This window comes from Gordonia sp. 852002-50395_SCH5434458 (genome assembly GCF_001665905.1).
GTDB lineage: Bacteria > Actinomycetota > Actinomycetes > Mycobacteriales > Mycobacteriaceae > Gordonia > Gordonia jacobaea.
Genome location: NZ_LZTC01000043.1, coordinates 1 through 57671 on the forward strand (window position 1 = coordinate 1; position 57671 = coordinate 57671).

Genomic DNA, 57671 nt, shown 5'->3' on the forward strand with positions numbered 1-57671 from the left:
TTCGCAAGTCGAATTATCCCAGGTCAGGGCACCAATCTTCGTTTACGACACGAAATCAGCATGAAAGCCCGAGGCTAGAAGCACAGACCTCGGGATCACCGCGAGTGACATTTACAAGTCGATCAACAAGCTCGAACTGATTATCCGGGCGATGCGCACGCTCGGGTGGTCGTGTCGATGCACGCAGCGCGGTTTGCCGGACCGGGTGCGAAACTGCCTGGAGCTGAACGACAGTGGCAATCAGGTGCGCGTTGATGTGGTGAAGCATCCTGATCACTGGGCGGACCTCGGTACCTGACATACAAACAACACCGCCGCCCCGTTCGATGGCCCCGAAGTAGGGCGGCGGTGTTAGTTTCGGGTGAGCGGGCGGTGAACCGATCAGACCGAGGCGCGCACGCCGCGCGCCGTGGGAACTTCCCACGACGAACAGGCTATGCCGTAGGGGTGTTCGGCAACGTGACCTTCGCGGGCCAGGTGCCGGACCGGATCGCGGCCAGGTGGTGCGCGTTGTCGGTCTCGGGGATCCCCAACGCTCGGCAGACATCGGCGTGCCGCGCTTCGCCGTGGCGGTGGATGAACTGTAGTCGCGACAGCGGACTGAAATGTGAGACGAGCCGTGGAGAATCACAGTCACCGGTGCCCACGAGCACCTAGCCTGGGTGACAACCCTTCACGCTCCGATGGTCCCCGCGGCAGGCTCGTATGGTGTGAAGAACTGGTTCGGGGGCACGCCCTCGAGCGTCATCACCAGAGCGGGTACGGCCATGCCGTCGATCTGCTCTCGGATGATGTCGGCGTGCCCCGCGTGACGCGCGTACTCCTCGATGAGGTGAATGAGGAAGTAGCGCAACCGAATGGGTTGCGGCTCGAACTGGCCGTACCAGGGAGCGGGCGGCGCAATAGCGTCGGCGTCTGGATCGCTGGCCAGAATCAGTCGACGCAGTTGTTCGCGTGTGCTGTCGAAGTCGCTGAGCAGATCGTCGACCGACTCGTCCTCGCCCACAACGAAACCGGCCAGGTAGTCGGCGACGCCGTCCGCGTCGACCGTCGGCGTGACGTCCTCACCGGAGAGGCGCTCGATTGCGCCACGCATGCCGTCGAGGGTGTGCTTGATCAGGCCGCCGATGGAAAGTTCGCTCCGACAGGGGGTTTCGCGCAGCTGCGCCTCCGTGAGGCCGAATGCCGCGGCGCGGATCGCGTCGAGGTGCTGATCCACGTAGTTGGCGATACCGGTTGCTTCATTGTCGCGCTGCGGTGAATACATCGAAAGGCTCCGATCAGAGGTGGTGTGAACTTCTGATCAGAGCCTCTCAGCGATTGCGGTCGGTTTCGGTCCGCAATGAAATAATGACTCTCAACTCCGAAGCGGTGCCAAAGCTCGTCATCCGCGAAGCGGTGCCAAAGCTTCAGACAGCTTCACGATCTCGTCGAGCTGAGCCTTGACCACGGCGCTCTGCTGCTCGTTCGGCTCGAAGATGCCGTCGTCGGTCAGTTGCTTCTGCGGGAAGTTGATCTCGACGTTGCCCTTGGTCATGACGAGTCCGAGTGCTGACACGACGACCCGCAGCGCGACCTGGGCGCGTGTTCCCGCCGAGTTGCCGCCCCAGTTGACGAAGCCGACGGGTTTGCGATCCCACTCGCTGTGCAGGTAGTCGAGCGCGTTCTTGATGGCGGGGGAGTAGCTGTAGTTGTACTCGGGAAAGACGAAGATGAACCCGTCCGCTGCCTCGACGCGAGCGCTCCACGCCTTGGTGTGGTCCTTCACGTAGTTCTTGAGACGGGGATGGTTCGGCTCGTCCATGAACGGAAGATTGAGCTCTGCGAGGTCGACGAAGTCGACGTCGTAACGGTCGTCGGCATCGGCTGCTGCCTTGACCCATTCGGCGATCGGGCCGCCGATACGGCCCTCGCGGACACTTCCGAGAATGATCATCAGCCTGGTCATAAGAGTCTCTTCTCTGTTCGGATTCTCGAGCTGGGTCTGCGCCAACGATGGTAGTCAGCGCACACACGTGGCAGTCAGCGGCGAGCCTGCCTCACGAAGCCGTACAGAGCGGCGCGGTAGCCGCGTTCGTAGCTCTGGGTGATCTCGGGAATGTCTCCGGAGGCGAGCGCCGACGACGCGTGGTGACGCGCCCAGGTAACCGGCATGGTGGCGAGATACGTTGTCGCGTCGTCGAATCCGCGTTGGAACGCATCTTCGTCGAGCGTGTCGTCGGTCAGCGACGACTGATGCGTCGTCGGGGGCGTCGACGACGGAAACGCGACAATTCGGCCGCTGGTCATCTGGTGGATCTCTTTTCTGCGAGGGTGCGGTACAGGGTGGCGCGACTGACGCCGAGTACGGCGGCAATCGTCGGGACGGAATCGCCGTTGTCGCGGAGGCGTCGCGCGAGCTCGACCTGGTCGTCGGTCAGCGCTCGTGGGCGTCCGAGGTGTCCGGTTCGATGACGGTCGCCGGGGCTGCGCGCTCGACGCCCGACGGCGCTCATCTCGTCGTTGGCGACTGCGAGCGACGCGAGGACACCGACGAGTGTGGAACCTCCGTCGTCGTGCGTGCTCAGGCCCTCGCGGAGGGCCTGTATCCCCACGTCGTGTTCGGTGAGCGTGCGGACGGTCGCGAGGACTTCGTCGGCGGAGCGCCCCAACCGGTCCATGCTCACGACGATGAGAAGGTCGCCCGGGCGGGCGTAGTCGAGGAGAGCATCGAAGCCGGGCCGTTGTGCCGCAACGACTCCCGCCAGGGTGTCGTCCGTGTAGATCCGACGCTGGGCGACGCCGTGGGAGACAAGGGTGTCGACTTGCTCGTCGAGTGCCGGCGCCACGGCACTCGCACGCGCGTATCCGAGCAGCATGTGCTGCGCGGACGAAGGGGGCTGTGCCATGTCCAACAACGTATCGCAGAACTAGAGACAAAATGAGATTTGGCGACGGCGTTTCGAGACACGGTTGCCGATCCACGAGTCATGCCCTAACCAAACCGAAGTTGAGGCGATCGGTCGGATCACCGAACTCCCAAACTGTCGGAGTTATGAGACGGTCTGGACGAGTTATGAGACGGAGATCTGAGATATCTTCGCGATCGCATCCGGCTGGGCGTCGTCACGGCGTACTGTCCGCGAGCATGACGCGAACACATCTCGAGTCCCCCGTCGTAGCGACCACTTCCGGGCGTGTCTCGGGTCGCAGAACTGGCGACATAGCGGTCTTTCTCGGGATCCCCTACGCGGCTCCTCCTGTCGGGCCCGCGGCGTTCGACTCGCCCCGGCCGGTCGACGCCTGGGACGGTGTGCGCACGGCCGTCGAGTACGGGCCGACGGCACCGCAGGTCCCGTACCCGGCGCCGATCGCCGCTCTGCTCGACAACGTGATCGAACTCGGCGACGACTACCTCACTGTCAACGTGTGGACCCCGGATCAGAGCGCGGGCGGATTACCGGTGATGGTGTGGATTCACGGCGGTGCGTTCACCCGCGGTTCCAACCGGTTGGCCATGTATGCGGGCGACACGTTCGCCCACGGTGTGGTCTGCGTCGGCATCAATTATCGGCTCGGCACAGCGGGTTTCGCGTCGGTGAGCGGTGGCGTCGAGAACAGGGGATTGCGCGATCAGATCGCGGCCCTCGAGTGGGTGCAGGCGAATATCGCGAGCTTCGGGGGCGACCCCGGCAACGTGACGATCTTCGGCGAATCGGCCGGTGCCATGAGCGTCGCGTCGCTATTGGCGTCGCCGCTTGCGCGCGGCCTGTTCCGGCGAGCGATCATGCAGAGCGGCAACGGGTCAGCTGCGGCGGAGATCGACGATGCCCGTCTGGTCACCGCGCGGCTGTCGGCGATCCTGGGTGTCGACGCCGACGCCCAGTCGTTTGCCGAGGTCGATCCCGTCGCATTGCTCGCGGCCCAGTCGCAACTGGCACTCGAATGCATGGTGAACCCCGATCCCGCCCTCTGGGGTGAGTCGACGGTGGCCAAGGGGCTGGGCATCATGAGCCAGTTCCCCGTCGTCGACGGCGACGTCCTCACCTCCGTGCCGCAGGAGGCGATCGCGTCGGGCACCGGCGCCGATATTCCGCTGCTGGCAGGCTGGAACGCCGACGAGTTCCGATTCTTCCTCGTGGCGTCGGGCGGCGCCGATGCGATCACGGAGCAGGCTGCCGCAGCGGTCCTCGGTCGGCAGCCGAATGGCATCGATCACCTCCACGCCGGACTCGACGCCGGTGCCAGCCCAGGCGACGTGCTCGCGCAGGCGCTCACCGCACGCGCATTCTCCGGCCCGACGACTGCGCTCGCCGCGTCGCGTCCATCGGGCTCGACGCACCTCTACGAGTTCGGGTACAGCAGCCCGATCGCCGACATCAGGGCAGGTCACGCCGTCGAAATCCCATTCGTCTTCGATCACCTCGACCAGGCACACTCCCTCGTCGGCCCCGAGCCGGACCAGCAGGTCGCCGACGAGATGCATCGAGCGGGGGTCGACTTCGCGACGACAGGTGATCCGGGCTGGTCGTCGACCGGTCCGGAATCAGACAATCGACGCCTTCGGCGATTCGGCTTCTGACCTGCGATAAGTCTTGGCTACGGTGTGTTCATGTCTGCGAGCACCACCGTCGATCAGCGACCGTCGCCGCTGGTACTCGGTTGGAAGCCGGTGCTCGCGGTCGGAGCGCTCGCCGTCCTCGCGCTGATCTGGCATATCTTCGTGATCCCGATCGGCGCGCAATTCAACGGGCTGTTCGACAACGCCACCGATCTGTACGTCTACCGAGCGGGCGGACGCGTCGTGCTCGACGGCCGACCACTCTACGAATTTCCGGTGTGGGGTCGTCTGAGCTTCACCTATCCGCCGTTCTCTGCTGTGGTGTTCACCCTCTTCGCGCTGATGAGTGCGCTGGTGGCGAAGATCGTGTGGTGGGTGGCGATCTTCCTCGCGCTCGTGGCGACGGTGTACCTCGGCATGCGCACGCTCGGCTACAAGGCTGACAGCAATCTCGCGATCTTCGGTGTGTGCGGAGCCATCTGCGTCACGGTGCTCGAACCCGTACGCACGACGATCTGGCTCGGCCAGATCAACGTCTTCTTGATGTTCATCATCCTGCTCGACCTCGTCTTTCTCGATCTGCTCCATCCGCGATCGAGGCTGCGTGGTCTCGGCGTCGGCATCGCGGCGGGGCTGAAGCTGACGCCCGCGTTCTTCGTCGTGTACCTGCTCGTGCTGCGTCGCTGGCGGGCCGCGGCGATGGCAGTCGTGGGGTTCGCCATCACCGTCGTGATCGGATATCTGGTCATCAGGGCCGACGCTCATCAGTACTGGACGACATACGTGACCGGCGAGTCACGTATCGGACGGGTGGATTCACCGGCGAACCAGTCGGTGAACGGGTTCATCGCGCAGATGTTGGCGTATTTCGATGTTCGACGGTTCTCCAAGCCCGCGCCGGTCGGGCCGTTGTTCTCGCCGCCCGACTGGATGTGGATGCCCGTGGCGCTCGTCGCGGCGATTCTCGGGCTCTGGGCAGCGGTCGTGTCCTACCGACGCGGACGCCGCCTGCTCTCGGTCACCACCGCGGGAATGACCGCGGCGACGGTGTCACCGTTCTCGTGGGGCCATCACTGGGTGTGGGTGGTGCCATTGTTGGTCGTCGCGTTCGACTTCGCGTACCGGGGCAGCATCGGAGGGCGTAGGTACTGGTGGCGGTGGTTGGCCCCGCTGACGGTCGGCGCGCTGTCGTTTTCGTACTGGTGGAACTACTGGGGCAGCGGAAGCCACTACGGAGCCGATCACATCATCGCGGTCGGGCTGTTCATGATGCCGCGATATCCCGACCCGGGAGTGTTCGACCGCATCACGGTCATCCTCTACTCCGGGTGTTATCCACTGATCCTGTTGCTGACGATCATCGTCACGCTGGCAGCCGAGTTCCGGCAGCGTCGCGCCGAGGCGCGCGGGGAGGTGACGCAGCCGGATACGTACCCTGGAGACATCGAGTCGTCCGGTGCCGTCAGCCCCACGGCGTCGGAGACAGCAAACGCGGAGAGTGGAGTACTGCGTGCCGACGTGGCAACGAATACGCATCTGGAGTCGTCAACGCAGATACGTCATCCGGCGTGACGCGCGTCTGAACCTCACCTATCGGATCGTTGTCGGCGTCGTCGGTGCGCTCGTGCTCGCAGGCGGCATCGTCGCCATCCCTTATCCCGGCCCCGGCTGGTTGATCGTGTTCCTCGGACTCGGCATCCTCGCGTCGGAATTCTCGTGGGCTCAACGACTACTGCGCTTCGCGCGAAGCAAATACGACGCCTGGCTCGACTGGATGAAGGAACGTCACTGGTCGGTGCAGGGTGCCTTCGGCATCGCCACCTGCGTCGTCGTACTCGCCTCCCTGTGGGTCCTGGGTGTCCTGGGAACTGCCGCGAACTGGGTGAACCTCGACGCGACGTGGCTCACGAGCCCGATCCTGTAGGACATCCCGGCCGCGGTGGTGGCCAGCGAGGCGCCCGCAGATACGATCGACGTGCACGAACACCGAAACCGATCGGCGGGTAGCTTGCCCGCCTCGCATCAAGGAGCAGCGAAGTGCCCGACAACGCAATGGTGACCAGCCCAGCCACGATCCGTGTGCCGGCCGGGACCACCGCGGGCACGGCGCTGCGCGAGCACGAACTGCCCAACAAGGGACCCGAGGCCGTCGTCGTCGTTCGTGATGCCGCAGGCCAACTGCGCGATCTCTCCTGGGCTCCCGATCTCGACACCGACGTCGAACCGGTTGCCGCCAACACCGAGGCGGGCCGGAGCGTGATCAGGCATTCGACGGCGCACGTGCTCGCACAGGCCGTGCAGGATCTCTTTCCCGAGGCAAAGCTCGGGATCGGGCCGCCGATCAAGGACGGCTTCTACTACGACTTCGACGTCGCCGAGCCCTTCACCCCCGAAGATCTCACCGCGCTCGAGAAGAAGATGAAGCAGATCATCAAGTCGGGTCAGAAGTTCTCGCGACGGGTCTACGCGTCGAAGGACGAGGCCCGGGTGCAGCTCGCCAAGGAGCCGTACAAGCTCGAGTTGATCGACGACAAGGGCGCGGCCGACGACAGCGAAGTCATGGAGGTCGGTGGGGCGGAACTCACCGCGTACGACAACCTGAATCCCCGCACCGGCGAGGTGATCTGGTGCGATCTGTGCCGCGGCCCGCACGTCCCGACAACCAAGTACATCTCCGCGTTCAAGCTCACCAGGAGCTCGGCTGCGTACTGGCGCGGCGATCAGGACAACGCCGACCTCCAGCGCATCTACGGCACCGCGTGGGAGTCGTCGGAAGCCCAGGACACCTACCTCGAGATGCTCGCGGAGGCCGAGAAGCGCGACCATCGACGACTGGGTGCAGAGCTCGACCTGTTCAGCTTCCCCGACGAGATCGGTTCGGGCCTACCGGTGTTCCATCCGAAGGGCGGCATCATCCGCACCGAGATGGAGGACTACTCGCGCAAGCGTCACATCGCTGCCGGGTATCAGTTCGTCAACACGCCGCACATCACCAAGAGCAACCTGTTCGAGGTGTCGGGACACCTCGATTGGTACGCCGACGGCATGTACCCGCCCATGCAGCTCGACGCCGAATTCAACGACGACGGCTCGGTGCGCAAGCCGGCTCAGGACTACTACCTGAAGCCGATGAACTGTCCGATGCACAACCTGATCTTCGATGCGCGTGGACGCTCGTATCGAGAACTTCCGTTGCGTCTCTTCGAGTTCGGCACCGTCTACCGCTACGAGAAGTCGGGCGTGATCCACGGGCTGACCCGCGCACGAGGGTTCACTCAGGACGACGCACACATCTACTGCACTCGCGAGCAGATGCGTGACGAACTGCGTTCGCTGCTGACCTTCGTCCTCGATCTGCTCCGCGATTACGGTCTCGATGATTTCTATCTGGAGTTGTCGACGCGGGATCCCAAGAAGTCCGTCGGCGACGACGAGACCTGGGAGATCGCGACCAACACGCTCGCCGAGGTAGCGGGAGAGTCCGGACTCGACCTCGTACCCGATCCCGGCGGCGCCGCGTTCTACGGACCCAAGATCTCCGTCCAGGTCAAGGACGCGCTGGGCCGCACCTGGCAGATGTCGACCATTCAGCTCGACTTCAACCTGCCGGAACGCTTCAACCTCGAGTACACCGGCTCCGACGGCGCCAAACATCGCCCCGTCATGATCCACCGCGCCCTGTTCGGTTCGATCGAGCGGTTCTTCGGCGTGCTCACCGAGCACTACGCGGGCGCCTTCCCGGCATGGCTGTCGCCGGTGCAGGTCGTCGGCATCCCTGTTGCCGAGGCGTTCGTCGACCACCTTCAGGGCGTCGTGGATCAGTTGAAGGCCAAGGCAATTCGCGCCGAGGTCGACTATTCCGACGACCGCATGCAGAAGAAGATCCGCACGCACACCACCGGCAAGGTGCCGTTCATGCTTCTCGCAGGCGAGCGAGACGTCGAGGCGGGTGCGGTGAGCTTCCGATTCCGAGACGGCACTCAGGTCAACGGCGTGCCCGTTGCCGACGCGGTCAGAATCATCGACGAGTGGATCTCCGCGCGTCGCAACGAGTCTCCGACCAAGGAGCTGATCGAGGGTGCAGGAGATGCCTGACGCCGACGACGCGTCGACCGGTGAGATCCGCGATTGCGGCACCGGCGATCCCGATCGGCTACAGCGGCTGTGGAGTCCGCACCGGATGACCTACATCACGGCCGACCCACCGGTCGTGAAGAAGGCAGCCGACGGTTCGGACCTCACCGGGCACCCCTTCCTCGACATCCCGACGATGACCGACGAGGACGGGTTGATCGTGGCGCGCGGGGAGCACGTCTACGCGGTGCTCAACCTGTACCCGTACAATCCCGGCCACACGATGATCGTGCCGTATCGGCAGGTCGCAGACCTCGAGGCGCTCACCGCAGGCGAGGCCGACGAGTTGATGGGGTTCACGCAGCGCATGATCCGCACGATCAAGGCGGTGTCGAATCCGAACGCGTTCAACGTGGGTCTGAATCTCGGTTACGCGGCAGGCGGCTCGTTGTCGGAGCACATCCACCAGCACATCGTGCCGCGGTGGGTGGGCGACGCGAACTTCATCACGGTTGTCGGCGAGACAAAAGTCATGCCACAGTTGCTGCGCGATACCCGTGCGCTGCTGTCGGACGCGTGGAAGCAGCTCGACACCCCATGAGCGCGCGACCGCACCGCATGAGCAGTGCAGGTACAGAACTGAACGGTCGGGAAGGAGCGGTGCGGTGCTGAGCATTCGAGGCCGGGCGTCGGTGTCGAAGGTGACGTTGCCGCTCGGACGCGCGTTGCTGCGCACCGGGCTGACTCCTGACGCCATGACCGTGATCGGCACCGTGGCGACAGTCGCGGCGGCGGTGACGCTGTTCCCGATGGGCCACCTCTTCTGGGGCACGATGGTCATCTGGCTGTTCGTGATGTTCGACATGCTCGACGGCGCGATGGCGCGAGCTCGCGGTGGCGGAACCCGATTCGGTGCGGTGCTCGACGCCACCTGCGACCGCATCGCCGACGGCGCGATCTTCGCGGGTCTCGCGTGGTGGTGCGCGTGGACGGTGCCGCACCAGTGGCTGTTCGTGGCCACGATGATCTGCCTGGTGACCTCGCAGGTCATCTCCTATGCCAAGGCACGCGCCGAGGCGTCGGGTCTGTATGGCGACGGCGGTCTCATCGAGCGCCCGGACCGGCTGATCATCGTTCTGGTGGGGGCGGGCTTCACCGGTCTCGGACTGTGGTGGGCGATTCACGTCGCCATGTGGCTTCTCGCGATCGGGAGCGTGATCACCGTCGGACAGCGCATGTGGTCGATTTCCCGGTCACCGGGTGCCCGAGACCTGATCCCGCTGGCGTCGAGCGCGACTGACGCTGACACCGACGCCGGGACCGATGCTGACACCACGACCGACCCCGACACCGAGACCCAGGCTGGGCCCGACGCAGGCACCGGAAGCCGGTGAGTCGCCTCGGCGGGTACGTCTCCGACCTGGGCTACCGGGCCGGATGGGCGGGTGTGCGCCTGCTTCCGGACAGTTGGGGCAGAACCGTTTTCGAGGGCGCGGGCGCGATGGTCGGTCGCCGCAACGGCGGCCCGCAGCAGTTGCGACGCAATCTTGCCCGCGTGATCGGAGCCACGCGGCCGCAGGACGTCCCGGACGAACTCGTCGCCGACGCGATGCGCTCGTATGCCAGGTACTGGTACGAAGCGTTTCGCCTGCCCGCCATGGGGCTGGCGAACGCCGCGGCGTCGGTGCACATCGCCGACGACGATGTCGCCCGCTTCGAGGCCGAGATCGCGAAGGGCAAGGGGCTCATCTTCGCGTTGCCGCACAGCGGCAACTGGGACATGGCCGGGGTGTGGCTGATCAATCGCGGACATCGATTCTCGACAGTCGCCGAACGACTCGAACCGGAGTCGCTGTTCGATCAATTCGTCGCGTATCGCGAAAGCCTCGGATTCGAGATCTTTCCGCTCACCGGTGGGGAACAGCCTCCGTTCGCGCGTCTCGCCGACAGACTTCGCGAAGGGTCGGTGGTGTGTCTGCTCGCAGAACGCGACCTGACCCGCCACGGCGTTCCGGTGCAGTTCTTCGGTGAGCCGACCCGCATGCCCGCCGGACCTGCGCGTCTCGCGATCGAGACAGGCGCAGCGCTCATGCCCGTTCACCACTTCTTCCTCCCGGACGGGAGGTCGCAAATCCTTGTCGGAGAGTCGGTCGACGTGTCGGGCGGCGTCAAGCAGGCCACCCAGGCGGTGGCCGACGCCTTCGCCACGAACATCGCGGCACATCCTGCAGATTGGCACATGTTGCAGCCGCTCTGGGAATCCGACTGGTCGGCGGAGCGTCGTGCCCGAATCGAGAGCACCGGATGAAGATCGGAATGGTCTGTCCGTACTCGTTCGACGTTCCGGGCGGCGTGCAGGCGCATGTGGTCGAGCTCGCCGAGGTGTTCATCGACCGTGGCCATACCGTGAGCGTCCTCGCGCCCGCCGCCGACGAGACGGTGCTGCCGGACTACGTGGTGTCGGCGGGTCCCGCGGTGGCGCTGCCCTACAACGGGTCGGTGTCTCGCGTCTGCTTCAGCCCACACGGCTACCTCACGCTTCGCCGCTGGATCGCCGAGAACGAGTTCGATGTGTTGCACGTCCACGAACCCAATTCGCCGAGTCTTTCGATGCTCGCGTTGATGGTCGCGCTGGGGCCGATAGTCACGACGTTTCACACCTCGACGTCGAAGTCGTTGTGGTTGAAGACATTTCAGGGAATCTTGCGCCCGTACCACGAGCGGATCGCGGGCAAGATCGCTGTGTCGGAGCTCGCGCGGCGCTGGCAGATGGAGTCGCTGGGTTCCGACGCTGTCGAGATCCCGAACGGCATCAACTGTGCGGGTTTCGCCGACTCACCGCCCCTGCCCGGCTACCCGCACCCCGGTCGATCAGTGCTGTTCCTCGGCCGATTCGACGAACCACGCAAGGGCATCGACATTCTGATGCGTGCACTGCCGACGATCGTCGAGAGTTTTCCCGACGTCCGAATCCTGGTGGTCGGCGGAGGCAACGAGCGTGCGTTGAGGCGTCGAGCAGGAGATCTCGCCGACCACCTCGTACTGGTCGGTCAGGCCGACGACGAGACCAAAGCGCGGGCGCTGGCGTCGGCCGACGTGTACGTGGCCCCCAATCTCGGTGGCGAGAGTTTCGGCATCGTTCTGGTGGAGGCCATGGCGGCGGGCGCAGCGGTGGTCGCGAGCAAACTCGACGCCTTCCGACGCGTTCTCGACGACGGCCGTGCGGGAAAGCTCGTTGCTGTCGGTTCTGCCGATGAGCTCGCCGACGCCGTGACAGCACTCCTCTCCGACGACGACGCCCGCGCCGACCTCGTCGAAGCGGGTCGGGCGCGAGCCGCGAAGTACGACTGGTCGCGTGTGGCCGACCAGATCCTGCGCGTGTACGAGACGGTCACCGTCGACGCCGGACCCGTCGTGGTGTCGGACTGAGTGGGCAAGACATGAATGGTGCAGGGCCACACGTGGCATCGAACCTTGCCGACGCCGTGCGGTTTTCCGGGATCACGGTCTCGGGCACCGTGGCGACGATCGTGTTCATCGTGGTGGTGCTGGTCGTCGTGGCGGCGGCGTGGGCCTACAAGACCGCCAACCGTCTCGACCGGCTGAACGTCCGCGTCGATCTGGCACGTCGGTCTCTGGAATCGGCGCTCGAGCGGCGAAGCGTCGTCGCGCGGGCCATAGCGGCGTGGATGGAGACATCGACCGACGACCGTGATGCAGCGGCCGCGGCGACACTCACCGCGGTCGCCGACCGCGCCGAGAGCGCGGCGCCCGATCAGCGCGAGGACGCGGAGAACGACGTCTCCGCAGCACTTGCCCGTACCGATAACGGCACTCGTCCGGCGTCGCTGTCGATCGAACTCGCCGATGCCGAGACTCGCGTGATGATGGCACGACGCTTCTACAACGACGCCGTTCGTGACACGCGGGCGCTGGCGACCAGGAGACCCGTCCGTTGGCTCAAGCTCGGAGGCACGGCGGCACCGCCCGCGTATTTCGAGATCTCCGAGCGGGTGACACCGGACGAATCGTCCTGACAGGCGGCGAATCGTCCTGACAGGCGGCGAACCTGCGGCCAGGACACAATTCGGGGTCGCCTATCCTGTAATGCCAGGAGCCCAGTGGATCGCCGATGGGCCGTGAACGCGAAATCAGGAGACTTACAGTGAGTCGATTCGAATCAGGGGAGCAGCCCGCGACCGACGCAACCTCGTCGATCAACGGACACGCCGCTGCTGACTCGCAGGCAGGACACGGCACTGCCCGCGTCAAGCGCGGAATGGCCGAGATGCTCAAGGGCGGCGTGATCATGGACGTCGTGACGCCCGAGCAGGCGAAGATCGCCGAGGACGCGGGCGCTGTCGCGGTGATGGCGCTCGAGCGGGTACCCGCCGACATCCGTGCGCAGGGTGGCGTGTCGCGCATGAGCGACCCCGACATGATCGACGGGATCATCAACACGGTCAGCATCCCGGTGATGGCCAAGGCGCGTATCGGACACTTCGTCGAGGCGCAGATCCTCCAGAGTCTCGGCGTCGACTACATCGACGAGTCGGAGGTGCTGACGCCCGCCGACTACGCCAACCACATCGACAAGTTCGCGTTCACCGTGCCGTTCGTGTGCGGTGCCACCAACCTCGGCGAGGCGCTTCGACGCATCACCGAAGGTGCTGCGATGATCCGCTCCAAGGGTGAGGCCGGCACCGGCGACGTCTCGAACGCGACGACCCACATGCGCAAGATCCGCGATGAGATCCGACGCCTCACCTCGCTGCCGAAGGACGAATTGTACGTCGCGGCAAAGGAATTGCAGGCTCCGTACGACCTCGTGGTCGAGGTCGCCAACGCGGGCAAACTCCCGGTGACCCTGTTCACCGCAGGCGGCATTGCCACTCCGGCCGACGCCGCGATGATGATGCAGCTCGGCGCCGAGGGCGTGTTCGTCGGTTCCGGCATCTTCAAGTCGGGTAACCCCGCGCAGCGGGCGGCGGCGATCGTGCAGGCGACGACGTTCTACGACGACCCGGACGTGCTCGCGAAGGTCTCGCGCGGACTCGGCGAGGCCATGGTCGGCATCAACGTCGACGACATCCCGGCACCGCACCGTCTTGCCGAGCGCGGCTGGTAGGCGACATCGACGACATGGACACGTTCGCGCCGACGGTGGGTACGTCACCCGCGGGTGGCGAACCCGCCGGTAGGATCTGCTGACCATGGACTCGGTGAGCATCGTCCGTGATTCGTCGCTGACCGGCAGCGACATCGTCGGAGATCTGCGACTCGACTGGTCGGTGTACAGCGACGTCGGAGGTGTCCGCGACGCCAACGAAGATGCTGCTCTCGTGCTGCCCGGACGGTATCTGCTTGCAGACGGTATGGGCGGGCACGAGAGTGGCGAATTGGCCAGTGAAGCAGCGCTCCTGACGCTGGCCGAGGTCGAGCCGGGTGCCGAACTCGCCGATACCCGAGACGTACTCGACCGACTGCTCGTCGACGCGCAGCAGCGCATCGGTGGTATCGATGGCTTCTCCGACCGACGAGCGGGGACCACTGTGACCGGCGCGGTGCTCGTCACCGACGACGACGTCCTCCACTGGCTGATCCTCAACATCGGCGATTCGCGGACGTACCGGTTCCAGAACGGCACGCTGCAGCTGCTCACACGCGACCATTCGCAGGTCCAGGAGTTCGTCGACGCCGGTGTGATCACCGCCGAGCAGGCACGAATCGATCCGCGCCGCAACGTCATCACCAGGGCGCTTGGTGCGGGCATGGCCGAGCCCGACGCCGACTACTTTTCCACCCCGGCACTACCCGGCGATGTCCTGCTCATCTGTTCGGACGGACTGACCGGCGAGCTGCCCGACGCCGAGATCGCCGAGATTCTCGCGGGTTCCGATTCCGCAGAGGATGCCGCGGCAAGCCTTGTCGACGCCGCGCTGTTCGTCGGCGCGCACGACAACGTGACCGTCGTCGTCGTGTCGGTGCGCAGCGACGAGGAGTCGGGCGAGGTCGACGGGGAGAGCATGGAGACGTCGGAGGAGACGCCCACATGACAGCGCCGAGGTGCGCTCGCCGATGACGTCCGGGCAGGTTCCGCAAACGCAGTCCGAGCGCGCGTTCGTCGACTACTGCGGCGAGCGGTTCGGAATTCTGGCGGGTCGTCGGTTCTGGATCGGGCGTGAGGCGGATCTGTCCGTCGACGACAACCCCTATCTGCACCGTCGATTCTTGTTGCTGCACAACGTGAATGGCTTGTGGTGGTTGAGTAATCAGGGTGCGCATCTATCGGCGAGCGTGTCTGCGGGCGACGTCGGATTCTCGGCGGTGCTCGGACCGGGCGCCCGGATGCCGCTGGTCTTCGGTCACACCACGATCGTGTTCACGGCAGGGCCGACCACCTACGAGGTCGACGTCCACACTGTGAGCCCGCAGGTCGACGCCGTGACCGCGCCCGAGGTGGTCGGCGGGATGATCACTCAGGGCGTCCCGATGCTGACCGAGAGTCAGAAGCTGCTGATCGTCGTCCTGGCGGAGGAGATTCTGCGTCGTGACGGCACGGGTGCCAGCGCGATCCCCTCGTCGGCGCAGGCCGCGGGGCGGCTGGGCTGGTCGCTGACGAAGTTCAACCGCAAGCTCGACAACGTCTGCGACAAGCTCGACCAACTCGGAGTCAGCGGAATGCGAGCGGGCGGCGGAAAGCTCGCGAGCAATCGCCGGGCGAAGCTCGTCGAGTACGCGGTGGCCTCGCGCATCGTCACGCGCGGCGACCTACCACTCATCGACGAAGAGGCCGCGCGCAACGCCGCCGGCTGAATCCGATTCACCCGCTCTGACCTGCGACGATGCGGCATGGGGAGTTCTCCCCATGCCCAGGGGAGTTCTCCCCATCGACCGGCGACCCGAGCACTCATAACGTCATCTGCACGCGGTGCGAAGTACCGCGAATGACCGAGCCGACACGGCGTAGACCGATACGGCACAAGCGATGACCGAGGAGATGCTGACATGACCGCACCTACCGCACCCCGCATTCCCGCTGTGCAACTCGACGCCTACGCCGCACGACGTCGTGCCGAGTCGGTGGCGCGTCGTCAGGAGGCGTTGGCCCGCCTCGCCGCGCGTCGGATGCCGTTGCCCGGGCCTTCAGCGGCCGTCGCTGTCGGCGAAGGCCCTTGGCAGGGCGCGACTGTGGCCGGTGGCCGGGGCGAACGACACATGCACCTGTTGCCGCAGCTCGATGCGAACGTGGGGGAGGCGTCGACGACCGACGAGCGCCCACGCAGCCGACAAGCACTGCCGAAGCCGCAGTTGACGCCGCGGGAGATCGAGGTGCTGCGGACGTGGCTGATGGTCGACACGAAGCCGGCAACCGCTGCGGCGCTGTACATTTCGCTCGGCACGGTGAACACACACCTCACGCGTATTCGGGCCAAGTACGCCGAGATCGGCCGTCCGGCCCCGACCAAGGCGGGACTCGTCGCGCGCGCGGTCCAGGACGGGATCGTCGAGCTCGACGAGCTCTGACCGGGCTGTGTGTCCGCCACGGTGTCACCATGCGGGATACTGTCCGGGTGGCAGACATCGAAGAGATCCTCCAGGTCGAGCGGATCGAGAAGGACATCTACCGCGGTGGCGCGTTCGAGAGCTTTCTGCAGCGCACGTTCGGCGGCCAGGTCGCGGGTCAGGCGCTCGTCTCGGCCACCCGCACGGTTGACGACAACTACACGGTGCATTCACTGCACGGATACTTCCTCCGGCCCGGCAATCCCGATATTCCGGCGGTCTTCCTCGTCGACCGCATCCGCGACGGACGGTCGTTCTGCACCCGCAGAGTGACCGGGATCCAGAACGGCGAGGCGATCTTCACGATGTCGGCGTCGTTCCATGTGCACGGCGACGAGGGAATCGAGCACCAGGACCGTATGCCGCCTGCGCCCGACCCCGAGTCGTTGCCCGACAGGGCCGAGACCCTGTCCGACGACGATTCGTCGGTGCTCAAGGAATGGCAGAACTTCGACCTTCGTGTGGTGCCGCGCGAGGACATGGTGACGAATCCCTATTTCGCTGCGCAGCAACGAGTCTGGTTCCGGTACCGACACCGACTGCCCGACGATCAGACCATCCACGTGTGCACGCTGGCCTACATGAGTGACATGACGTTGCTCGGGTCGTCGAAGGTGCCGCACCCCGGTATCGAACCGCAGGCGGCCTCGCTCGACCATGCCATGTGGTTCATGCGACCGTTCCGTGCCGACGAATGGCTGCTCTACGACCAGAGCTCGCCGTCGGCCGGGGGTGGCCGCGCACTGACCCAGGGCCGCATCTTCGATCGCGACGGTCGGCTCGTCGCCGCGGTCACGCAAGAGGGTCTGAGCCGCACCGGCCGCCAGATGCCCGCCGACCAGCACGCACGGCACGACAGGTGACCGCGGATACCGGATCGGCACGCGTCGGAGTCCTCGCGCTGCAGGGTGATGTGCGTGAACATCTCGCCGCCGTCGCCGCTGCGGGAGCGACACCGATCAGTGTGCGTCGTCGTGAAGAACTCGACGTCGTCGACGGATTGATCATCCCGGGCGGGGAGTCGACGACGATGAGCAGACTCCTGGGCGTCTTCGACCTCTACGAACCGCTGCGTGCGCGCCTCCACGACGGCATGCCTGCCTACGGTTCGTGCGCGGGAATGATCATGCTCGCCTCGGAGATCCTCGATACACGGCCTGATGCCCGGCATCTTGACGCGCTCGACATCACGGTGCGCCGCAACGCGTTCGGGCGGCAGGTGGAATCGTTCGAGACCGATCTGGAGGTCGACGGCATCACCGACGGACACCCGATGCGTGCGGTCTTCATCCGTGCGCCCTGGGTCGAGCGGGCGGGCGAACGCGTGGAGGTTCTGGCCCGGGTGACCGAGGGTCCCGCGGAGGGCCGGATCGTCGCGGTACGTCAGGGCGACGTCCTCGCGACGTCGTTTCATCCGGAGGTGACAGGCGATCGACGAGTGCACGAATACTTCGTCGGGATGGTCGCCGCTAAGATCTAATGACGAACGACACCGTGCGTGGCAACGACGCCGCGGGCACGCGAAAGGATCGGAACAGCGTATGAGCGGCCATTCCAAATGGGCGACCACCAAGCACAAGAAGGCGGTCATCGACGCCAAGCGCGGCAAGATGTTCGCCAAGTTGATCAAGAACATCGAGGTCGCGGCACGTACCGGGGGTAGCGACCCCGCCGGTAATCCGACGCTGTACGACGCGATCCAGAAGGCCAAGAAGAGCTCGGTACCCAACGACAACATCGAGCGCGCACGCAAGCGCGGCGGTGGCGAAGAAGCCGGTGGCGCCGACTGGCAGACCATCACCTACGAGGGTTACGGACCGAACGGCGTCGCGATCCTCATCGAGTGTCTGACCGACAACCGCAATCGCGCTGCCGGTGAGGTCCGCACCGCGATGACCCGCAACGGCGGCAACATGGCCGACCCGGGTTCGGTGGCCTACCTCTTCACCCGCCGAGGTGTGGTGACGCTGGAGAAGAACGGGCAGTCCGAGGACGACATCCTGATGGCGGTCCTCGATGCAGGCGCTGAGGAAGTCAACGATCTCGGCGAATCGTTCGAGGTGGTCAGCGAGCCGACGGACCTGGTCGCTGTGCGCACCGCGCTGGTCGACGCCGGTATCGACTACGACTCCGCCGAGGCCGATTTCCGTGCCTCCGTCGAGGTACCGGTCGACGCCGAGGGCGCCCGAAAGGTTTTCAAGCTGATCGACGCGCTCGAAGACTGCGACGACGTCCAGGACGTGTACAGCAACGTCGACGTCAGCGACGAGGTCCTCGCGGAACTCGACGCCTGAGTTTCAGTTCGTTCGGGCGAGCGCCGGTCGGTCCGGGTGGTCGTAGCGCACCTCGAGATCGGCGGTCGGAGCGTGCGCGTCGTCGTCGAGCAGGGGTCGGATGGTCCACTGCTCGGCGTCTGGTGTCCGGCGTCGCAGAGCGCCCTCCGACATCGCCAGATGGATCACGACGTCGAGGTCGAGTCCGTGCGTGCGCAGCATCGGGCCTGCGACGACGATGACCTGAGAGTCGGTGGCGTGCTGGTGTTCGTCACGAAATGATCTGTCGCGCACCGGGTCCCATAACCGTGGCAGCCATCGTCGATGCGCCCGGACGGCGTCGATCACCTCCCGCCCGATAGCGGCGAAGTCGAACCAGTTCTCCCGGTACGACTCGGGATCGGATCTGCCGTATTCCAGTCGCAGTGATGCCGGACGCAGATAGTCCGACGTGCGGACCACGGCCGCCGCTCGGCCGCGCTCTCGCAGACCGTCGACGATCTCGGAGGCGAGCATGTCCGGCGTGGCGGCGGGCGCGCCGTCGACTCCGACGACCGCGATGCCGGGAAGGTCGGCGCAGCGGTCGATGCACAGCTGCGCCAGGCCCTGCGGAGTGATCGGTTCGAATCGCGTCATCGAGTCCACTCTTACGCCGTGTCGATCACCCGCATCGTCGGACCCCCTCGGTAATATCTCGAACAACTGTTCGCTGCAATCCGAGGAGTACGTGTGCGAGTGATGGGCGTCGACCCGGGGCTGACGCGATGCGGTATCGCCCTCGTCGAGTCGGGTGCTGGTCGCCAGGTGACTGCGCTCGACGTCGACGTCGTCCGCACACCGACCGACATGGACCTCGAACGACGACTGCTCGCGGTGTACACGGCGGCCTCTCATTGGCTCGACACACACCACCCCGATGTCGTCGCGATCGAGCGGGTGTTCGCCCAGAACCAGGTCTCCACGGCGATGGGCACCGCGCAGGCAGGTGGCGTCATCGCGCTCGCCGCCGGTCAGCGCGAGATACCCGTACGCTTCCACACCCCATCCGAGGTCAAAGCCGCGGTGACCGGCAGCGGACGCGCCGACAAAGCGCAGGTCACCGCAATGGTCACCCGCATTCTCGGCATGCAGACCAAGCCGCGCCCAGCCGACGCCGCCGACGCGTTGGCTCTCGCGATCTGCCACTGTTGGCGAGGTCCGATGGCCGAGCGCATGCTGGCTGCGCAGAAGCAGGCCGAGGCTGCGGCCGTCCGGCATCGTGAGAAGATCGCCGCCGCGCGCAAAGCCGGCGCAGCACAGGGGAGGAGCGGAGCATGATCGCATCTGTCCGTGGGCCCGTCGTCGACGTCGCGCTCGACCATGTGGTGATCGATTGCGCCGGTGTCGGATACCGCGTTCTCGCCACGCCGTCGACGTTGTCGCGGATGCATCGGGGTGAGGAGTCGACGCTGCTCACCTCGATGATCGTGCGCGAGGACTCGATGACCCTGTACGGGTTCACCGAGCCCGACGCCAGAGCGTTGTTCGCGCTGCTGCAGACCGTGACCGGTGTCGGGCCGCGGCTCGCGATGGCCACGCTGGCCGTCCTCGAACCCGAGGCGCTGCGCAGGGCGCTGGCCGACTCCGACGTCAAAGCGCTCACCTCCGTCCCCGGGATCGGCAAGCGAGTCGCCGAGCGGCTCGTCGTCGAGCTTCGTGACAAGGTCGATCGTCCGGCGGCAGACGGACCGGCAGGCGTAAGCGTCACGGGGGGTGGAGTGCGGGATCAGGTCATCGAGGCGCTCGTCGGACTCGGCTTCACCGCGGCGCCCGCGGAGAAGGCCGTCGTCGCGATTCTCGCGGAGACACCCGATGCCGACGCGTCCGCCGCCTTGCGGAAATCGCTTGCGGTGCTGGGTAAGTCGTGAATAGTTCCGACGAGCCGATCGAGCGCGAGGTCAACGCGACGCCCGTGCGGTCCGACGGCGACCTTGACGCGGGCCTGCGTCCGCGTTCACTGGCCGACTTCATCGGGCAGCCGCGGGTGTGTGAACAGCTCGAACTCGTTCTGCACGGAGCGCGTGGTCGGGGAGGAACACCCGACCACATCCTGTTGTCCGGACCTCCCGGGCTGGGCAAGACGTCGTTGGCGATGATCATCGCGGCCGAGATGGGCGCTGCGATCAGGGTCACGTCTGGTCCGGCGCTCGAGAGGGCAGGCGATCTCGCGGCGATGCTGTCGAATCTGGTCGAGGGAGACGTGCTCTTCATCGACGAGATCCACCGCATCGCGCGCCCCGCCGAGGAGATGCTATATCTCGCGATGGAGGACTTCCGAGTCGACGTCGTGGTGGGCAAGGGGCCGGGCGCGACGTCGATTCCGCTCGACGTCGCACCGTTCACGCTGGTCGGCGCGACCACGCGGTCGGGGTCGCTGACCGGCCCGCTGCGCGACAGATTCGGGTTCACCGCCCACATGGAGTTCTACGAGACCGACGAGTTGGTGCGAGTCCTCCGCCGTTCCGCGGGCATTCTCGGCATCGATCTCGGCGGCGACGCGGCGTCGGAGATCGCGAGTCGGTCACGCGGGACACCGCGTATCGCGAATCGGCTGTTGCGGCGTGTACGCGACTATGCGGAGGTGCGCGGTGACGGAACCGTCACTGTCGACACCGCACGGGCTGCGCTGGCCGTCTACGACGTCGACGAACTCGGCTTCGATCGGCTCGACCGTGCCGTGCTCAATGCGCTGATCAGGGCTTTCGGTGGTGGACCGGTGGGTGTGTCGACTCTGGCCGTCGCCGTCGGCGAAGAGCCCGCAACCGTCGAAGAGGTCTGCGAACCCTTTCTCGTGCGTGCGGGGATGATCGCGCGGACTCCACGCGGTCGGGTGGCGACGGCCGCGGCGTGGCACCACCTCGGATTGACCCCGCCTGCGGGTGCTCTGAACGCCACGTTCGGTGTTCGTCCGCGCGACGTCGACGGTGAATCGCTGTTCGACGACCTCTGAGCACCCAGGTAGTGAGCCAAATGTCCGAATTCGCGGCATGGCACACTAGAGGGAGTGCACAGCTACGGCGTGCAACCTCAACATTCAACGAAGGACTGATCGCTCTCTCATGGAATCTCTGCTCTTTCCGCTTCTGCTCGTGCTCCTCGCCGGCTTCATGTTCTTCTCCATGCGCAAGCAGAAGAAGCGTGCTGCCGAGCAGCAGGACATGCAGAATTCGATTCAGACCGGCACGCGCATCCAGCTCACCTCGGGTCTGTTCGGCACCATCATCGACGCCTCGTCGGCGGACTACATCGACGTCGAGATCGCGACCGGAGTGGTCACGCGCTGGAATCGCCTGGCGATCATGAAGGTCGTACCCACCGAGGATGCCGCGGCAACCTACGCCGGTTACGTCCCGCCGAGCGCACCCCTGACTGCAGATGGTGACGAGTTCTCGACCATCGACGGGACCGTGAGCTACGACTCCATCTCGGGTGGCGACGACGACCGTGACGCCGACGACACCGAGATCAACCTGCGTAAGGATCAGGGCGGAAACAGCTCCGATTCGGACAAGTAACGCGTCTGGTCTGCGCAGCACTGCTGGCGCGTCACACTGCCCGGTGGGGTCGTGTGAACGCGTCAGCGCTGATCAGTAGAGTGGCGTGCGGCCGTGTGGCCTATCAGTACAGTGGCCTGCGGCCATCTGACGCGCGCTGAAGGAGATCGAGTACAACGTGACCACCCCTCGCCGGGCGACAGAGGCGTCGACCAACACACGAGGATCGTCGACCAAGACACGAGGGTCGTCGACCACAAAGCCAGCGAAGAAGCGGCGGTCGCCAGCGCGCGAGATCCCGCCATGGCGCCCGCTGACACTGTTCTTCGTGCTGCTTGCGGCGATCTACGCGCTCATCTTCTTCACCGGTGGCGGATCACCGGAGCCGAAGCTCGGCATCGACCTACAGGGTGGCACCCGAGTTACGTTGACGGCGCGTACGGAGTCGGGCAATCCGCCAACGCGTGAACAACTCGATCAGGCCAAGCAGATCATCGAGCAGCGCGTCAACGGCCTCGGCGTCTCCGGGTCCGAGGTCGTCGTCAACGGCAGCAACCTGATCATCACGGTCCCCGGTCAAGACGGTGCCCAGGCCAAAACGCTCGGCCAGACCGCTCGCCTGTTCGTACGTCCCGTCGTCGAGGTGCAGGCCGCCACGCCGCAGCCGAAGAAGGACGACGCGGCGAAACCGACCGACGAGCAGCCCGCCGACCAGGCGGCCAAGGCGATCGAGGAACAGCGCAAGCTGCGACAGGTTCCCGCAGGCGCCAACACCGACGGGCTCAAGGCCTACATGGCCAAGATGGACTGCTCGACCGGCGCGAACGATCCACTTCTCGGTAACGACATCTCCGATCAGTACCTCGTGGCGTGCTCGGAGGACGGCAAGCAGGTCTACCTGCTCGCGCCCCAGATCATCGACGGTCGCGACATCAGTTCTGCGAGCTCGGGATCCGATCAGCAGACCGGTGCGTGGACGGTCTACCTCGACTTCAAGCCGAACGCGGCGCAGACCTGGAGCGAGTTCACCGCCAAGAACATCGGCAACACCACCGCGTTCGTCCTCGACAGCCGTGTCGTGTCGGCCGCGACGATCAATTCGCAGATCTCCGGCGGCAAGACACAGATCACCGGATCGTTCAACGAGACAGAGGCCAGCGACCTCGCCAATGTGCTGAAGTACGGCTCGCTGCCGCTCTCGTTCAAGACGTCCGACGCCGAGACGGTCTCGGCAACGCTGGGTCTGCAGTCGTTGCGTGCGGGTCTGATTGCCGGCCTGATCGGTCTGATCGCGGTCTTCATCTACGCCCTCCTCTACTACCGCGCGCTCGGTTTCCTGACGATCCTCTCGCTGATCCTCGCCGGTGCCGCGGTCTACGGCATCATCGTGTTGCTCGGCCGATGGATCGGATTCACGCTCGACCTCGCGGGTATCGCGGGTCTGATCATCGGTATCGGTATGACGGCCGACTCGTTCGTCGTCTACTTCGAACGCATCAAGGACGAGATGCGCGAGGGACGAAGTTTCCGATCGGCGGTGCCGCGTGGCTGGGCCAGCGCCCGCCGGACCATCTGGTCGGGCAACGCGGTCAGCTTCATCGCCGCAGCCGTGATCTACATCCTCGCGATCGGTGAGGTCCGTGGATTCGCGTTCACGTTGGGTCTCACAACCATCCTCGACGTCGTCGTGGTCTTCCTCGTCACCCATCCGCTTGTTGTGCTGGCCAGCAGGAGCGACTTCCTCTCGCGGCCGAACATCAACGGCCTCGGCGCGGTGAGTGAGGTGGCGCGGCAGCGTCGCCAGCGCACCAGCAGGGCAGACCGGGCGGCCGCAGAGCGCACCGACAACGAGCAGACCGTCGCAGAAGGAACGTCGAAATGACAACCACCAACGACACACGCGACGGCTCGGCGCCGACTCCGTCTGCCGGAAGCGACGCCGACTTCGTCGCCGACACCAACAGGTCGTTCCTGTCTCGGCTCTACACCGGCACCGGTGCATTCGAGATCGTCGGACGCAGGCGCATGTGGTACCTGGTGAGCCTGGCGATCGTCGTCATCTGCATCGCTTCTATCGCCATCCGAGGGTTCTCCTTCGGTATCGAGTTCGAAGGCGGAACACAGGTCTCCATCCCCGTCACCCAGGGTGTGACGAGTCAATCCGTCGAAGACGTCACGACCAAGGCGCTGGGCAGCGCACCGGAAGCGGTCCAGACCGCGGGTTCCGGTGCTGCGCAGACCGTGCAGGTGCGTACCGAGACGCTGACGGTGCAGCAGGCATCGACACTCACCCAGGCGCTGACCGACCGCTTCGGGCCAGAACTCACCAACCGCGACGTGAGCATCTCCGAGGTGAGTTCGACCTGGGGCAAAGAGATCACCGAGAAGATGCTCATCGCGCTTGCGGTGTTCCTCGTGATCGTCTTCGTCTACATCGCCATCCGCTTCGACAGGGAGATGTCGGTTGCTGCACTCGCCTCGCTGTTGTTCGACATCGTCGTGACGGCAGGCATCTATTCGCTCGTCGGTTTCGAGGTCACTCCGGCAACGGTGATCGGTCTGCTCACCATCCTGGGCTTCTCGATCTACGACACCGTCGTCGTGTTCGACAAGGTCGGTGAGAACACCCGGTCGGTCTTGCAGACGACGCGTCGGACGTACGCCGAGCAGGCCAACCTCGCGATCAACCAGACCCTGATGCGGTCGATCAACACGACGGTCATCTCTGTGCTGCCGATCATCGCGCTGATGGTGATCGCCGTGTGGTTGCTCGGTGTCGGCACGCTCAAGGACCTCGCACTGATCCAGTTGGTCGGCGTGGTCGTCGGTACCTACTCGTCGATCTTCCTCGCGGCCCCGCTGCTCGTCACGCTCAAGGAACGTCGTTCCGACATCAAGAAGCACACCGCGCGTGTGCTGGCGCGTCGCAGCGCGATCGAGGCCGGTGAGGACGTCAGCGCGGCAGACCGGCCGGTTCGTGGTCGCTCGAGTGCGGCGTCGAGCACACGGAGTGCTCGCGCTGCAAAGGATGCGGGGGAGGAGCTGCAGGCTCCTACCGGCAAGCGTCGGCGTTCCCGATAGGCGCGCCGTGACGTCAGTGCGCAGCACGAAAGTGCTCGCGATGGTGTTGGCGGGCCTCGTCATGGTCGGGGTGGTCGCCGCGTGCGGCGACGACCCACCACCGACGCTCGACTACCTCACCGACGCGCGCCTGAGCACGGCCAACGCGAACACCGCCGCAGGCAACGCCGACGGCGCGTTGATGCTGACCGGCCGAGTACTCCCCGGGTTCAGTTATCTCGGGGCGTCGGGTCAGGTGACGCCCGACCGTGACATCGGCACCGTGAGCGTGCAGGCGGGTCCGGTGCAGACGCTGACCTACCAGTTCACGCCCGACGCCGCGTTCTCCGACGGCACGCCCCTGGACTGCGACGATCTGGTCCTCGCGTGGACGGCGATGAGCGGACGGTTTCCGGAGTTCGGGGCCGCGACCACCGCCGGGTACCGCGACATCGACGCCGTCGACTGCAAGGCGGGCTCCAAGTCGGCGACAGTGACCTTCAAGCGCGGCCGCGACTACCGTGACTGGCTCTCCCTGTTCGGCGCGGGCACGCTCATGCCCGCGCAGGTGGTCGGCCGTGTCGCAGGCGTCGCCGACGTGCTGACGTCGATCAGGTCGTCCGACCGCGCAGCGATCCGGAGGATCGCGAAGGCCTGGACGTCGGCGTTCGAGCTGCGAGCGGGCGGCGATGCCGACAACGTACCGTCGTCGGGTCCCTACGAGATCTCCGAAGTGACCGACGCAGGCGTGCTGCTCGTCCCCAACCCGAAGTGGTGGGGAGACGCGCCCAAGGTGTCGCGGATTCTCGTGCACGGCAGGTCCGACTCGGCTCGCCTCATCACCGGCAACTCGTACAGCGTCGCCGACGTGACTGCAGGCCTGACAGACGGCGACGCCAAACGCAGCGACCAGAACTCCGCGGGGCAGGTGCAAGCCCCCGACGCGCCCGGCCGGGCGCTGGGCGTCGAAGAAGTGGTGCTCTCGCGACGTGGGGTCTTCGCCGACGTCGCTGTTCGACGGGCGTTCGCCAGTTGTGTACCCCGGGATGCGCTGACGCGCACGTTCGGCCAGGGCGCGCAGTTGTGGAACCTGCGGACGCTCGCACCCGCGGACCGCCTCGCGGCAGCAATCAACGGCGAATTCGGTCAGGGATACCTGCGTGCGAACACCGCCAAGTCGCGAGAACTCCTCGCTGGAGCGGGTGAGGAGTCGGGCATCCGGGTCCGCATCGGCTACCTCGCGCCAGGTGACCGCCAACGGCAGATGGTCGCAGCGATCGCCGACTCCTGCCGCGCCGCCGGCATCTCGGTCACCGATGTGTCGTCGCCACAGTTCGGTATCAGCGACCTCGGAAAGACCGCCGACGCGGTGTTGGTGGTCAACGGAGCGTCGTTCGCCGCGGCGGGCGCAGCCGACCCGAGCCGAGACGCGTATCAGCTGTTCGACGGAGACCCGTTGGACATCAACGACTTTGACGATCAAGCAGTCTCCGACGCTATCGCCGCCCGCAGCGTCGGCGCGCTCGGAAGCGAACACTTGAGTCTTGTCCGGACGATCGAGGGCGCGGCGTGGTCGGATGTCCCGTCGATTCCGTTGTTCGCTGCTCCGCGGGTTCGACGATGGAATGATCGAGTCGACAACGTGGTTGCCGGACTCGGCCGCAATGGAACGGGATGGAACATGGATCGGTGGGTGAGCGGTGAGTGAGCGCGTGAGCAGCGGGCGCGCGACCGGCGGTTCCGACGAGGTCACGCGCGAGGCGGTCCTCCGGGCCCGGGCGGCGATCGCCGAGCATCAACGCACGGTTCCCGACTTTCCGAAGCCGGGCATCCTCTTTCGTGATCTGACCCCGGTCCTCGCCGACACGGAGGGATTCTCGTCGATCGTGACGGCGCTGACACACGGGTGTTCGGGCGTCGACCTCGTTGCGGGAATCGACGCCCGTGGCTTCCTGGTGGGCGGTGCCGTCGCACAAGAGCTGGAGGTCGGCATCTTGGCGGTCCGTAAGGGTGGGAAGCTGCCCCCACCGGTCTACGGAGTCGACTACGACCTCGAATACGGGACAGCTCGGCTGGAGATCCCGGCGAGCGGCATCGACATCACCGGTCGGCGCGTGCTGATCGTCGACGACGTCCTCGCAACGGGTGGAACCGCTGTCGCGGCGTCGAAACTCATGGGTTTGGCGGGTGCGTCTGTTGTCGGGGTCGCGGTGGTCATGGAACTCGCCGATCTCGGCGGGCGCGCGAAGATCGCTGCCGAACTCGGCCCGGATGTGAGCCTGCACGCGATCACCGACGACCGCTGAGCCCGGTCGGTCCGCAGCGCATGCCGCGCCCGGCGTCGGTGCCGGATTAGACTCGTCACATACGGTGTTGAAATCTTCCAGGATCAGTGTCATCGGTCGATGTCGGCGTGTCTGTTCGGCGACCTGACGTCCTGAGAAGACGCACCACGAGAAGGAGGCAGCATGGCGAACGAGACCGAGGCGGCCGTCGCTCGTGAGCGGGTCACGCCGACCGCCCCCGCGGAGCAGGCCCGTCCAGCTGCTCCCGCCCCGGTGAGTGCGCCCGACAACACTGGGGCCACCGAGCCACCTGCTCCTGCCGACACCACGCATGCCTCGGCGTCGCGGCGCGTTCGCGCCCGCCTCGCACGTCGGATGACCGCGACCCGCAGCTCGGTCCGTCCGGTCCTCGAACCTCTGGTCACCCTGCATCGGGAGATCTATCCCAAGGCCGACATCGCGCTTCTGCAGCACGCCTACGACGTCGCCGACGAACGCCATCGTGGTCAGAACCGGAAGTCGGGCGACCCATACATCACCCATCCGCTCGCGGTTGCGACGATTCTCGCCGATCTCGGGATGGACACCACCACGCTCGTCGCCGCGCTGCTGCACGACACCGTCGAGGACACCGGCTACACCCTCGAGGCGCTCGAGAGTGAATTCGGTGCCGAGGTCGCCCATCTCGTCGACGGCGTGACCAAGCTCGACAAGGTGGCCCTCGGCAGCGCCGCCGAAGCCGAGACGATCCGCAAGATGATCATCGCGATGGCACGCGATCCGCGGGTTCTCGTCATCAAGGTCGCCGACCGCCTCCACAACATGCGCACGATGCGCTTCCTCCCGCCGGAGAAGCAGGCGCGCAAGGCTCGTGAAACGCTGGAAGTGATTGCGCCACTTGCCCATCGGCTCGGCATGGCAACGGTCAAGTGGGAACTCGAAGACCTCTCTTTCGCGATTCTGCACCCCAAGCGCTACGAGGAGATCGTGCGGCTCGTTGCCGACCGCGCGCCCTCGCGCGACACCTATCTCGCCCGTGTGCGCGCCGACATCAACAACGCGCTGTCGTCGGCCAAGATCACCGCGACGGTCGAGGGTAGGCCCAAGCACTACTGGTCGATCTATCAGAAGATGATCGTCAAGGGTCGCGACTTCGACGACATCCACGATCTCGTCGGCATGCGCATCCTGTGCGACGACGTGCGTGACTGCTACGCGGCGGTCGGCGTCGTGCATTCGCTGTGGCAGCCGATGGCCGGACGTTTCAAGGACTACATCGCTCAGCCGAGGTTCGGCGTGTACCAGTCGTTGCACACCACGGTCATCGGGCCGGAGGGCAAGCCCCTCGAGATTCAGATCCGCACCAACGACATGCACCGCACCGCCGAATTCGGTATCGCCGCGCATTGGCGATACAAGGAGGGTGGCTACCGGGATCGCAAGGGACGCAAGACCGATACGGCCGAGATCGACGACATGGCGTGGATGCGTCAACTCCTCGATTGGCAACGAGAAGCCGCCGACCCCGGCGAGTTTCTCGAGTCGCTGCGCTACGACCTCGCCGTCAAGGAGATCTTCGTCTTCACGCCGAAGGGCGACGTGATCACGCTGCCCGCGGGCTCGACGCCCGTCGACTTCGCCTACGCGGTGCACACCGAGGTGGGGCACCGATGTATCGGTGCCCGCGTCAACGGCCGACTCGTCGCGCTCGAACGCGAACTCGAGAACGGCGAAGTCGTCGAGGTGTTCACGTCGAAGGCTCCCAACGCCGGGCCGAGCAAGGACTGGCAGAACTTCGTCGTCTCGCCCCGAGCGAAGGCCAAGATCCGCCAGTGGTTCGCCAAGGAGCGTCGTGAAGAGGCTCTGGAGACCGGCAAGGACGCGATCGCCAAAGAGGTTCGACGAGGCGGATTGCCACTGCAGCGTCTGATGAGCGCCGAGTCGATGGCCGCGATCGCCAAGGAACTGCGCTACGCCGACGTCAGCGCGCTGTACACGGCTGTCGGCGAGAACCATGTGTCCGCACGGCACGTCGTGAATCGGCTCGTCTCGTCCCTCGGTGGCATCGACGACGCCGCAGAGGAGATCGCCGAGCGATCGACACTGTCGACGATGCCGTCGCGGACCAGGGCAGGCGGCGATGCCGGGGTCGTCATCGAGGGTGTCGACAACGTCCTCATCAAGCTCGCGAAGTGTTGTACGCCGGTTCCCGGCGACGACATCCTCGGCTTCATCACGCGCGGCGGGGGTGTCAGCGTCCACCGCACCGACTGCACCAACGCGGGTGAACTGCGCCGCCAGGACGAACGAATCATCCCTGTGACCTGGGCGCCGTCGGCCGAGTCGGTGTTCCTGGTCGCCATCCAGGTGGAGGCCCTCGACCGTCACCGGCTGCTGTCGGACGTGACCAAGGTACTCGCCGACGAAAAGGTGAACATCCTCTCGGCGTCGGTGACCACGAGCCGCGACCGCGTCGCGGTCAGCAAGTTCACCTTCGAGATGGGCGACCCCAAACACCTCGGCCACGTTCTGAACGTCGTGCGCAACGTCGAGGGCGTCTACGACGTCTACCGCGTGACCTCCGCGGCGTAGCTGCGCGCCCGCTCAACGGTCTCGGGCGCCCAGTGGGCGTTCTCGGGCGCACACTCGACACAGAGAAGCGCCCAGTCGCGGGGTTGTCCCGCCGACTGGGCGCTTCGTCGCGTCGAGTGTGCGTTTAGTCCAGGTCTCCGCCGGTGATCTTGGCCGTGGTGATCTGCACTGGAAGCTTGGGCTTGCCGTCGTTGGCCTCGCCCGACGGTCCGGCGGTCACGCCGCCTGCGGCGACCTTGTCGAGCACCTTCAGGCCCTCGGGGTCGACCTTGCCGACTACCGAGTAGTCGGCCGGGAGCTGACTGTCGGAGATCACGAGGAAGAACTGGCTCGAGCCGGTGTTGCTGCTCTGGCCGCCCTGGTTGCTGTTGGCGATCGCGATGGTGCCGCGGGGGTAGATCACCGACTGCTGTCCGGTCATCTGGTTCGCCTGTCCTGCGGGCTTGAGATCGGTCGGCGGCTCGTCGGGGCTGCTCCAGCCCGGGCCGCCTGCACCGGTTCCGGTGGGATCGCCACACTGCAGCACCTTGAGTGCCTCGCTCGTGGTCATGCGGTGGCACGGGGTGTCGTTGTAGTACTTGTCGCTGATGAGCGAGATGATCGCGCCCGTGTTGCACGGTGCCGACGCCCGGGTCAGCGTGATCGGAATCGCGCCCTGGGACGTGTCGAACACCGCCGAGACGTCGCCGGACTTCAGTTGCCGGTCACCGGGCTTGGGGGCTGTCCGCTTCTTCGGAATGCCCTCGTTGATCATCTTGTTCATCTCGGCCGCGTACTTGCGGTACTCGTCGTGCTGCTCAGCGGGCACACCCTGCGGCGGATCGGTGGGGATCGGCTTGAGGCGGTCGGGCTGATCCTGATACTGACACGACGTCCATCGAGCGGCTTCGCGGTCGTCGAGGACCTTCTTCACGATGAGCGTGGTCGCGGTGGCGACGACTGCTACCACCACCACTGTCGAGATCGACGCGATGAGGATCCGCCGACGCTTGCGATCCTGGCGCTCGCGTTCGAGTCTGTCCTCAAGCTTCCGCTTGGCGGCTTCGCGGCGTTCCTCGTTGGTGGTCACGCTGGTGAACCCTCCTGAGACGTCTGTCGGGGCGTATGAAACTCGGTGCGTATCAAACACGGCGCGTATGAATCACGGCTGTATCGACACGCAAGTGTGCCAGGACACCCTGAGAGTTCTCCAGGCAGGTGTGCCGGAGTGTCGTCGAGTGGTGTTCGGACATGCGCCAGAATGGAGGGTCAGGAGCGACGCGTCATCGGCGCCCGCGTCATGTCGAAGCCGAGGAGAGCACATGCTGATCACCGGATTCCCCGCCGGGATGTTCCAGACCAACTGCTACATCGTGGCGCCCGAGCCGGGCGGTGAGGCGGTCGTCGTCGACCCGGGGCAGGAAGCGGCGGGCAAGGTCGCCGAGATTCTCGCCGAGCACGACCTGACCCCGGTTGCGGTGCTGCTCACCCACGGCCACCTCGATCACACCTGGAACGCCGCTGATGTCTGCGACGCATACGGGATTCCCGCCTATATCCACCCGGCTGATCGCCCGATGCTCGCCGACCCGGCGGTCGGCCTCGGCAGCGCACTCGGCGCGATGATCGGGCCGTTGACGTTCCGCGAGCCGGAGAAGGTCATCGAGTTCGTCGACGGTGAGCCGATCGAGGTGGCGGGCATCCGGTTCGACGTCGATCTCGCGCCCGGCCACACCCAGGGGTCCGTACTGTTGCGCACCGACGTTCCGGTCCTCGACGATGCAGGTCAGGAGACCAGTGTCGGAGTCTGCTTCTCCGGTGACGTACTCTTTGCGGGGTCCATCGGACGCACCGATCTGCCCGGCGGCAACCACCGGCAACTGCTCGAATCGATCGAGTCGAAGCTCCTCGGGTTGCCCGACCAGACCCAGGTGTTGCCCGGCCACGGGCCGCAGACCTCGATCGGGCAGGAACGCGCGACGAACCCGTTCCTCACTGAATTGGGGGAGTCGAGCCGACAGAAGGGAAGCAGGAGACTGTGAGCGCCGACTTCGTCGCACCGAAGGGCATCCCCGACTACTACCCGCCCGCGTCGGCTGATTTCCGCCGCGTCCGTGACACGTTCACCGACGCCGCTCGGCGCGCCGGCTACGGACACATCGAACTGCCGATCTTCGAGGACACCGGCCTCTTCGCCAGGGGCGTCGGCGAGTCGACCGACGTGGTCAGCAAGGAGATGTACACCTTCGAAGACCGCGGCGGCCGGTCGGTCACGCTTCGTCCCGAAGGCACCGCCGGAGTTGTCCGCGCGGTCATCGAGCACGGCCTCGACCGTGGACAGCTCCCCGTCAAGCTCTGCTACGCGGGTCCGTTCTTCCGCTACGAACGCCCACAGGCCGGCCGCTACCGCCAATTGCAGCAGGTCGGGGTGGAGGCGATCGGCGTCGACGACCCCGCGCTCGACGCCGAGGTCATCGCGATCGCCGACGAGGGGTACCGACGGCTCGGATTGTCGGGATTCCGCCTGGAGATCACCTCCCTCGGCGACGACTCCTGCCGCCCGGCATACCGCGACGCGCTGCAGGAGTTCCTGAGCGGACTCGACCTCGACGAGGCGACACGTCAACGCGCACAGATCAATCCGCTGCGCGTGCTCGACGACAAGCGGCCCGATATCCGCGAGGCCACCGCCGACGCACCGCTCATGCTCGACTATCTGTCCGACGACGCGCGCGGCCACTTCGAGAGTGTGCTGTCGCATCTGCGCCAGCTCGGCGTGCCGTATGTGATCAATCCCCGCCTGGTCCGCGGCCTGGACTACTACACCAAGACGACGTTCGAATTCGTCCACGACGGACTCGGCGCGCAGTCGGGTATCGGTGGCGGCGGTCGCTACGACGGCCTGATGCGTCAGCTCGGCAGCAAGCAGGACCTTTCGGGTATCGGCTACGGGCTCGGCGTCGACCGTACGATGCTGGCCCTCGAGGCCGAGGGCATCGCGCACGTCGACGCCGCGCGGTGTCAGGTGTTCGGGGTGCCACTGGGCACCGACGCCAAAGCCGAATTGGTCAGTGTCGCAGGGCAGTTGCGTGCTGCGGGCGTCAGCGTCGACCTCGCCTACGGCGACCGCGGACTCAAAGGCGCGATGAAGGCCGCGGATCGGTCCGGCGCGAAGCTGGCGCTGGTACTCGGCGACCGTGAACTCGCCGAGGGGACCATCGAGGTCAAGAACCTGACCAACGGGGAGCAGCACAAGACGTCGCTGGAAGGCGTCGTCGACGAGGTGCGCGGCCTGCTGGCCTGAGTGCGATCCCGGGATCCGCGCGAACCGCATCAATCCGGCAATGCCCCTGTATCGGGCATGAAATCCGTTGCGGCACTGCACTATCCGATCGGATAGGTGTGTGGGTCCGATCGACGGGTTTCGATCTGAGCAGATGTTCAGATGAGCGGTGATCGTCCTATCGTCGTGTCATGAGTTCGTCAGTCACCGTCGCCGCCAGGTCCTCGCGACGTCTGTCATCGCTGTCGTCCCGCCTCTCACGTGGGGAGTGGGCGAGCATCGGCGGAATGGTCGCGGCCGTCGCCGCGCTGCACGTGATCGGGTGGGGGACGTTGGTGTTCCTGGTGGCGCCGGAGCATTTCACCGTCGGTCAGAAGACGCTCGGGATCGGCATCGGACTCACGGCGTACACGCTGGGGATGCGACACGCGTTCGACGCCGACCACATCTCGGCGATCGACAACACGACCCGCAAGTTGATGGGTGAGGGTCAGCGGCCGCTGACAGTCGGCTTCTGGTTCTCGCTCGGACATTCGAGCGTCGTCTTCGGCCTCTCCGTGCTGCTGGCGTTCGGGATCAAGGCTCTCGCGGGCTCGGTCGAGGACGACTCGTCGACGTTGCATCAGGTGACGGGGCTGATCGGAACGAGCGTGTCGGGCGGATTCCTCTACCTGATCGCCGCGATCAACATCGTCGTCCTGCTCGGGATCCTTCGTGTCTTCCGGGACATGCGGCGAGGCGTGTACGACGAGGCGCAACTCGAGGAGCACCTCAACAACAGGGGCTTCATGAATCGCATTCTCGGTCGCGTGATGAAGGTCGTCAGCAAGCCGTGGCAGATGTATCCGATCGGCGTGCTCTTCGGACTCGGATTCGACACCGCGACCGAGGTGGCACTACTGATCCTGGCCGGATCGAGTGCTGCGGCGGGTCTGCCCTGGTACGCGATCCTGTGTCTGCCGGTCATCTTCGCCGCCGGTATGAGTCTGTTCGACAGCATCGACGGGTCGTTCATGAACTTCGCCTACGGGTGGGCACTCGCCAATCCGGTGAGGAAGGTGTACTACAACCTCATCATCACGGGATTGTCCATCGCGGTCGCGCTCGTGATCGGCACCATCGAGGTGCTCGGGCTGCTCGCCGACGAGTTCGGATGGACGGGCAGATTCTGGGACGACGTCTCCGGCATCGACCTCAACGTGCTCGGTTTCGTGATCGTCGGATTGTTCGTCGCCACCTGGATCGTGTCGCTGGTGGTGTGGCGCTTCGGACGGATCGAGGAACGGTGGGGTACCGCGCTGGCGCGGCCGGTTGTCGACGGACCGACCTCGGACTGAGCGCGCTAGCGCGTCATCTCCTCGCGCAGGACGTCGAGGCTCACCCCGCCGAGCGCGAGGGCGTTGGTGTGGAAGTCCTTGAGCGTCCACCCGGGATGTCGGGTCAGCGCCTGCGTCCGGCACTGCTCCCAGACACGTTGTCCCAGCGCATAACTCGGCGCCTGTCCGGCCCACCCGAGGTAACGGTCGAGCTCGAAGCGCAGCACCGCCCGATCCATCGCGACCGACGCGGTGAGAAACCGCCACGCCTTCTCGGCATCCCACGTGCCACCACCGACGGATGCGGGTGCCGCCTTGCGGCAGTGGACACCGATGTCGACGACGACCCGCGCCGCGCGTAGGCGCTGCGAGTCGAGCATGCCCATCCTGTCGCCGGGGTCGTCGAGCCAACCGAGCTCGCTCATCAACCGTTCGGCATAGAGCGCCCAGCCCTCACCGTGTCCCGAGGTGAAGGACGCGAGTTTGCGCCAGGTGTTGAGGTCGGGATCGACGATCGCGGCCCCGAGCTGCAGGTGATGGCCCGGCACGCCCTCGTGGTAGACGGTCGTCTTCTCCTGCCAGGTGTGGAAGACGGTCTGTTCCGGCGGTACCGCCCACCACATCCGCCCGGGGCGGGAGAGGTCGGCGCTCGGCTGCGTGTAGTAGATGATGCCGGTCGACGACGGCGCCAGCCGACATTCGAGTCGGGTGAGTCGGTCGGGAATGTCGAAGTGTGTGCCGGCGAGGCCGTCGACCGCCGCGTCGGAGGTCTGCTGCATCCACGCGAGGAACGACGCGCGATCGAAGATCTGGTACTGCGGCGCGGCGTCGAGGAATTCGAGTGCCTCGGCGACGCTCGCGCCGGGCACCAGGTCCGAGGCGATCGCCTGCTGTTCGGCGGTGATGGCGTCGAGGCGATCAAGCGCCCAGTCGTAGGCCTCGTCGGGATCGACATCGGTGCCGAGGTAGTACGGCAGCCGGAGGAGGTACCGGTCGCGTCCGATGGCGTCGTCGGGGTCGGCGGAGTCGAGGACCGTCGACCGCAACAGTGCGGCCAGAGCGTCGAATGCGGCACCGCCGCTGTCGAGGGCGGAGGCCAGGTCGACGGAGAGTGCGTCGTCGGAGGCGATCGGCGTGGTGTTCTGCGCGATGGCCGTGCGCGCCCCATCGGCTTGTGCCGCAACCAGTTCGACCTGTCGTCGTGCGAGCGCGGGTCCGACGTCGCGCCGGTGCTCGAGTCCGACGATGACGCTGTCTATCGCCGCAGGGATCGCGTTGATCCGCGCCACCATGTCGGCGCGCTGTTCGGCGGTGTCGGTGGGCATGAGGTAGAAGATGTCGCGAATCGCCTGCAGCGGTGAGGCGATCACGTTGCACTCACCGGTCAGTTCACCGGCGTCGGTGAGCGCGAGTTCACGATTCAGCCCGGCTCGCATCGTGGCGACGGTGACCCTGTCGACGTGGTCGGCGGGTGACGCGGCGTCGAGTCGTGCCAGCGTCGAGCGCACCAGGGCTGCCCGTTCGTCGACGGCGTCGGGGGAGAAGTCCGTCAGCAGACGGTCGTGGCCGGCGAGGCCGTACTCGGTGGCGAGGATCGGGTCGAGGGCGGCGCTACGAGCCAGATGGTCGTCGGCGATCGCGTCGACGGGGGTCGGTATGCGCGCGGTGTTCTCAGAGATCATTGGTGGAGAACGTGTCGCACTGGCGTGGGTCGCCGTTCTTGTATCCGGTCGAGAACCAGCGGACTCGCTGATCGGCCGAGCCGTGCGTCCAGCCCTCGGGATTGGAGTTTGCACCCTGGATCGTGTCGTCGCCGATCGCCTTGGCGGTCTGGATGACCGAGTTGATCTGATCGGTGGTGAGCGGTTCGAGCATCGCGTCGGTGCCCTTGTCGGCGTGATACGCCCACACGCCCGCGTAGCAGTCCGCCTGCAATTCGACGCGGACCGAACCGGACTTGGGTCCTTTGGAGCCGAGCTGCTGACCCTTCTGCAGCGCGCCCGTCAGGTTCTGCACGTGGTGGCCGTACTCGTGCGCGACGACGTACTCCTGCGCCAGCGGGCCGTCGCTGCCACCCATCTGCTTGAGCTCTGCGAAGAACGACGGGTCGAAGTAGGCGGTCTTGTCTACGGGACAGTAGAACGGGCCGGTCGCCGAGGTGGCGGCGCCGCAGCCGGTGTCGACCGAGTTGCTGAAGATGACGGTTTTCGGCGGCGTGTAGCCCTTCATCAGGTCCGACCACACCCGGTTGATGCTGATGGTGGTGGCCTTGATGCGGCAGATGTCGTCGGTATTGGCCTTCTCGATGGTGCACTGGGCGAGGTGCTCGTCGATCTGGCTCGCCGAGTTGCTCGTCGAACCTCCGGTCGTCGACGACGATCCGAGGATCTGGCCGGGATTGATGCCGAGGAACAGTGCGACCAGCGTGACGATCAGTCCGGCACCGCCGCCGAGCGCGATACGGCCGCCTCCGCCACCGCCGAAACCACCACCACCCCCGCCACCGGACACGTTGCTGTTGTCCAGCCCCCCGCTGCCTTGGAACGTCATGCAGGTCAGGCTACCGGCGAGGACGTCCGGATACGGGTGAACCACGCCCAATGGTCACGTCTCGCGGTGGTGTGAGATCGGCGGGTTCGACGCGGGCGGGATACCACTCGGCGACGTCGGGCGCGCCCTCCGTAGGATTGAGCGCGAGATTTCCTCGCTCATACGTCCATCAGGAAGGACTCCAGTGCTCCGCACGCATTTCGCCGGTTCGCTGCGCCGCGCCGACGCGTCGCAGACCGTCACAGTCGCCGGGTGGGTTGCGCGTCGACGCGATCACGGCGGCGTCGTGTTCATCGATCTGCGTGACAGCTCCGGGCTGGTGCAGGTCGTCTTCCGCGAAGAGGCGGTGGCCGAGAAGGCACATCGGCTGCGCGCGGAGTACGTCGTGAAGGTCACCGGCGTCGTCGAGGAACGACCCGCCGGCAGCGAGAACCCGAACCTCCCGTCGGGTGAGATCGAGATCAACGCCACCGAGCTCGAGGTGCTCAACGAGTCGGCACCGCTGCCGTTCCAGCTCGACGAGAGCCCCGGCGAGGAAGCGCGACTGCGGTACCGCTACATCGATCTGCGTCGCGACGGGCCCGCTGCGGCAATCCGCCTGCGCTCGAAGGCGAATGCTGCCGCTCGCGGTGTGCTCGCCGCTCACGACTTCGTCGAGATCGAGACGCCGACGCTGACCCGCTCGACGCCAGAGGGTGCACGCGACTTCCTCGTGCCCGCGCGTCTGCAGCCGGGAACGTTCTACGCCTTGCCGCAGAGTCCGCAGCTGTTCAAACAGCTCCTCATGGTGGCCGGTATGGAGCGCTACTACCAGATCGCTCGCGCCTACCGGGACGAAGATTTCCGCGCCGACCGCCAGCCTGAGTTCACTCAGCTCGACATCGAGATGAGCTTCGTCGACGAGGACGACGTCATCGCGCTCGCCGAGGAGATCCTCGTGGCGCTGTGGCGGCTCATCGGCGTCGAGGTCTCCACACCGATCCCGCGGATGACCTACGCCGACGCGATGCGTCGGTTTGGTTCGGACAAGCCGGATCTGCGTTTCGGGATCGAGCTCGTCGAGTGCACGGAGTACTTCGCCAACACGCCGTTCCGCGTGTTCCAGGCGCCCTACGTCGGCGCGGTGGTCATGGAGGGCGGGGCGTCGCAGCCGCGTCGTACCCTCGACGCCTGGCAGGAGTGGGCCAAGCAGCGTGGCGCGAAGGGTCTGGCGTATGTGCTCGTCGGCGACGACGGCACCCTCGGTGGGCCGGTCGCCAAGAACCTCTCCGACGCCGAGCGTGATGGTCTTGCCGCACATGTCGGCGCCAAGCCCGGCGACTGTGTCTTCTTCGCGGCGGGACCGGCGAAGGCGCAGCGCGCACTGCTCGGTGCCGCACGCAGCGAGATCGCCGTCCGCCTCGGACTGATCCCGGCACCGGGCGAGCCCATCGACCCCTCGACCGCCGCCTGGGCGTTCACCTGGATCGTCGACGCTCCGCTGTTCGAGCCGGCAGACGACGCGACGGCGTCGGGCGATGTCGCCGTCGGCTCGGGCGCGTGGACCGCGGTGCACCATGCGTTCACCTCACCCAAGCCGGAGTCGCTCGACGGCCTCGAATCCGATCCGGGCAACGCACTCGCCTATGCCTACGACATCGTCTGCAACGGCAACGAGATCGGCGGCGGGTCGATCCGTATCCACCGTCGCGACATCCAGGAACGCGTGTTCGCGATCATGGGTATCGACCACGACGAGGCGCAAGAGAAGTTCGGCTTCCTGCTCGACGCCTTCGCCTACGGCGCGCCGCCGCACGGCGGGATCGCATTCGGATGGGATCGCATCACCGCACTGCTCGCGGGTGAGAGTTCGATCCGTGAGGTCATCGCCTTCCCGAAGTCGGGCGGTGGCGTCGATCCGCTCACCGACGCTCCCGCACCGATCACCGCCGCGCAGCGCAAGGAGTCGGGCATCGACGCCAAGCCGAAGCCCAAGGGCGGCGAGTCCGACCAGGGTGCAGCGAAACCGGCGAGCTGAACAGTCGGCGATGGTCCCGCGTGACACATGTCGCACACGGGTGCGAGGGGGACCGCACGTCGGGCGCACGGGCGCTATCTGTGCTGAGATTTCTACCCATGGGGACGTATCTGCTCGACGACCTCCGGGAGGATGACCGGTGACAATCAAGGTGGCGCTCGAACACCGCACTGCGTACGCGTTCGATCGGCCTGTCAAGATCTATCCGCACGTGGTGCGGCTGCGTCCTGCACCGCACTCGCGTACTCCGATCGAGGCGTATTCGCTGGCGGTGGAGCCCGCGGGACACTTCTTGAACTGGCAGCAGGACGCGTTCAGCAATTACCAAGCGCGCCTTGTGTTTCCGGAACCCTCGACGACTCTGTCGATCACGGTCAGTCTTGTCGCCGACCTCACGGCGATCAATCCCTTCGACTTCTTCATCGAGGATTGGGCCGAGGACTACGGTTTCGACTACCCCGATGAACTGCGCGAGGACCTCGAGATCTATCTCCGACCGGTCGGGGTCACCGAGGGGGAGTTCGCCGGGGCGCCGGTGCATCCCGCCATCGCCGAATTCGCGGCCGAGCACAAGCCGACATCGCCGACACGCATCATCGACTTCCTCGTCGAGCTCAATCAGGCCGTCCGCGACGCCGTCGGGTACACCGTCCGACTCGAACAGGGCGTCCAGACGCCGGAGTACACGCTCGCCAGCGCCATCGGTTCGTGCCGCGACTCCGCGTGGCTCCTGGTGGCACTCCTGCGCGAGCTGGGATTGGCGGCACGCTTCGTCTCCGGCTACCTGGTGCAACTCACGTCGGACATCAAGTCGCTCGACGGTCCGTCGGGACCCAGCGCCGATTTCACCGATCTACACGCATGGACAGAGGTCTACCTGCCGGGCGCTGGGTGGGTGGGCATGGACCCGACGTCGGGTCTGTTCGCAGGGGAGGGCCATATCCCGCTCGCCGCGACGCCGTCCCCCGGCGGTGCTGCGCCGATCACCGGTGCAACCGGTCCGTGCCACGCGACCCTCGACTTCTCCAACACGGTCACCCGCTTTCACGAGGATCCGCGGGTCACCCTGCCCTACACCGAGTCCCAGTGGGAGCGGGTCGTCGAACTCGGTGCCGCGGTCGACAAGAAGATGGCAGACAACGACGTCCGACTCACGATGGGTGGTGAGCCGACGTTCGTCTCGCTGGACAACCAGAGTGATCCGGAATGGACGACCGACGCCGACGGCCCGCACAAGCGTGAGTTGGCGTCGAAGCTCGCCGCGCGCCTCGCCGACGACTACGCACCGACCGGCCTCGTGCAGCGCAGTCAGGGCAAGTGGTACCCGGGAGAGCCGCTGCCACGCTGGCAGATCGCCATCATGTGGCGAGCCGACGGCCAGCCGATCTGGCGTCGACGCGACCTCCTGGCCGACCCGTGGCAGACGCGCGCGCAGGCCGCCGGGGCGATGGCGCTCGAGGCGTCGGGACCGAAACCGGGCTCTGGAGGCGATCCCGCCGCCGAAAAGTTGTTGTCGGCGTTCGCATCCGCGTTGGGCCTGCCCGCCACGCAGGTGATGCCCGCGTTCGAGGACCCGCTGGTGCGGATGCGCGAGTTGTCGGCACTCCCGCCCGGCGATCCCGGGGCCGACCCGACGCTGCCCGCCGCGCGCGCCGCGGCATGGGCAGCTGCCGCCGCCGAGGTCGCCGACGCCGACGCCGACATCGAGCCCGCCGACGATTCGACGAAGGCGCGGCGTGAACTGCTCGCGTCGCTCGACGCATCGATCACCGATCCGACGGCGTTCGTCCTGCCGCTGAGCCGTTCCGAGGACGAGACGGCGTGGCAGAGCGCGCGGTGGACGACGCGACGTGGGCGTCTGGTGCTGACGCCGGGCACCTCTCCCGCGGGCCTGCGTCTTCCGCTGAACTCATTGTCGTGGGGCCCCGCACCGGTCCTGTACGAAGCCGACCCGTCGGTCCGCGCCGATCCGTTGCCCGACGACGTCGCAGATTCGTTGGGCCGCACCGTTACCGACGTCGACCCAACCGCCTTCGTGCCGCGCACCGCACTGGTCGCGGAGAAGCGTGGCGACACCCTGTACGTGTTCCTACCGCCGACCGCAGAGCTCGAGGAGTATCTCGCGATCGTCGAGATGATCGAGAACGCGGCCGCGGAAATCGACACCCCGGTGGTCATCGAGGGCTACGGCCCACCCGCGGACGCCCGCCTCACCACGTTGACCGTCACACCGGACCCCGGCGTCATCGAGGTCAACGTTCAGCCGACGAGCAGTTTCGCCGAGCAGACAGAGTTGCTCGACTCGCTCTACGAGCACGCACGCCGCGCCAGGCTGGGTACGGAGACGTTCGATCTCGACGGCAGCCACGGAGGAACCGGCGGCGGCAACCACATCACCCTCGGCGGATCGACGCCCGCGGATTCACCACTGTTGCGTCGACCGGATCTGCTGGTGTCGATGTTGACCTACTGGCAGCGCCATCCGTCGCTGTCGTACCTGTTCAGCGGCAAGTTCATCGGAACGACGTCGCAGGCGCCCCGCGCCGACGAGGGCCGCGATTCCGCGCTCTACGAGATGGAGATCGCGTTCGCCGAGATCGACAGGCTCGCGGTGAAGGGCGAACCGGCGCGCGGTGCCGGCGAGAACGGCGACGGGGCACCACCGAATCCGTGGGTCACCGACCGGGCGCTGCGGCACCTGCTCACCGACATCACCGGCAATACCCACCGGGCCGAGTTCTGCATCGACAAGCTCTACAGCCCCGATTCCGCGCGCGGCAGGCTCGGGCTGCTCGAACTCCGCGGTTTCGAGATGCCGCCGCATCAGCGGATGGCGATGGTGCAGTCGCTCCTCGTCCGCTCCCTGGTCTCGTGGTTCTGGGAGAAACCCTACCGCAGCAGGCTCATCCACCACGGCGCCGACCTGCACGGCAAGTACCTGCTGCCGCAGTACGTCATCGCCGACATCGCGCAGGTCGCCGAGGAACTGCGCGAGGCGGGTTATCCGTTCGACACCGCCTGGCTCGACCCGTTCACGGAGTTCCGGTTCCCGCGCCTGGGGACCGTCGCGATCCGCGAGTACGAGGTCGAACTGCGCGGGGCAATCGAACCGTGGAACACGCTCGGCGAGGAGTCGACGGGTACCGGAACCGCGCGCTACGTCGACTCGTCGATCGAGCGGGTGCAGGTGCGTGTGCAGGGTGCCGAAGACGACCGGTTCGTGTTGACCTGCAACGGATATCCGATCCCGCTGACGGGCACCGGCAGGCCGGGTGAGCGCGTGGCAGGCATCCGGTTCCGGGCATGGCAGCCGCCTAGCGCGCTGCACCCGACCATCAGCATCGACACCCCGTTGACCTTCGACCTCGTCGACACCCTCGCGGGCCGATCCGTCGGCGGCGCGACCTACCACATCGTGCATCCGGGCGGACGGGCCTACGACCGCCCACCGGTCAATGCCGTCGAGGCGGAGTCGCGCAGGAACGGTCGGTTCGAGGCGGCCGGGCACACCAGCGGCTCCGTCGACGTCGGACTGCTCCGGGAGCGGGTCGCCCGCATGGCCACCGACAGTGGGGTCCCGGCGATCCTCGATCTGCGTCGGGCACGTACAGTTCTTCGGTGACTGTTTCAGCGGGCGGCGGTGTCCCCGCGGTGTTCGACAGGTACCGATCCGACGGTTACACGCTGTTCGATCTCGGACAGCTCAATTCGGGCGGTTCCGCACCGGCTGCCGCACGCAACCATTACGACGAAGTGCTCGATTCCGCGGGCGCGATCCGTCCCGCATGGGACGAACTCGTCGCGGGCTACGCGCTGCGTGGCGACGACCGACTGCGGGCGTCGGCGGCGCGGCTTGCCTCGGCGGTATCAGATGAGGGCGTCGTCTACAACCAGGTCGACGGCACCTCGACCATTCCGCGACCCTGGCTGCTCGACGCTGTCCCGCTGATCCTCGACGGTGTCGAGTGGGCCGAGCTGGAGAAGGCGATCACCCAGCGGTCGATGCTGCTCGATCTCATCCTGCGCGACATCTACCGCGACCAGAAGACCATCAACGCAGGGCTGATACCTCCGGAGATGGTCTTCGGGCATCCCGGCTACGTGCGCAAAGCCGCCCGGCTCGAGGTTGCGGGGCCGCACGCGCTGTTCCTGCACGCACTCGACCTCGGACGCCTGTCCGACGGCACCTTCGCCGTCTACGCCGATCGGACGCAGGCGCCGTCGGGCGTCGGGTTCGCCATCGCCGACCGCCGACTGATCTCCCGTACGTTCCCGCAACTGTTCCAGCGCTGTGCACCACGCCCGATGGCGACGTTCGCCGGCACGCTGCGACTGGCGCTGACCGACTACGCCCCGCCGGGGGTCGACGACCCGACCGTTGCGGTGTTCAGCCCCGGCAGCATGTCAGAGACCTTCTTCGACCAGGCGTATCTGGCGTCCGTGCTGGGTTTCCCGCTGGTCGAGGGCGCCGATCTGACGGTGCGTGACGGCGCGGTCTACATGCGGTCGCTCGGCAAGTACAAACGTGTCGATGTGCTGCTGCGCCGCGTCGACGCCTCCTACTGCGACCCGCTCGACCTGCGCACCCACTCCCGTCTGGGCGTCGCGGGACTCGTCGAGGCCATCTCCCGTGGAAACATCACCGTCGTCAACACGCTCGGCAGTGGCGTGCTGGAGAATCCGGCGTTGAACACCGTCCTGGCCAAGGTCGCGCCGATGCTCATCGACGAGGAACTCGCTCTCGAATCGGTGCCGACATATTGGGCAGGCGAGGAGTCGGCGAAATCGAAGATCCTGTCGTCGCTCGACTCACTCGTCCTCACGAACTTCCGTACCGGCGAGGAATTCGTCGGTCCCGCAACGAATTCCGCGACCAGGGAAGTATTGCGTTCGCGGATCGACTCCGACGCCTGGCAGTGGGTGGGCCGCGAGGTCGAGGCATACTCGGTGGCGCCGAGCCTGACCGACGCGGCGTTGCCCGCGCAGGGACGCGGCACGCTGCGTGCCGCACCCGTCTCCGTGCGCGCGTTCTCGGTCGCGCAGGGACCCACCTACGCGGTGATGCCGGGCGGTCTCGGGTCGGTCCTCGCCGACGGCGTCGTCGGCGCGTCACTGGCATCTGTTGCCGCCAAGGACATCTGGGTGACCAATCCCGATGTGGGAGGACATGTTTCGCGGCGTACGGAGTTGCGAGGCGAACCCGACGACGAGGTCGCCATCATCACGCGCCCGGCGTCGACCGGCTATTCCGACATCGCAGCCGCCGCGAGTCCGCGCGTACTCGCCGACATGTTCTGGTTCGGCCGGTACGGCGAGCGCACCGAGTCGGTCACACGGCTGGCGAAGGTCGCCCGCGAGCGCTACCAGGACTTCCAGTACCGGCCGTGGATGTCGGGAACCGCTGCGGTGCCGCTGTTCTTGCATGCGGTCGCCGAGGTGACCGGGACCACCGGCCTGCTCGGCACGGGGGAGACGTTGCTCGACGACGATTCATCACTCTCGTCGATAGAGCAGGTCAATACCGCGATCGTGAAGATCGCCGAACTGACCGTCAATCGCCACACCCAGGGCACCATCGCACACTCGACCGAACGCCTCGTCGCCACAGCCAGGGCCGTCCGCGACCAGATGTCGACGAGTACGTGGATGGTGTTGACCCCGATGGAGCGCGCGCTCGAGTCGATGACGCGCCAGATCGAACGCGCCCGCGATGACGTCGGTGCGGGCACCGGGGTGTTCGGCGACGCAGCACTCGACCTCGGACCCGATCTCGCCCGCACGCACGAGCACATCCTGCACGGCGCTCTCGCACTGTCCGGTCTGCAAGCCGAATCGATGGTCCACGACGCCGCCTGGCTGCTCATGGATCTCGGCAGGCGTATCGAGCGGGTGATTACGCTCGCCGACCTCACCCGGAAGCTGTTCGAGTACGAGCATCCGCTCGACATGGAACAGGCACTCCTGGAGTCGTACCTCAGCGCCACCGAGTCGTCGGTCATCTACCGCAGACGCAACCGCGGTCTCTACCGTGCAGAGGCCGTCGCCGAGCTGTTGATGTTCGACGAGACCAACCCGCGCGCGATGATCTACCAACTCACCAAGATGCACGACGACCTGGCATCGCTGCCCGAGGCGCTGCGCTCTGCCGCCGCCGAGCGAGCGGTCGAGGAGATGACGGCCGAACTGCGTCGCTGCGGCCCGGCCGATCTCAGCAGCGTCGACGGAAACGGTCAGCGCGCTGAGCTCGTCGAATTGACGAGCACACTGCGCGACCGTGCACGCGCGCTGTCCGACCTGCTGAACCGGACGCGATTCGCTCCGCCGCGCACCGCGCAACCGATCTGGGGAGGTCAGCTGTGACGACACCCGCCGATGCGCCGGCAACGCGCAAGTACCGAGTCTTCCACCGCACCTGCTACACCTACGACGACGAGGTGTCGTCGTCGTATGGCAGGTGCTATCTGACGCCGCGCGACCTGCCGTACCAGCGTGTCCACGACACCGAGACGGTGATCTCGCCCGAGCCCGCTGACCGGTCCGTCGGCGTCGACGTCTACGGCAACATCGACGCCTACTTCCACGTCCGTACCGCTCACCGCGTACTGGAGGTGACCACGACGTCGATCGTCGAGGTTGACCCCATCGACCAGGGACTCGTACACAGCGTCGCCGCTCGCGCACCCTGGGAGGACGCCCGCCCAGCTGCCACCGGGGCGGTTCTGGTCGACGAGTTCGTACTCGACCTCGACCCACCGGAGATCACGCCTGCCGTGCGCGACTACGCCGCGGCGGTGTTCACCCCCGGCCGTCCGCTCGTCGACGCGATCATCGACCTGACGGCGCGCATCTTCTCCGACTTCACCTACCGTTCCGGATCGACGGCGATCAGCACGCGCGTCGACACGGTGCTCGAACGTCGGATGGGCGTGTGTCAGGACTTCGCCCGGGTGGCCATCGCCTGTCTGCGGTCGGTGGGACTCGCGGCGCGCTACGAGTCCGGCTACCTCGCGACCGACCCGCCGCCGGGCACCGAGCGCATCTTCGGCGCCGATGCCAGCCATGCGTGGGCCGCGGTTTGGCTGCCCGGTGATCGGTGGCTGGCCTTCGATCCGACGAACAACAAGCTCGTCGACGAACGTCACGTCACCGTGGCGTGGGGTCGTGATTACGACGACGTCCCGCCGCTGCGTGGCGTGATCTACACCGATGCGTCCAAGAGCGAGATCGAGGTCTCCGTCGACGTCAGTCCCTTGTCAGACAAGTCGGAGGCGAGGACGTGAGCGCTGCGGGCCGCATTCGAACCCGACCTGATTCGGGACAGTGTCGGTCGAAAAGCCGTCGGCGAACCGAATTGTTGTCTTTTGCGACACAAAAGGATCAGGTGAACGAAAACTGCAGGTCGAGGCCGTGCCGTGCAGGGTGCTCCCGTGTTCAGTCGCATAATCCGGTGACGCGTGTCGGCGCCGACGAGTAGGTTGGTTGGTGCCATGACGGTCATCACAGAAAGCCGCGTCACCAGCGTGGTGCGTGCCGCAGAAACAATGTTGTCCCGCCGAGCGGGGTCGCCGGTGGTTCTCGCCGATCCCGAGGATCTCGGAGGAAGCGGCCGAACCACGGTCGTAAGGGTACGCGTGGCGCAGAACCCTCTGTCGATGGACCGCACCCTGGTCATCAAGGCGCTCCCGAGCCACGAGGACCCGCAGGCCTTTCACCGCGAGATCGCGTCGTACAAATACGCGACGGCGCTGCCGACGGAGTCGCGGCCCGGTCCGCAACTGATTGCCTCCGATCCCGACAACCGGTTGATGGTGCTCTCCGACCTCGGCCGCGGGCATCCGTTGACAGTGCTGCTCGCCGACGCCGACGTGGTCGAGATGAGCCGTGCGGTGAGCGCGTGGGGCCAGGCGCTCGGTCGGATGCATGCGGCAACGGTCGGCGGAGAAGGCGACTTCGACGCCCTCGTACGCCACGGTGCTGCAGGCACCGCGGGCAGGGACATCCTCCGCGACGAAGCCATCCGTGCCGTGTCCGCTGCATCGGCACGCGTCGCCGACCTCGGGCTGACGCTTCCAGACGCAGTCGCCGAGGCACTGACGTCGGCGTGCGCGCTCTTCGACGAGGGCGACCACCGCGCATTCAGCCCCTCCGACGTCGGCCCCGAGAACATCCTTCTCAACGACGACGGCGTGCAGTTCATGGATTACGAGTGGGGCGGATTCCGCGACGCCACACTCGACATCGCCTACGGATTGGTCACCTTTGCCCCGCAACTCGGGCCGGCAGGCGTCGCTCACCGCCTCGACCTCGAGGTGTCGATGGTCGACGCCTGGCGCTCGGAAGTGGTGCCGATCTGGCCCGCACTCGAGCGCGATCGCTACATGGCACGGCAGTTGCTCACGGCGCGGCTGCTGTGGGTGTGGTTGTCGACGGTGTGGATGCTGCCCGATTCGTCGACCGACACCGTTCCGATGACGCACTATGCCCACGACTGGGCGCTGCACACCAACGATCCCCGTGTCCTCGTGGCGCGCTGGTCCGATCTCGCCGCCGCGGCGACGAGCAACGCCGAGATCTCTGAGTTCGCAACCGAAGTGGGCCTCGCGCTGCAGCGTGCGTGGCTGGACTGACCGCGGTGGGGGGATTGTTCGACCCGCCGCCTCAGAGTTCGACGAGCGGCGCCACATCGCTGACATCGCCGCCGTCACCGAGCGCACCGCTGGCGGTGCGCATGCGTCCGCAGACTCTCGACGACATCGTCGGCCAGCAACACCTCCTCGGCGAGGGGTCACCACTGCGTCGTCTGATCAGCGGATCGGGCGCGGCGTCGGTGATGCTCTACGGCCCACCGGGCACCGGTAAGACGACGATGGCCTCGCTCATCTCGAGCGCGGCGGGCGGACGATTCGAAGCGCTCTCGGCGCTGTCCGCGGGCGTGAAGGAGGTGCGCGCGGTCATCGAGGTCGCGCGGCGTCGATTGGCGGCCGGTGAGCAGACCGTCTTGTTCATCGATGAGGTCCACAGGTTCTCCAAGACCCAGCAGGATGCGTTGCTCGACGCCGTCGAGAACCGGATCGTCCTCCTCGTCGCCGCGACCACCGAGAATCCGTCGTTCTCCGTCGTGTCCCCACTGTTGTCCAGATCGCTTGTGCTGCAGTTACGTTCGCTCACCGACGACGACATTCGCACGGTGCTGCGCCGCGCCGTCGCCGACGAACGCGGACTCGGCGGTGCCGTCACCGTCACCGACGACGCGTACGACCACCTCGTGGCGGTCGCGGGTGGCGACGCGCGCCGAGCACTGACCGCACTCGAGGCCAGCGCCGACGCAGCACTGCGCGAGCCGACAACCGATGACGAAGGCAGTGGTGAGGCGGTTGCCGAACGCCGCGAGATCCCTGAGATCGGTGTAGCCGACGTCGAGGCGGCCATCGACCGCGCGGCCGTGCGGTACGACCGCGACGGCGACCAGCACTACGACGTGACCAGCGCGTTCATCAAGTCGATCCGCGGATCCGACGTCGACGCCGCGGTGCACTACCTCGCCCGGATGATCGCCGCAGGCGAGGATCCCCGCTTCATCGCCAGGCGGCTGATGATCCACGCTAGCGAAGACATCGGGATGGCCGATCCGATGGCGTTGCAGACCGCCGTCGCCGCGGCGCAGGTGGTGGCTCTCGTGGGGATGCCGGAGGCAAAGCTGGCGCTCACGCAGGCGACCATCCACCTCGCGACCGCCCCGAAGTCCGCGGGTGTGGTCAGCGCTATCGGCGCTGCGCTCGCCGACGTCGAAGCAGGCAAAGCCGGCGCCGTGCCGCCCGGACTACGCGACGCGCACTACAGCGGCGCCAAGAAGTTGGGCAGCGGCGTCGGATATCAGTACCCCCACAACGATCCTGACGGTGTTGTGCCGCAACAGTATCCACCCGATGAGCTCGTCGGCGTCGACTACTACGTGCCCACCGATCACGGTTTCGAGCGCGAGATCGGGCCGCGGGTGGCCAAACTGCGATCGATCGTGCGCCGGGCGACGCGCCGGCCGAAGAAGTCGTGACGCCGCTCAGCGGTGGCGTGTAGAGAACGCCAGAGCCGTTGCTGCCGCGGCCATTGCGATGCCCACCCACACCGGCGACACCCAACCGAGCCCTGCGCCGATCGTCAGTCCGCCGAGAAACGTGCCGATCACGTTGCCCACGTTGAACGCGGCGATGTTGGCTGCCGACGCCATGGTCGGTGCGTCGCCCGCGAAGTGCATCACCCGCAGTTGCAGCGGCGGGCTGGTCGCGAACCCGACGAGGCCCATGACGAAGAGCAGGATCGCGACGGCGACCGGCACGTGTGCGAGCAGTGCGTAGGCGACGAGGGTGAGGGTCAGCAGCACGGGCAGAGTGCGCAGTGTGAGCGTGAGGTTGCGATCGGCGGCCCAGCCGCCCACGATGTTGCCGACGCACAGTCCGAGCCCGAAAACGATCAGCAGCCAGGCCACCGCGGACTCCGGATAGCCCGTGACATGCGTGACGAGGGGCTCGATGTAAATGAACGCGCCGAACACTCCGCCGAAGAGCACCATTGTCAGGACGATCGAGATCAGCACCTGCGGTCGAAGCAGGACACGGTAGGCCGATCCGCCGCTCGACGTCGGCGCCGGTCGTGACGGGACGAGTGCAACGATCCCGACCAGTGCGACAACTCCGACGACGCTCACCATCCAGAACGCCGCCCGCCAGCCGAAGTGTTGGCCCACAACGGTTCCGAAGGGAACTCCGATCACGTTCGCCGCAGTCAGGCCGGTGAACATCACCGCGATCGCGCCGGCCCTGCGGTGCGGCGCCACGAGGTCGGCAGCCAGCACGGCGCCGATGCCGAAGTAGCCGCCGTGGCACATCGCGGTGATCACGCGGCCCAGCAGCGCCACGTCGAATGTGGGTGCGAGGGCAGTGAGCACGTTGCCGACGATGAACAGGCACAGCAGCACCACCAGCGCGCGCCTGGGTGGTCGCCTGCTGAGGAATGCGGTGACGGTGAAAGCTCCGACAGCGACGGCGAGCGCATATCCCCAGATCAGCGCACCCGCGGTGGGTACCGATACGCGCAGCGACTCCGCGACGTCGGAAAGCAGTCCGGAGATGATGAACTCGGTCAGGCCGATCCCGAATCCGCCGACGGCCAGCGCGGTCAGACCCGCTCGGGCGTGCGTCCGGGCAGTCGCCTGGTTCATCGTGGAATCTGTTGCGGGAGTTGTCGTCTCATTCATGGTGTGTCCTTCACGACGAGATGACGCAGCGGTCGGTGACCGGCGTGGAAAGGGTGAACAGGTGGCGGGGGTTCAGCCGGAAAGAGTCGTGCTCGCGAGCAGACGGAGCGCGTCGTCGTGTGACGAACCGGGTGTGGCGTGCATGAGCATCAACCGATGCCCGTCCTCTTCGGGGAGATGGAGCATTTCGTAGGTGAGGTCGAGATCGCCGACGATCCGATGCCGGAAGCGCTTGGTGCCGCTCGAACAGGATTCGACGGGGTGCTGCGCCCAGATCCGGGCGAAGTCGGCGCTGCGGGAAGCGAGGTCTGCGACGAGAAGGTCGATGTCGTGGGTGCGCGAGGTCGTCGTGACCAGGGGTGCCGTGACGTATCGCAACGAGGCGACTGCCAGCCTTGCCTCGAACTCCCAGTCACGGTGCAGCGCACGCGTGGCCGGGTCGGTGAACAACATCGACACCTTGTTCGGTGGTGTCTCCGACGTCGGGGCGGCAGGGTCGAGGTGGCTCGCCAGCACCGCGTGTCCCAGGCGATTCCACCCGACGATGTCCTGGACGGGCGACAGTGCGATCGCGTCGACGTCGGGCATCGCGTCGAGCAGCGTCGCGAGACCGGGACGCAGCCGCGCTCGGACCGGCGGGGGAGTCGCCGAGCCCGCAAGGTGATAAAGATGTGCACGTTCGACCTCGTCGAGCCGCAACGCGCGTGCCAACGCGTCGATGACCTGTGTCGACGGATTCGACGCCGCGCCCTGTTCCAGACGGGTGTAGTAGGTCAGCGACGCCTGCGAGTTCTGCGAGTTCTTCTCGACGCAGCCCGGGCACCCGACGAAGCCCCGTGGTGACGACGCCGAGGTCGGCGGGTACCAGTGCTGCTCGGCGGCTGCGCAGAAAGTCGGCGAGTTGCTCGGCGGCCGTGTATCCGTTGGTCACCGGTCCATGGTCGCGCGATCGGCCGTCGCGTGCCTGTCCCTGTCGGTGACAGCCACCAACGCGGTCACGCGACGCCGCCACGCACGGCCTTCTCGTGCTGGTGACGACGCCAGTAAGGAGTCGCGCTGGCGCGGCGGTAGGCTGGTATGTCGCAGATCGTCGGATTCGCGCACGCCCCGAGTCAGTCCGACGCAGACCTTCCAGACGCACCACGACGACCGAGGACGAGAACCCAGTGCAGACGCATGAGATCCGGCAGCGATTCCTGGATCACTTCATCAAGGCCGGACACACCGAGGTGCCCAGCGCCTCGCTGATCCTCGACGACCCCAACCTGCTGTTCGTCAACGCCGGCATGGTGCCGTTCAAGCCCTACTTCCTCGGTGAACAGACCCCGCCGTTCGACCGTGCCACCAGCGTGCAGAAGTGTGTCCGCACACTCGACATCGAAGAGGTCGGCATCACCACCCGCCACAACACCTTCTTCCAGATGGCGGGCAACTTCTCGTTCGGCGACTACTTCAAGCGTGAGGCCATCCGCTTCGCGTGGGATCTGCTCACCTCGTCGGTGGACGACGGCGGATACGGCATCGACCCGCAGAAGCTGTGGCCGACGGTCTACCTCGACGACGACGAGGCGTTCGCGATCTGGCGCGACGAGATCGGTGTTCCCGCAGAGCGCATCCAGCGGCGCGGGATGAAGGACAACTACTGGTCGATGGGCGTGCCCGGCCCGTGCGGTCCGTGTTCGGAGATCTTCTACGACCGTGGCCCCGCCTACGGCGTCGAAGGCGGACCCGAAGCCGACGAGGATCGCTACATCGAGATCTGGAATCTCGTGTTCATGCAGAACGAGCGAGGCCCCGGTGGAGCCAAGGAAGGTTACGAGATCCTCGGCCCGCTGCCGAAGAAGAACATCGACACCGGTATGGGCGTCGAGCGCGTGGCCTGCCTGCTGCAGAATGTCGACAACGTCTACGAGACCGACTTGCTCAAGCCGCTCATCGACCTGGCGTCGGAGTTGACCGGTCGGGGCTACGGCGCGGGCAATCACGACGACGACGTGAGATTCCGCGTCATCGCCGACCACGCCCGCACCGCGGTGATGCTCATCGGCGACGGCGTGCTCCCAGGTAACGACGGACGCGGCTACGTGCTGCGGCGACTCCTGCGCCGCGTGGTCCGCTCCATGCGGTTGCTCGGCGATGCCAAGCCGACCATGGAGATCATCGTGAACACGGTGATCGACGTCATGTCGCCGTCGTACCCCGAACTCGCCGAGCAGCGCGCCCACATCGTCACCGTCGCGGTCGGCGAGGAGACGTCGTTCGCCAAGACGCTCGAGGCCGGGTCCAAGCTGTTCGCCGACGCCGCGCAGGCCACCAAGGCGGCGCACAAGAAGACGATCAGCGGCAACGACGCGTTCACCCTGCACGACACGTACGGTTTCCCGATCGATCTCACGCTCGAGATGGCCGCGGAGGCAGGCCTCGACGTCGATCAGCAGGGATTCACCGAACTGATGGCGGAGCAGAAGCAGCGCGCCAAGGACGACGCGGTGGCCCGCAAGACCGGACACACCGACGCCGCGGTGTACCGCGAGTTCCTCGACCGTGGCCCCACCGAGTTCACCGGCTTCGACGAGTTGGTGTCCGAGGCACGAGTGCTCGGTCTCATCACCGACGGCACGCGCGTGCGGTCGGCAGGCCCCGGCGAGCAGACCACGGTGATCCTCGACCGCACGCCGCTCTACGCGGAGTCGGGCGGTCAGATGGCCGACGTCGGCACGATCACCACCAGCGATGGCACCCGACTCACCGTCAGCGACGTGCAGAAGGTCGGCAAATCGGTGTGGCTGCACAAGGCCACCGTCGACGCAGGCGAGATCCACGACGGCGACGAGGTCATCGCTTCAGTAGATCAGTCGTGGAGACACGGTGCGACACAAGGACATTCGGGTACGCACATGGTCCATGCCGCGCTGCGCGAGGTGCTCGGCCCCAGCGCGACTCAGGCCGGATCGCTCAACCGGCCCGGCTATCTGCGATTCGACTTCCACTCCGGCTCGGCGCTGAGTGAGGATCAGCGGCAGCAGATCGAGGAGATCTCGAACGCCGCCGTCGAGTCCAACTACCCGGTGCACACGTTCGAGACCGGTCTGAGCGAGGCGAAGGCGATGGGCGCGATGGCGCTCTTCGGCGAGAACTACGGCGACGTCGTACGCGTCGTCGAGATCGGCGGACCCTTCTCGATGGAGCTCTGCGGCGGAACGCATGTGGCGTCGTCGGCGCAGATCGGACCGGTCACGTTGATCGGCGAATCCTCCGTCGGATCAGGCGTGCGTCGCGTCGAGGCGTACGTCGGAATGGACTCGTTCCGCTACCTGTCCAAGGAGCGTGCGTTGCTCGCGGGACTGGCGTCGTCACTCAAGGTGCCCTCCGCCGAGGTTCCCGGCCGCGTCGAGCAGCTCGTCACACGCCTGCGTGATGCGGAGAAGCAGCTCGAGAAGGTGCGTGCCGACGCTGCTCGCTCGGCGGCAGGCGACCTGCTCGATTCCGCCGACACCGTCGGTTCGACGTTCGTGGTCGGCGGGGTTGTCCCGGGAGTCGGGGCGAACGACCTTCGCGGTATCGCGACCGATCTGCGCGGCCGCGTCGGTGACCGGCAGGCCGTGATCGCGTTGTTCTCGACGACCGGTGAGGGCGACGACACCAAGGTGCCGTTCGTCATCGCCACCACGGACGCCGCGCGGGGGGCGGGCATCAAAGCGGGCGACCTGGTCAAGGAGATCGCGCCACTCGTGGGTGGACGCGGCGGTGGCAAACCCGACCTCGCGCAGGGATCGGGCACCGACGCCGCGGGGATCGACGCCGCGCGAACCCGCATTCGGGAGATCGTCGGCCGATGAGTCTGACTCGGGGGCGTCGTCTCGGCGTCGACGTGGGGAGCGTGCGGATCGGGGTGGCCGTGAGCGATCCCGACGGCATCCTCGCGACTCCCGTCGAGACGGTCGCGGGAGCCGACGTCGACGCCGCGGTGGCGCGACTACGTGCACTGGTCGAGGAGTACGACGCCGTCGAGGTGATCGTCGGGTTGCCCAAGACGCTGCGCAACACGGACGGTCCGGCAGCCGAGAAGGCACGCGCCTTCGGGGCCCGACTCGCCGAAGGACTTGAGGGGATTTCAGTAGTGTTTTCTGACGAGCGACTCACCACCGTAGCTGCGCAGCAGGCGCTGCACGCCAGTGGACGCAGCGTGAAGGCGTCGCGCGGGGTGATTGATCAGGCGGCTGCGGTCGCTATTCTTCAGGGGTGGCTGGATTCGCGACGATGAGTGGTTCAACGCTGTCCACGGACCATCTCGCCATGCGAGTCGTCAGATATGAGGGAGGGGACGTTCGGTGACCGACGAACGGCATCGGAATCGTCATCGTGAACTCTCTGATCATCCTACCGAAGGACTCGATCTCGAGCGACTCCGGTACTTCACACAACCGGCCGACGGCAAGCCGCACAACCGGCATCGGCGTCGACGCACCGGGACTACGGGGCAGATACCGGTAGTCCGCACCGACACTCCCAGGCCCCAACGCCCGCGCACCGACGGCGCGCAGTCGCCCCAGCCGGCGCGAGACGTTCCGCAGGGTCGTGTCGCGCGCCCGGCCCAGAGTGGGCCAGAGGCTCGCGCTACCCGGCCCCAGCCGACCGATCGGCCCGTTCGCCGACCGGAACCGTCCGCAGACGGCGAGTCGGTGGATACCTTCCACATGGCCACACCGCGTCGTGCCCGCCCGCAACGCATCTCGCCGACGCCGCCCGTCGACCATCAACTCGATACAACCCCGGTCGATCCGGCGCCGGTTGAGACGGCACAGGCCGACGCCCCGGTGACGTCGCGCGCGACAGTCGCACCGGAGGCCTACGAAGCCCACGACTACCAGGGGGCCCACGACTACCAGGAAGCCCACGACTACCAGGAAGCCCCTGTCGCACTCGAGTCGATCGAGCCCGACGAGTCGTACGACTCCATCGACCACGACCAACCGATCTCGCCGACGCGCAGGGGGAGAGTTCGCACTCATACACCCGAATCGCGACGCAGACGACGCAAGCGACGAACTGTGCTCGCGGCCGTCATCGCGATCATGCTGATCGCGGTTGTCGGTGTCGGCTACTACGGGTTGCGTGCGGCGGGCATGCTGGACTCGCGCAAGGACTACACCAACGCCGCGGGTACCGGCGACGTGATCGTCGACATTCCGCAGAACTCCACGTTGAAGGATTTCGGACGCATCCTCACAGACGACAACGTCGTCGGCAGTCAGCGCGCATTCATCAATGCCGCTGACGGACAAGCCATTTCGGGCGGTTACTACAAGTTGCGCACCGAGATTCCCGCATCGACAGCCGTGCAGATGCTCACCGACGGGACGACGCACCGGGTCGGTCGGGTCGTGGTTCCGGAGGGCCTGCAGCTCGACACGAAGAAGGGTGTCGACGGCAAGACGACGCCGGGAATCTTCCAGAAGATCTCCGATGCCACATCCGTCACCGTCAACGGACAGAAGATCGGGGTGTCGGTCGACGACCTGCAGAAGGCGGCGGCAGGCACCCCCGCGCAGCAACTCGGAGTGCCCGATTGGGCGGTCGCCGACGTCGAGAAGCTCAATGGTGATCACCGGCGGATCGAGGGACTGATAGCTCCGGGTACCTGGGAGACGATCGACCCGCATATGTCGGCGACGCAGATCCTGCAGCAGTTGATCTCGCAGAGCGGGCAGCGTTTCGCGCAGTGGGGTTTGAGTTCAGAGGGTTCCAACGACTCGGGTCTGACGCCGTATCAGACCTTGGTGTCGGCCTCTGTAGTCGAACGCGAGGTCACCAAGCCGGACGACTACGCCAAGGTCGCGCGGGTGATCCTCAACCGTCTCGACAAGGACCAGCGCCTCGAGATGGACTCGACCGCCAACTACACCGCGACGGTGACCAACATCGACCTCGACGGTGAGGCGTACAAGTCCGACAACGCGTGGAACACCTATCAGATGAAGGGGCTCCCGGCTACGCCGATCGGCGCGGTCGGCGAGCGTGCGCTGGAGGCGACCGAACATCCGGAGAGCGGCAACTGGCTGTACTTCGTCACCGTCGACCGCGAGGGTACGACGCTGTTCGCCGACACCTTCGACGAACACAAACGCAACCGCGAGAAGGCGTGCGACAACAAGCTCCTGACCACGGGGTGTAGTTGAGTCGATGGATCTGACACCTCCGCCACGGCACGCTCCCGTCGGTGGCACGGTGGGCCGCCGTGCCGCGGTCCTCGGCTCGCCGGTCTCGCATTCGCGCTCACCCGACCTGCATCTCGCGGCCTACCGTGCCCTGGGATTGGATGACTGGACCTACGAGCGGATCGAGTGCGACGAGCGTCGGCTTCCCGAACTGGTGGGCGCGCTCTCGCCCGAATGGGTGGGCCTGTCGGTCACCATGCCCGGCAAGCGTGTCGCACTCGAGGTCGCAGACGAACGCACCGAGCGGGCAGTCCTCGTGGGTTCGGCAAACACCCTGGTGCGCACCGAGAACGGCTGGCGCGCCGACTGTACCGACATCGACGGCATGATCGGTGCCCTGCGGGAGGTCGACGTTGCGGTGGCCGAGCGTCCGCACGCCGTCCTCGTGGGGGCGGGTGGAACCGCGCTGCCGAGCGTGGCCGCGATCGCGGAAGCCGGATTCGCTGAACTGACGGTGGTCGCGCGCGACGAGGGACGCGCGTCCGACGTGGTCGAGCTCGCGCGGCGACTCGATCTCGACGTGCGCTTCCTTCCGTTCCGTCCGTCGCGAGAACTCCTCGAGGCGAGCGCCGACGCAGGCGTCGTCGTATCGACGGTCCCCGCGGCGGCGGTCGAGCCGATCATCGACTCGCTCACGCAGACGCGCGCGCTCGTCGACGTGATCTACAACCCGTGGCCGACGCCGCTTGCCGACGCCGTGTCGGCCGGCGGAGGGCGCGTTGTCGGGGGTTTGGTGATGTTGCTGAACCAGGCGTACAGCCAGGTGGAGCAGTTCACGGGACGTGTCGCACCGCGTGAGGCGATGGCCGCCGCGCTCGACTGATCCCTCCACACACCCTGTTCCATCCCCAGACACGGCCCGATCCACAGGTGCGCCGCGCATGTCGGCGGCGGGGAGTCGGATCGCGCCGCGTCGTCGAGACTGTCGTGCATGGAACCCGTTGGCTGCCTGGTCGCGCTGTGGCTGGCCGCGCTCGCCGACATCGACCGTCGCACCTCGCGGTTGCCGACCGTTCTGCTGTGGCCCGGTTGCGTCGCAGTCGGGGTCTCGTCGTGTGTGCGACCGTGCATCGCGCTTGCCGCTGTCGCTGCCGCGGGCCCGTACCTCGTGGGGTGGCTCACCGGTCTCTGCGG

At 66.4% G+C, this 57671-nt stretch carries 49 protein-coding genes and 1 pseudogene (1 of these 50 running past the window's edge); 39 read left to right on the top strand and 11 right to left on the bottom strand.

The window, feature by feature from the left end; translation table 11 throughout:
- Window positions 1-673: 673 nt before the first annotated feature.
- The 4 genes from A5785_RS10420 to A5785_RS10435 all read right to left on the bottom strand — a co-directional run bounded on the left by A5785_RS10420 (window position 674) and on the right by A5785_RS10435 (window position 2888).
- Window positions 674-1267, bottom strand: coding sequence for a DinB family protein (locus tag A5785_RS10420; protein ID WP_005206066.1), 594 nt, complete (start codon window positions 1265-1267; stop codon window positions 674-676).
- A 117-nt stretch (window positions 1268-1384) separates the two neighbouring features.
- Window positions 1385-1948 carry an NADPH-dependent FMN reductase gene (locus tag A5785_RS10425; protein ID WP_005206064.1) on the bottom strand — a complete coding sequence of 188 codons (564 nt, stop codon included), beginning with the start codon at window positions 1946-1948 and terminating at the stop codon, window positions 1385-1387.
- Window positions 1949-2022: 74 nt separating this feature from the next.
- Window positions 2023-2289, bottom strand: a complete 267-nt coding sequence (locus A5785_RS10430; RefSeq protein ID WP_064866288.1) for a hypothetical protein — start codon at window positions 2287-2289, stop codon at window positions 2023-2025.
- Window positions 2286-2888: a recombinase family protein gene (locus A5785_RS10435; RefSeq protein ID WP_064866290.1), complete on the bottom strand. Its 603-nt coding sequence runs from the start codon at window positions 2886-2888 to the stop codon at window positions 2286-2288. Before A5785_RS10435 ends, A5785_RS10430 begins: the two co-directional genes overlap by 4 nt.
- Window positions 2889-3127: 239 nt before the next feature.
- Between A5785_RS10435 and A5785_RS10440 the strand changes: the two genes are divergently transcribed.
- The 16 genes from A5785_RS10440 to A5785_RS10515 all read left to right on the top strand — a co-directional run bounded on the left by A5785_RS10440 (window position 3128) and on the right by A5785_RS10515 (window position 18474).
- Entirely contained in the window at window positions 3128-4561 is a 1434-nt protein-coding gene (locus A5785_RS10440; RefSeq protein ID WP_064866292.1) for a carboxylesterase/lipase family protein, read from the top strand.
- 30 nt (window positions 4562-4591) lie between these two features.
- Window positions 4592-6112, top strand: coding sequence for a glycosyltransferase 87 family protein (locus A5785_RS10445; protein ID WP_064866340.1), 1521 nt, complete (start codon window positions 4592-4594; stop codon window positions 6110-6112).
- A complete protein-coding gene (locus A5785_RS10450; RefSeq protein ID WP_064866294.1) occupies window positions 6051-6464 on the top strand; it encodes a TIGR02611 family protein in 414 nt (137 codons plus the stop codon). Before A5785_RS10445 ends, A5785_RS10450 begins: the two co-directional genes overlap by 62 nt.
- A gap of 113 nt (window positions 6465-6577) precedes the next feature.
- On the top strand, window positions 6578-8635 hold the full coding sequence (gene thrS / locus A5785_RS10455) for a threonine--tRNA ligase (protein WP_064866296.1): 2058 nt from the start codon (window positions 6578-6580) through the stop codon (window positions 8633-8635).
- Complete coding sequence (locus A5785_RS10460) at window positions 8628-9215, top strand: HIT family protein (RefSeq protein ID WP_064866342.1); 588 nt, start codon at window positions 8628-8630, stop codon at window positions 9213-9215. Before thrS ends, A5785_RS10460 begins: the two co-directional genes overlap by 8 nt.
- A gap of 64 nt (window positions 9216-9279) precedes the next feature.
- Entirely contained in the window at window positions 9280-10008 is a 729-nt protein-coding gene (pgsA, locus tag A5785_RS10465; RefSeq protein ID WP_064866298.1) for a phosphatidylinositol phosphate synthase, read from the top strand.
- Complete coding sequence (locus A5785_RS10470) at window positions 10005-10922, top strand: phosphatidylinositol mannoside acyltransferase (protein ID WP_064866300.1); 918 nt, start codon at window positions 10005-10007, stop codon at window positions 10920-10922. The genes pgsA and A5785_RS10470 overlap by 4 nt, the downstream gene beginning before the upstream one ends.
- Entirely contained in the window at window positions 10919-12043 is a 1125-nt protein-coding gene (locus A5785_RS10475) for a glycosyltransferase family 4 protein (RefSeq protein ID WP_064866302.1), read from the top strand. Before A5785_RS10470 ends, A5785_RS10475 begins: the two co-directional genes overlap by 4 nt.
- Window positions 12044-12132: 89 nt before the next feature.
- Window positions 12133-12651 (top strand): hypothetical protein, encoded by a 519-nt coding sequence (locus tag A5785_RS10480; RefSeq protein ID WP_064866344.1) that lies wholly within the window; start codon window positions 12133-12135, stop codon window positions 12649-12651.
- A gap of 128 nt (window positions 12652-12779) precedes the next feature.
- A complete protein-coding gene (gene pdxS, locus A5785_RS10485) occupies window positions 12780-13742 on the top strand; it encodes a pyridoxal 5'-phosphate synthase lyase subunit PdxS (RefSeq protein WP_064866304.1) in 963 nt (320 codons plus the stop codon).
- Between the two features lie 85 nt (window positions 13743-13827).
- A complete protein-coding gene (locus A5785_RS10490) occupies window positions 13828-14670 on the top strand; it encodes a PP2C family protein-serine/threonine phosphatase (protein WP_064866306.1) in 843 nt (280 codons plus the stop codon).
- 22 nt (window positions 14671-14692) lie between these two features.
- Window positions 14693-15430, top strand: coding sequence for a hypothetical protein (locus A5785_RS10495; protein WP_064866308.1), 738 nt, complete (start codon window positions 14693-14695; stop codon window positions 15428-15430).
- Window positions 15431-15622: 192 nt separating this feature from the next.
- Window positions 15623-16141, top strand: a complete 519-nt coding sequence (locus tag A5785_RS10500; protein ID WP_064866310.1) for a helix-turn-helix transcriptional regulator — start codon at window positions 15623-15625, stop codon at window positions 16139-16141.
- 47 nt (window positions 16142-16188) lie between these two features.
- Window positions 16189-17043 (top strand): acyl-CoA thioesterase, encoded by an 855-nt coding sequence (locus A5785_RS10505; RefSeq protein WP_064866312.1) that lies wholly within the window; start codon window positions 16189-16191, stop codon window positions 17041-17043.
- Window positions 17040-17660: a pyridoxal 5'-phosphate synthase glutaminase subunit PdxT gene (gene pdxT, locus A5785_RS10510; protein ID WP_064866314.1), complete on the top strand. Its 621-nt coding sequence runs from the start codon at window positions 17040-17042 to the stop codon at window positions 17658-17660. Before A5785_RS10505 ends, pdxT begins: the two co-directional genes overlap by 4 nt.
- Before the next feature lie 61 nt (window positions 17661-17721).
- On the top strand, window positions 17722-18474 hold the full coding sequence (locus A5785_RS10515; RefSeq protein WP_064866316.1) for a YebC/PmpR family DNA-binding transcriptional regulator: 753 nt from the start codon (window positions 17722-17724) through the stop codon (window positions 18472-18474).
- A gap of 3 nt (window positions 18475-18477) precedes the next feature.
- On the opposite strand, the gene A5785_RS10520 is transcribed toward A5785_RS10515, so the two are convergent.
- Window positions 18478-19089: a hypothetical protein gene (locus A5785_RS10520; RefSeq protein ID WP_064866346.1), complete on the bottom strand. Its 612-nt coding sequence runs from the start codon at window positions 19087-19089 to the stop codon at window positions 18478-18480.
- A 93-nt stretch (window positions 19090-19182) separates the two neighbouring features.
- On the opposite strand from A5785_RS10520, the gene ruvC reads away from it, so the two are divergent.
- The 9 genes from ruvC (at window position 19183) to A5785_RS10565 (ending at window position 29923) form a co-directional block, all read left to right on the top strand.
- Window positions 19183-19770 carry a crossover junction endodeoxyribonuclease RuvC gene (gene ruvC, locus A5785_RS10525; protein WP_064866318.1) on the top strand — a complete coding sequence of 196 codons (588 nt, stop codon included), beginning with the start codon at window positions 19183-19185 and terminating at the stop codon, window positions 19768-19770.
- The gene (gene ruvA, locus A5785_RS10530) at window positions 19767-20360 is read left to right on the top strand and encodes a Holliday junction branch migration protein RuvA (RefSeq protein ID WP_064866320.1); all 594 of its coding nucleotides are present in this window, start codon (window positions 19767-19769) and stop codon (window positions 20358-20360) included. The genes ruvC and ruvA overlap by 4 nt, the downstream gene beginning before the upstream one ends.
- A complete protein-coding gene (gene ruvB, locus A5785_RS10535; RefSeq protein ID WP_064866322.1) occupies window positions 20357-21442 on the top strand; it encodes a Holliday junction branch migration DNA helicase RuvB in 1086 nt (361 codons plus the stop codon). The genes ruvA and ruvB overlap by 4 nt, the downstream gene beginning before the upstream one ends.
- Before the next feature lie 109 nt (window positions 21443-21551).
- Window positions 21552-22007: a preprotein translocase subunit YajC gene (gene yajC / locus A5785_RS10540; RefSeq protein WP_064866324.1), complete on the top strand. Its 456-nt coding sequence runs from the start codon at window positions 21552-21554 to the stop codon at window positions 22005-22007.
- Between the two features lie 157 nt (window positions 22008-22164).
- On the top strand, window positions 22165-23868 hold the full coding sequence (gene secD / locus A5785_RS10545; protein ID WP_064866326.1) for a protein translocase subunit SecD: 1704 nt from the start codon (window positions 22165-22167) through the stop codon (window positions 23866-23868).
- Window positions 23865-25067, top strand: coding sequence for a protein translocase subunit SecF (gene secF / locus A5785_RS10550; protein ID WP_064866328.1), 1203 nt, complete (start codon window positions 23865-23867; stop codon window positions 25065-25067). The genes secD and secF overlap by 4 nt, the downstream gene beginning before the upstream one ends.
- A 7-nt stretch (window positions 25068-25074) precedes the next feature.
- Window positions 25075-26754: an ABC transporter substrate-binding protein gene (locus A5785_RS10555; protein ID WP_197500816.1), complete on the top strand. Its 1680-nt coding sequence runs from the start codon at window positions 25075-25077 to the stop codon at window positions 26752-26754.
- Between the two features lie 4 nt (window positions 26755-26758).
- Window positions 26759-27352, top strand: coding sequence for an adenine phosphoribosyltransferase (locus A5785_RS10560; protein WP_156528032.1), 594 nt, complete (start codon window positions 26759-26761; stop codon window positions 27350-27352).
- Between the two features lie 162 nt (window positions 27353-27514).
- Window positions 27515-29923: a RelA/SpoT family protein gene (locus A5785_RS10565; RefSeq protein ID WP_064866332.1), complete on the top strand. Its 2409-nt coding sequence runs from the start codon at window positions 27515-27517 to the stop codon at window positions 29921-29923.
- Window positions 29924-30047: 124 nt separating this feature from the next.
- Here the strand turns inward: A5785_RS10565 and A5785_RS10570 are convergent, their stop codons facing one another.
- Window positions 30048-30992: a peptidylprolyl isomerase gene (locus A5785_RS10570; RefSeq protein ID WP_005202626.1), complete on the bottom strand. Its 945-nt coding sequence runs from the start codon at window positions 30990-30992 to the stop codon at window positions 30048-30050.
- A 232-nt stretch (window positions 30993-31224) separates the two neighbouring features.
- Between A5785_RS10570 and A5785_RS10575 the strand changes: the two genes are divergently transcribed.
- From A5785_RS10575 to A5785_RS10585, 3 genes are all read left to right on the top strand, one after another.
- Window positions 31225-31944, top strand: a complete 720-nt coding sequence (locus tag A5785_RS10575; protein ID WP_005202628.1) for an MBL fold metallo-hydrolase — start codon at window positions 31225-31227, stop codon at window positions 31942-31944.
- Window positions 31941-33206 (top strand): histidine--tRNA ligase, encoded by a 1266-nt coding sequence (gene hisS, locus A5785_RS10580; protein ID WP_005202630.1) that lies wholly within the window; start codon window positions 31941-31943, stop codon window positions 33204-33206. The genes A5785_RS10575 and hisS overlap by 4 nt, the downstream gene beginning before the upstream one ends.
- 170 nt (window positions 33207-33376) lie before the next feature.
- Window positions 33377-34522 (top strand): HoxN/HupN/NixA family nickel/cobalt transporter, encoded by a 1146-nt coding sequence (locus tag A5785_RS10585; RefSeq protein ID WP_039854476.1) that lies wholly within the window; start codon window positions 33377-33379, stop codon window positions 34520-34522.
- A 5-nt stretch (window positions 34523-34527) separates the two neighbouring features.
- On the opposite strand, the gene A5785_RS10590 is transcribed toward A5785_RS10585, so the two are convergent.
- Together A5785_RS10590 and ypfJ are read right to left on the bottom strand one after the other, a co-directional pair.
- Window positions 34528-36183: a DUF885 domain-containing protein gene (locus tag A5785_RS10590; RefSeq protein ID WP_064866334.1), complete on the bottom strand. Its 1656-nt coding sequence runs from the start codon at window positions 36181-36183 to the stop codon at window positions 34528-34530.
- On the bottom strand, window positions 36173-37051 hold the full coding sequence (gene ypfJ, locus A5785_RS10595; RefSeq protein ID WP_064866350.1) for a KPN_02809 family neutral zinc metallopeptidase: 879 nt from the start codon (window positions 37049-37051) through the stop codon (window positions 36173-36175). Before ypfJ ends, A5785_RS10590 begins: the two co-directional genes overlap by 11 nt.
- A gap of 184 nt (window positions 37052-37235) precedes the next feature.
- Here ypfJ and aspS point away from each other — a divergent pair, with 184 nt between their 5' ends.
- The 6 genes from aspS (at window position 37236) to A5785_RS10625 (ending at window position 49119) form a co-directional block, all read left to right on the top strand.
- Window positions 37236-39068 carry an aspartate--tRNA ligase gene (gene aspS / locus A5785_RS10600; protein WP_064863367.1) on the top strand — a complete coding sequence of 611 codons (1833 nt, stop codon included), beginning with the start codon at window positions 37236-37238 and terminating at the stop codon, window positions 39066-39068.
- A gap of 139 nt (window positions 39069-39207) precedes the next feature.
- Window positions 39208-42690: a transglutaminase family protein gene (locus A5785_RS10605; RefSeq protein ID WP_064866336.1), complete on the top strand. Its 3483-nt coding sequence runs from the start codon at window positions 39208-39210 to the stop codon at window positions 42688-42690.
- Window positions 42687-45428, top strand: coding sequence for a circularly permuted type 2 ATP-grasp protein (locus tag A5785_RS10610; protein ID WP_064863365.1), 2742 nt, complete (start codon window positions 42687-42689; stop codon window positions 45426-45428). The genes A5785_RS10605 and A5785_RS10610 overlap by 4 nt, the downstream gene beginning before the upstream one ends.
- Complete coding sequence (locus A5785_RS10615) at window positions 45425-46348, top strand: transglutaminase family protein (RefSeq protein ID WP_005202642.1); 924 nt, start codon at window positions 45425-45427, stop codon at window positions 46346-46348. Before A5785_RS10610 ends, A5785_RS10615 begins: the two co-directional genes overlap by 4 nt.
- Before the next feature lie 207 nt (window positions 46349-46555).
- Window positions 46556-47695 carry a hypothetical protein gene (locus A5785_RS10620; RefSeq protein ID WP_005202643.1) on the top strand — a complete coding sequence of 380 codons (1140 nt, stop codon included), beginning with the start codon at window positions 46556-46558 and terminating at the stop codon, window positions 47693-47695.
- A 5-nt stretch (window positions 47696-47700) separates the two neighbouring features.
- Window positions 47701-49119, top strand: a complete 1419-nt coding sequence (locus A5785_RS10625) for a replication-associated recombination protein A (protein WP_064866352.1) — start codon at window positions 47701-47703, stop codon at window positions 49117-49119.
- Window positions 49120-49125: 6 nt separating this feature from the next.
- Here A5785_RS10625 and A5785_RS10630 read toward each other — a convergent pair whose 3' ends face one another.
- The 3 genes and pseudogenes from A5785_RS10630 to A5785_RS24020 all read right to left on the bottom strand — a co-directional run.
- Window positions 49126-50319, bottom strand: a complete 1194-nt coding sequence (locus tag A5785_RS10630) for an MFS transporter (RefSeq protein ID WP_156528034.1) — start codon at window positions 50317-50319, stop codon at window positions 49126-49128.
- 72 nt (window positions 50320-50391) lie between these two features.
- Window positions 50392-51030: an MmyB family transcriptional regulator gene (locus tag A5785_RS10635; RefSeq protein ID WP_005202651.1), complete on the bottom strand. Its 639-nt coding sequence runs from the start codon at window positions 51028-51030 to the stop codon at window positions 50392-50394.
- Between the two features lie 9 nt (window positions 51031-51039).
- Window positions 51040-51096 (bottom strand): annotated as a pseudogene (locus A5785_RS24020) (hypothetical protein); the annotation flags it as partial.
- A gap of 389 nt (window positions 51097-51485) precedes the next feature.
- On the opposite strand from A5785_RS24020, the gene alaS reads away from it, so the two are divergent.
- The 5 genes from alaS to A5785_RS10660 all read left to right on the top strand — a co-directional run.
- Entirely contained in the window at window positions 51486-54158 is a 2673-nt protein-coding gene (gene alaS, locus A5785_RS10640; RefSeq protein WP_005202652.1) for an alanine--tRNA ligase, read from the top strand.
- Window positions 54155-54583, top strand: coding sequence for a Holliday junction resolvase RuvX (gene ruvX / locus A5785_RS10645; RefSeq protein WP_005202653.1), 429 nt, complete (start codon window positions 54155-54157; stop codon window positions 54581-54583). Before alaS ends, ruvX begins: the two co-directional genes overlap by 4 nt.
- A 433-nt stretch (window positions 54584-55016) precedes the next feature.
- Window positions 55017-56498, top strand: coding sequence for an endolytic transglycosylase MltG (mltG, locus tag A5785_RS10650; RefSeq protein ID WP_005202655.1), 1482 nt, complete (start codon window positions 55017-55019; stop codon window positions 56496-56498).
- Between the two features lie 4 nt (window positions 56499-56502).
- Window positions 56503-57360, top strand: a complete 858-nt coding sequence (locus A5785_RS10655; RefSeq protein ID WP_005202657.1) for a shikimate dehydrogenase — start codon at window positions 56503-56505, stop codon at window positions 57358-57360.
- Window positions 57361-57468: 108 nt separating this feature from the next.
- A protein-coding gene (locus A5785_RS10660) for a prepilin peptidase (RefSeq protein WP_005202663.1) crosses the window boundary here: on the top strand, window positions 57469-57671 show its 5' portion. It continues 181 nt past the right edge of the window; 203 of the gene's 384 nt are visible here — the first part of the coding sequence; it begins with the start codon at window positions 57469-57471; its stop codon lies beyond the right edge, outside the window.

Bases quoted from the DNA above. Each gene is read 5' to 3' on its own strand.
- A5785_RS10420 (WP_005206066.1), bottom strand. From the start codon at position 1,267: ATGTATTCACCGCAGCGCGACAATGAAGCAACCGGTATCGCCAACTAC.
- A5785_RS10425 (WP_005206064.1), bottom strand. From the start codon at position 1,948: ATGACCAGGCTGATGATCATTCTCGGAAGTGTCCGCGAGGGCCGTATC.
- A5785_RS10430 (WP_064866288.1), bottom strand. From the start codon at position 2,289: ATGACCAGCGGCCGAATTGTCGCGTTTCCGTCGTCGACGCCCCCGACG.
- A5785_RS10435 (WP_064866290.1), bottom strand. From the start codon at position 2,888: ATGGCACAGCCCCCTTCGTCCGCGCAGCACATGCTGCTCGGATACGCG.
- A5785_RS10440 (WP_064866292.1), top strand. From the start codon at position 3,128: ATGACGCGAACACATCTCGAGTCCCCCGTCGTAGCGACCACTTCCGGG.
- A5785_RS10445 (WP_064866340.1), top strand. From the start codon at position 4,592: ATGTCTGCGAGCACCACCGTCGATCAGCGACCGTCGCCGCTGGTACTC.
- A5785_RS10460 (WP_064866342.1), top strand. From the start codon at position 8,628: ATGCCTGACGCCGACGACGCGTCGACCGGTGAGATCCGCGATTGCGGC.
- A5785_RS10475 (WP_064866302.1), top strand. From the start codon at position 10,919: ATGAAGATCGGAATGGTCTGTCCGTACTCGTTCGACGTTCCGGGCGGC.
- A5785_RS10490 (WP_064866306.1), top strand. From the start codon at position 13,828: ATGGACTCGGTGAGCATCGTCCGTGATTCGTCGCTGACCGGCAGCGAC.
- A5785_RS10495 (WP_064866308.1), top strand. From the start codon at position 14,693: ATGACGTCCGGGCAGGTTCCGCAAACGCAGTCCGAGCGCGCGTTCGTC.
- A5785_RS10500 (WP_064866310.1), top strand. From the start codon at position 15,623: ATGACCGCACCTACCGCACCCCGCATTCCCGCTGTGCAACTCGACGCC.
- A5785_RS10515 (WP_064866316.1), top strand. From the start codon at position 17,722: ATGAGCGGCCATTCCAAATGGGCGACCACCAAGCACAAGAAGGCGGTC.
- A5785_RS10520 (WP_064866346.1), bottom strand. From the start codon at position 19,089: ATGACGCGATTCGAACCGATCACTCCGCAGGGCCTGGCGCAGCTGTGC.
- ruvA (WP_064866320.1), top strand. From the start codon at position 19,767: ATGATCGCATCTGTCCGTGGGCCCGTCGTCGACGTCGCGCTCGACCAT.
- yajC (WP_064866324.1), top strand. From the start codon at position 21,552: ATGGAATCTCTGCTCTTTCCGCTTCTGCTCGTGCTCCTCGCCGGCTTC.
- secF (WP_064866328.1), top strand. From the start codon at position 23,865: ATGACAACCACCAACGACACACGCGACGGCTCGGCGCCGACTCCGTCT.
- A5785_RS10565 (WP_064866332.1), top strand. From the start codon at position 27,515: ATGGCGAACGAGACCGAGGCGGCCGTCGCTCGTGAGCGGGTCACGCCG.
- A5785_RS10575 (WP_005202628.1), top strand. From the start codon at position 31,225: ATGCTGATCACCGGATTCCCCGCCGGGATGTTCCAGACCAACTGCTAC.
- A5785_RS10585 (WP_039854476.1), top strand. From the start codon at position 33,377: ATGAGTTCGTCAGTCACCGTCGCCGCCAGGTCCTCGCGACGTCTGTCA.
- A5785_RS10590 (WP_064866334.1), bottom strand. From the start codon at position 36,183: ATGATCTCTGAGAACACCGCGCGCATACCGACCCCCGTCGACGCGATC.
- ypfJ (WP_064866350.1), bottom strand. From the start codon at position 37,051: ATGACGTTCCAAGGCAGCGGGGGGCTGGACAACAGCAACGTGTCCGGT.
- A5785_RS10620 (WP_005202643.1), top strand. From the start codon at position 46,556: ATGACGGTCATCACAGAAAGCCGCGTCACCAGCGTGGTGCGTGCCGCA.
- A5785_RS10630 (WP_156528034.1), bottom strand. From the start codon at position 50,319: ATGAATGAGACGACAACTCCCGCAACAGATTCCACGATGAACCAGGCG.
- ruvX (WP_005202653.1), top strand. From the start codon at position 54,155: ATGAGTCTGACTCGGGGGCGTCGTCTCGGCGTCGACGTGGGGAGCGTG.
- mltG (WP_005202655.1), top strand. From the start codon at position 55,017: ATGGCCACACCGCGTCGTGCCCGCCCGCAACGCATCTCGCCGACGCCG.
- A5785_RS10655 (WP_005202657.1), top strand. From the start codon at position 56,503: ATGGATCTGACACCTCCGCCACGGCACGCTCCCGTCGGTGGCACGGTG.